We start from the raw sequence: 57,671 nt of genomic DNA, 5'->3' as shown, positions 1-57,671 counted from the left end.
ACCAGCATCGCGAGTTCGAGCGCATCGCTTGTCGCATAGAGCTCAATTAAATCGGAGGTTGTCATAGCCCTAGCTCCTCATCACTCATGATCATTCGACATTTTCGCGCAAAGGCTTGACTTGCTCGACCAGTCTGCGAACCCGCTCGATCTCTACGGCATTCCACCAGACACCATCGAATTTGAGGCTTGAACCAACGATAGCGCCGTCAAGTATTCGCAATAGTTCCGCCGCATTGCCTGGCGTGATCCCACTTCCGGCAATCACCGGCAGCTGTGTTCCGCTGCGCACCGCGGAGATCTCTGCTTCAGGCACAGCATCCCCCGTGCGGTTTCCGGTGGCAATGGTTACATCTGCGCCATAGAATTCCGCATCCGCGGCCTGTTCGCCGATCGAACGATCCCCCACAATGGCATGCGATCCGTGTTTCACATGGACATCCGCAAATATGGCGACATCCTGTGCGTCTATCTGTTTGCGGTAGCGCATCGCTTTTGCGCTTTCTCCCTCAACAACTCCCTCATTGCTGACATAGGCGTTCACCCACTGATTAACGCGGACAAATTTAGCACCGCTGGCTTTGGCGATTGCAAGTGAGCCAATTGAACCATTGGCGAGAAGGTTTATTCCTACTGGAACACCAACATTGCGGGCCACCCTATCGGTAATGACCGCCATTGCCGCGATGATTTCCGGACCTATCTCGTTCGGTTTCAAGAAAGGAATATCGCCGTGGTTCTCTATGATGATGCCGTCCATACCACCCGCAACGAACGCATCTGCATCCCTCAACGCCCGACTGATAATCGCTTCAAACGTTGCATTTTCATATCGGGGAGTTCCAGGAAGAGGCAAAAGGTGGATGTCCCCGATAAGAGGCTTTCTAATCTTGAAAATCTTGTCGAGGTAGGATGATCTTTGTTCCGAGACGAGCATCTTGCTTCCAATTTATGAGTTCATTGACTGTTATGAGAGGGCGGCAAGCGTATTGCTGCCTCGGCTAGCTGCAGCCTTGCCAGTTTCTCGTCGGTCGTCGGCTGCTTGGTGGCCAGCGCGCCGCAGGCTTCCACCACATAGGACGAGGAGACAGTCCCCATTGCCGCGGAGCTGACGGCAGATCTGCCGGCGGCCAGTCCCGCGACAAACCCGCCGCAATAAGCGTCTCCCGCGCCCGTAGTGTCCCGTACCCTGGCAGCCAGCGCTGGAACATGGGTGAGCGTTCCCGTTGAAGCCTCGCAAACCAGCGATCCCCGCTCGCCGAGCTTTGCAACCATATGACACTTGTAAAGAACAGCATTTTCCTGAAGCCAGAATTCAAGGCTGGTTGGCTGCCATATGCGCTCAATTTCCGCTTGGCTCGGCAAGAAAGCCGTGAGGTGGGAAAGAAAATCCAGGTCACGATACATCGAAGATTCGATGAAATTGTCGGAAAGGATATCCATCGTCAGAATTGGCCTACATGCCATGGAACTAAGTTGTTTCGCATTGGAAATCGAACTCGCTGGCCCCTGCGGTGCGATATGGAACGCACGCGCTTGGGTGTAAGATGCTGGTAGAGGCCCGCGTTGTTCATCCAGATAGAGCGCTTGGGATGATGAAAGCTTAGGTACCTGCTGTTTATGAATATCGCTCTCATGCAGCAGCCACAATTCCAAGCCGTTGCCTTCGCATTGACCGATACCTGAGGCGTCGATACCGCGCTCTTCGACCAACCTGCATGTTTCGGTGAAATATGGTTTGCCGGCTAAAGAATGAATGCCGACATCTTCGCTCCATATGTGAGCGCCCACCGCCGAATAGAGTGCGCCTCCGCCTTGCACCGCCATCGAGCAAGTGCCATCGGCAAGAATAATATCATCCGTGGTCAACCATCCGATCGTGACAACGTCCATCACAGCCGGCCCCCACGGTCGCTCAGAAAGCGGATAATGGGCTGCAACATTGCTGCATAGACGAGGACCTTGGATAGGTCGACGATATCCGAGAGCGCGGCCTGAGGTGAAGCGAGATCGAAGTGGCGGTTTATGCCAGGAAATCCAAGGAGCAGAATATTGGGGGTCTTCAACATCACGCTGATATCATCACTGCGTGATGTATAGGTGTTGTTGGATTCTTGAACCTTCGTACCTAGCCCAGGCAAGAGGTGAACTAAATGCTGTGCTAAAGCATATAAACTTGGCGGGGTCACCGCGCCTCGTGCCAGACTCGAGAACTCACTAAGGACCGCCCCCTCTCCCATGCGTACGGAATTCTTCGGCTCGGACATCATTTCATCCATACCCAAGGGGGTGCCTGCCTGCTGCATATCGGCGATGATCGCCAGGTCCGGAGGAGCAAGTTGATCGATGATGCGCGACCCTCCCCGACCCATGACCTGATTCCCGGACCCCGTCGGCCCCTCTTCTTCATCGGGGAAAGCGAACAGCGCATTGACTCCCGCTTCGGCCAAGAGTGGCGCGGCCACGGCAAGCGCGGTGACCCCGCCGGCATTGTCGAAATGCCCGGTCCAATATCCATCCGCTTGCGGACGGCATGGAGTCACCGGGACCACGCGATCCCCCGGTCGAAGGCGAGTCAATTGATCCGTTGACCTAAAAAAGGCCTTTCCCGATTCCGACTCAATCCAGCCTTCGTCGACAACAGAATAGCGCTCATTTAGGAGATCGTAACGATAGGCTTGTGCCAACCGTCTTCCACCAACAGTGAGATGATAGCAGAATGGAACAAGTGGGAACCTGCGTCCATCGAATGGCCGCGTCAGGTAACTGATCGTGTCTAAATGTGCGAAATACCAAATGGGCATTGAACCTGACTGGTCACCTGCGATCATGACCGTGCTGGCCGTATTACGAAAGTTGGAATCAAGAACCAGCTGTCCGTTATTCAATGCCCCATCGCCATTGAGAAGTTGCTGCAGAACCGGCGCGCGCATGGCACTTGCTGCTGTCGAGGGCGCCGGCGTGTCAGCAATTGCCGTCAGATAACGGGCAACCCGTTCGGGCGTGATGTAAGCGTCGACACCCGGTTGCATGCCGCGTAACTGTTCGGAAAGCTTGGCCAAATGGTCTGCAATCGATGCTCCAGACGAGAGATTTGAATTTGCCATCATCAGGATCGGCCAGACCGAGACATGAAATATACCGCAACAACAATAAGCGCCCCCTTGAAGAGTTGCTGCACATAAGGGTCGACGCCTGTAAGATTGAGGATGTTTGCAAGAACACCGATTATCAAAGTGCCAAGGAAGGTGCCGGCGACGGAGCCTTTACCGCCAAAAAGCGAGGTTCCTCCTACAACAACAGCGGCGATCGCATCAAGCTCGTAGCCCTGGCCTGCGATGGGCGTACCGATACTGAGCTGCGACGCATAAACGAGGCCAGCTAGCCCTGAAACTCCGCCAGCGATGACATAGACGATGATCTGGTAGAGACGCACCGGGACGCCTGACAGTCTTGCGGCTTCCTCGTTGGAACCGATGGCATAGATACTTCGGCCAAAGGCCGTGAGGGACAGGATTACAGCACTGACCGCCAAGATTGCGAGGAGGATGAGCGAGGGAATGGGGATCCCAAAAAGATAATCATTGCCAAGATTATAAAAGTCCTCGTTCAGGATCGGGATAGGCGTACCGCCCGTGTAGAGAAACGCCAGTCCCCTTGTGAACGACAGCATTCCAAGTGTCATGATGAATGGCGGTATGCCGGCAGATGCGACGCCCAGGCCGTTCAGCAGGCCAGCGGCCATTGCGACTAACAATCCGATCGGGATTGCAATCGCCATACTATGGGTTTCCAAAAGACCTGCATAGATCACGACCGACAGTCCGAGGATAGATCCCACCGACAGATCAATCCCGCGCGTCAGAATGACGAAGGTCATGCCGATCGCGAGAATACCAACAATGGCGACCTGCCGCAGAATATTCAGAAGGTTCGCTGGCGTCAGAAATCTGTCGGAGAGAAAAGACGCTGCGATCACCAGAATGATGAGGGCGGCCAATACCCCTATTCTCCGCCATATCTTGGCGGCCGACGCGGAGTAGGTCTGGAATGACGTAGACATTTTCAGCATTGTTTTGAGTCTTCCGGTTATGGATCAATCAGCCAGAGCGGCCGCTCGCATGATTGTGTTTTCGCTTGCTTCATCGCGTGACAAGGTGACTGCAACCTTGCCTCGGCGCAGAACGACAATTCGATCTGCCAGCCTCAGGATTTCCTCCATCTCCGACGAAATGAGGATGACGCACATGCCAGATCTGACCAATTCATCGATCAAGGCGTAGATTTCGCTCTTAGCGCCTATATCGACACCTCTTGTCGGTTCATCGAAGATAAGAATGCGTGGTTCCACCGCCAGAGCACGGGCTATCAGAACTTTCTGCTGGTTTCCGCCGCTAAGAGTGCGAATTTCCGTATCAAGGCCTGACATGCGAACATCAAGGCGTTTGGCGGCATCTTTGACATATCGTCGTTCCAAGGAGCGATTCAGAAAGCCGAATTTGCGAAAGCGGGCCAGATTAGAAATGGTAGCGTTTTCCAGGACAGACCTGTTGGGTAACAGGCCAAGTGTCTTTCTGTCTTCGCTGACATAGGAAATGCCGAACTTTGCAGCAGTATTTGGATTGCCAATGCGCACAGCTTTGCCAAAAACCTTGATCTCTCCGGAGGTCGGGTGGGTTATTCCTGCAATCGTTTTTGCTACTTCGGTTCGCCCGGCGCCGATCAGGCCTGCCAACCCCACAATCTCGCCCTGACGCGCGACAAAGGATACGTCTTCGAAACTGCCCTGAAGGCTGAGATGGCTGACCTCTAGAGCGGGTGAGCCAAATTCGCGAACATTTACATTATGAACCGGAAAAGCTCTTCCGATCATTCTGGCTACCAGCCATTCCTGATCAATTGCGCAAACCTTGCTGACGCCGGTTCGCGACCCGTCGCGCAATACGGTTACAGTGTCTGCAATCCGGAAAATTTCCTCGAGATGATGCGAAATGAAAACAATGCCTATTCCTTCGGCCTTTAATTTGGCAACCAGATTGAAAAGCGTCGACACCATGCTTTCATCCAGGACAGCTGTCGGTTCATCGAGAATAAGCACTTTTGCCTGGAACGAGATGGCCTTGGCTATCTCCACCATCTGTTGCTGAGCAATGCTAAGTTCTCCGACGGGACGTTTAGGATCGATATCGATCATCAGCCGTTTCAAGAGCTCCATTGTATGCTCCCGCATACGCCTGCGGTCGACTAAACCCCACCTCGTATGTGGAAAGTGGCCGAGAAAAATATTCTCCTCTGCGGATAGATGCGGGGCGAGGGACAACTCCTGGTGGATAACAACAACACCATGGGCAATCGCATCCCTGGGAGATCGAAATATCCTTTCGACACCATCAATCAGCAACTTTCCCCTGTCAGGCCTGTGAACGCCCGACAATGTCTTGATCAGTGTCGACTTTCCAGCGCCATTCTCACCGACGATGGCGTGGACTTCCCCGGCATGGACTTTAAAATCCATGCCGGAAAGTACAACATTGCCATCAAACGACTTCGTCAGCGCGACAGCTTCAAGAAGGATTTTGTCCATTCCGGTTGTCCTGCAATAAGCGTGAGCCTGTATCCGAAGAGGGCTGGCCAGAATTCATATTCCGACCAGATCTTTCTCTTTCATTACTTGCACGGATCAAGCGTAGCCTCGAAATCACCCCAGCCACGACCGATCCATTGATCGGCATTGGCGGCGACCACTGTTGGAGAGTCCGGTAACTGAAGGCGTTTTCCTGGCATTTCATAGTCTTGGGTGCCGGGTGTTTCCTTACCCATCAATTTGTAAAGCGCTGCCCGCAGGCCGACATCGGCTATGAACGGCGTGTAGTTTCCATCGGCGCTGAAGGTGCCGGCCTTGACCGACTTGAACCCGGCATTGGAGCATCAAATGTGTAGTGCCGGATATGGTCGCTACAGCGCTTTGCCCGTGCGATGGCAAGCTGCGCACCCCATGATGATTCTTCCGCGTGGGAGAAAACAGCGTTGATGTCCGGATGGGCAGTCAGGAAATCTTCCATGAGCGGTACCGCCGGTTCGCGTATCCATTGGCCATCGCCAACAGCCAGGACCTTGACATCCGGATATTTGGCCAGGACATTCTTCATGCCTTGATCACGATCCACCGCAGGAGAAGATCCCTTGAGGCCGGTAATGACAACGATATTGCCCTTTCCGCCCAGGTCTTTGGCCATGTGTTCCGTGACCTGTTCTGCCATGGTGACATTGCTCTGGCCGATAAAGAGCGTCTTGTTCGTCGGTACATCACGATCCATGACGATAAGCGGTATGCCCGCACTTTGGACGGCTCTCGCCGCCGGGACAAGCGCGGCCGATTCTACCGGGCTGAGAAGTACCGCATTGACACCACGGGCCAAAAGATCGCGAACATCATTGCTCTGCTTGGCAACGTCGACATTTCCATCGAGGACGACGAGCTTGACGTTTGAGTGACGGCAGGCTTCGGCCTGAAGCGACTCCAGCATAGAGACACGCCAGGGATGGTTGAATGCAGTCTGGGAGAAGCCGATAGTAATATCTTTGGTTTCTCCGCCGATAGCAATCGGACCTTCGTCGAGCGGCAGAATGGATGTGAATGGCAGTTGTTTGTAGTCTGCCAAGAGCTGCGTACATGTCTTCTGCGAGATAGGTTGGGCATCTTCAGCATATGCGGAAACTGCCGGGGGCAGAATGACAATCGATAAAATGGTGAGCAAACGTTTCAACATGTTTTAGTTCCCCTTGGCCTTGATGGCGATACATTGATGAACGGATATTCCTGGGAAGCTCGATACGCTTCTTCTCTTTTGTGGATACGAGAGCACTCCTATCGTTTTGCGAGCCAGTTCGCGATATTGAGCCAAAGCTTGGGATAACCTTCCCACGCTACGAATTCCGGAGGACCCCAATGAGGGCCGCAGTCAGATGAAAAGATGGCGCTTCGTCCGGCGCCGGGTTCACGCACTGCGATGAGGGGCTGGTCACCAAAAAGTGCCACAAGATGAGCGTCAGGATGCAAGGTAGATTTATTGAATCCTAGAAAATGCGGCCATTGGGTCAGACCTGCAACCGTAGGATGTGCCGCATCGACGATCTCGGGCCGAATACCCTGCGGCTGTTCACTCCTGTCATCAGATGCCTGAAGCGAAACAGGCAAAATCCCTTCGACCGGACTATCCTTGTAATTACCTTTGGCCTGGATGCCCTGAAAGGTCAGATATCCGCCTACCATCAGCAAACCGCCACCGCCGCGCACAAAATCGGCAAGCAACTGCAACCGGTTGCCCGATCGCTCCGATCGTATGATTGTGCGGTCCGGCAGGAGCAGTGTGTTCGCGCCAATATCGCTGAGGACCACCACGTCAAACTTATCGAGCTCTTCCTTTGTTGTCGGAAAACTATCTGCAGCAATATGGCTTGGCTGGTATGTCACATCCACGCCACCATTGCGAAGAGCTGCGATCATTTCGGTTCCCCCTTCATGATAGGAGGACATTTCGAAAGAATCGAAACCTTTCACATGTATGCTATGTGTCATCCAGGACTCGCCTGCGAACAAAAGTTTTATAGGTTCAGACATGCGTGAAGGTGCCTTTCATCTTTTTGGTTTGTCCGATAGATCTGCAGAGTTCGTGTATGACAAAGGCGAGTGCCGAGTATGGAAAGGTCTGAAATGAGAGCAGGTTGGTATGGACAGCACACAATCTTGTATAACCTTCCCTTGAATTGTCATGACGTTCGGACGATATGACCGTAATGTGGAACAAACCGCTTCCTGAGTCCAGCCCTCTTCCGCTATGGTTTCAGATTGCCGAGCGTTTGCGGGATGCTATTTCCACGGGGACATTTAAGCCGGGCGACGCGTTGCCGTCCGAGAGCCAGCTGAATGAGGTTTTTGGCATCAGCCGGTCGACTTCGCGCGTAGCGCTGGACAGGCTTGAACAGGAAGGCCTGATTGTTCGAAAATCCGGCAAGGGTTCAATTGTTCTGAGCCCGCGAATAGACCAGCCTGTGAATGAGATGCTCGGCTTTTCCGACGACATGCGGCGGCGTGGTTTCACGCCTTCCCATGAAACATTGTTTGCCGGTCGGGTTCGCGCTTCCGCTGAAGTTGCCGATGCACTGGGAGTAAAAGTAAACTCGTCCGTTTACCAATCGCGACGGCTATTGAAAGCCGATGGCACTCCAATTGGCTTTGCCGCATCTTGGCTTTCCCCAAAATTTCTGAAGGACAGAAGCCCCCCCTCCGCAACGGCGCTGAACGAAGGGTCGTTGTACGAATGGCTGCAGCGCGAATTTGACGCGAAAGTTACTCGGGCCTCTGAATATATTGAGGCGGCAGTCGTCACAGGAGAAATGGCCGATCATCTTCATGTAAACGCTGGTAGTCCGGTGCTGATTATCCGTCGCAGTTCATTTGTAGAAGATCCACAACCGATCGAATATGTCGTCCTGTATTTCCGGGCTGACCGCTATCGCTTTCAACTCGAATCGGGTGTGATCGTTTGAGACCAACTTTGATACGGTAGCTCTTGCATGCTCATAGCTTTCGCCCAGAAGATCAGTGCGGCACAAAGCCATAGCGTGTTCATAACCCTTCCTTTGAAGATGCCGATAATCGCTGATTGTCCCCCAAAACCGATTGGTTCGTAGAATGCTACAATCATTCTTTATAACAAGTCGGGATGAGTGATTTCCAATGAACGCTTGAACGGAAGCGACCGGTGTGCACCCACGCAAAGCCGAGCCACCTCGACCCCAGAAGCATTTGTTGTAGAAGGGACCTGGGTCTAACATGCGATCCGCTGATCAGCACTCGCGTCACAACAGGAAATGCTGCTTGAGCGCGGGATCCCTGTCCGGCGATGCGCGATACATTCGCCGTAAGCCACCTTGCAATGATATCTGTCAACTTGACGAAGCCGCGGTGCGGATCAAAGGCAAGCGGTGCTGGCTGTGGCCAACTACGAATTCAGCATCCGGTGTAATGGCGATTAAGATGTTGCCCGGTCAAATGCGTTCAATCGGCTCAGTGCGTTTGGATCTGAATCGTAAACTGCTCGATAGCAATCGTGAAGCTGCTCAGTGCTAGACGGTGGCCGATCCAAAATGCTCTTGATCACAGCTTGGGAAATATAGTTTCCTGGTTCGATCGCCGCTCTCGGGGTTTGAATTGCCGCGTCAAAAAGATCAGCTTCAATAATCGTATCAACCAAGCCAATATTTTGGCTTTCCTCAGAAACGGCGCGTCTCAAAGGACTTGGGGAATGGCGGGGGTTGGTTCGCCACGCTTTGCCCCATGCCTGGGGCAAGCCGCGCGGTTACGAGGCGAAGGTCCCCTTTGGATCATGTACCGCGAAATTCTGCCCAACATCTTCCCCATGCTCGTGGCGGAGTTTGGGCTGCGCTTCTGCTTCGTGTTTTTGCTGATCAGCGGCCTGTCGTTTCTGGGTCTCGGCATCTAACCGCCAATGGCTGATTGGGGATTGATGGTGCGCGACAATGCAACGCTGATAACGTATGGCGATATCACTCCCTTACTCCCCGCTGGAGCTATCGCTGTGCTGTCGATCGGCGTCAATTTAGTGGTGGATTGATTTTTGCAAAAGGCCAGTGGATTGAAGGGGGAATAAATTACACAACTCGAACAAGCGCTCCCTTGCTGATTTCCAATTGGCCTTCAGAGAAGGCTTTATGTCGAAAAAGGCACCGCTATGGCGCCTTTGCTGTCCAAGAAGTGCTTCCTGCTCCGCAACTAAAGTCTTACTTCAATTGCAGCTTATGATCGCCTTGAAGGGAACCGAACCGCAGCGCCCACATGTAAACCCCGCCGATCCTTGTCCAGGATTCGGCATTTGTTCAATCGCAGAACCCACCGGGCCGCATTGCATACTTGCAATCCGAAACGGCCATGTCGCCTTGGAATATATCGAACTTCTGGCATCGCGCTCAACCAACGGCAATTTGTGCAATACTCTATGAACGTATCTCTCCCTTGGGATTCGTTTTCAGGAACGCCAATGGGCAGCTTTTGCATAGGTTCAGGGATGGGATGCGGTATCGCAGGCAGCATACTTTCCGTCGCCGGATGGTCTCATTTCCGTGCGCAACATATCGCACCGGCTCGAAAAGAAAATTACGTGCACCGTCTGCATGCGAACGATGCGTCAGCAGTCTATTCGCATCGATAAGCGTCGAATGACCGGGAGGAGCCCATGTTTCGCATTCTTTCAGTATGCTTTCGAGCACGTTGCCGGCATTGCTCCACAGAACCTTCTCGGGGGCTTTACTGGCTGCTGCCAGAGCTGCAATCAGAGGAGCCAAGTGGCCGTCGATAAGCCTCCTCAGGCAATCCGGCACGTCATCGGCATCAATGCCGTGCCCGGGACCTGAAAGGCGAAAGGCTTCCGCCCGGCCATCCTCCGACAGAACAATAGCGGTATCGGACAGATCTACCGGCAGTTCATGCTGCGCCACGACAATGGCGGCAACGACCGGCGGCAGCAAAAGCGAGAAATGCCATTTCGACCACTGCGTTGCCACGGCAATAGTATCAGGCTCTGGGTACACACGGGCATATCGGCCAAGCAGGGATTCAAGGAAGTCCTGCGCGAGCAGGCTTGTCCCGCTAACAATGGGGCGCAATTCCCCTTCCCCGGCAAAAACATGGCGAAACCCTACCAAAGGCCCGTGGAATATGCCGGACAGGTTGCTCAACGCCGAAATACCAGCAGGACGAAGTAGAAACCTCCCAGACCCGTTGCCAGCAATCCGGCGGGGACCTGCCACGGAAAGGCAATATGGCGGCCAAGCCAATCGGCAAAAACCATTATGATGGCACCGATCAACCCTGCCGCATAGGTTTGGGTAAGCGCAGAACGCATTCCGGACATGCGCGCCAGATGCGGAGCCATAAGGCCGACAAAACTAAGAGGGCCGACGATCAGGGTTGCCATCCCTGTCATGCAGGCCACTGCTGCCGCGATGAGCATGCGGCTCGTTTCCGGCCCGACACCCAGCCCCATCGGTACAGCGGGGCCGAGGGGAAGAATTGCAAGCCACCGCGCAAAGAAAGGCAATATTCCAATTGTGACAAGGCTGGCGAACAACAAGATGCCTGCTTCCCCGCCAGTCACCGAATAGGTGGAGCCGGAAAGCCAGCTCAGAACACGAAGCACCCTTGGATCCCCAAGAAAAAGAAGGATGGAAAGAAAAGAGGACAATAATGTTGCGATTGCCACCCCACCCAGCAGCATCGCTTCCCGGGACAATGCCGCACGCCGGTCGATGCGGAAAAATGCCATAAGGACCAGCCCGGCAAAAAGAGAGCAGAACATCATCATTGCCGGCCGGCCAAGCTCAGGCACGAAGAATGTCGTCACAAGCAGGATAAGTGCAGCGCCCGACGATATACCTAAAAGTTCCGGACTTGCCATATGGTTGCCGGTGAGCCGTTGCAACAGGCCTCCGGCAATCGCGAGCAGGAATCCTGCGCCAAGAGCTGCCATCACACGGGAAAGACGCCATGGCAACAGCGCGGCAAAACTATCTCCCATTGCCATCTGCCATCCATTGGCATCGTGACCGACCAGGAGGGCAAGGAGTAAAGAGGCCGCAAGAAGCGCAAGAAGTACAGCCATTCTCCGTCCGGTTGTGCCGACCATGACAAGATTCGCCGTCCAGGTATTGTTGGCAGCGGGGGACATCGGGCGCAGTCTCCTCAACAGGAAGAAAAGCAGCGGGACACCAAGCAGGGCAGTAATGGATCCTGCGGGAATTTCGGTGACGCCGAAAAGGAGCTTTGCCCCCTGATCCGTGACCGCAAGCAACCCTGCAGAAATCAACGGGGCGGAAACCAGCCTTTGATGGAGACGGCGCGCACCGGCAGCCCTTGCAATGGTGGCACCGGCAAGGGCAATGAAACTGATGGTACCCACCGCTCCGGCGACGAAGGTGCACAGCGCCACCGCGACCGAAATGGCAGCAAAGCGCGTCATCGCAAGGGACAGCCCCAATCCGCGTACGCTCTCTTCCTCAAGCTCCAGCAGGGAAAGAGGCCTGCACAGGATTCCGCCCGCAAGCCCGAATGCCAGAACCATGGGCAGCAAATCTGCGATACCGTCCCAACCGTTCTGCACAAGCGAGCCGGCATCCCAGATATAGAGAGCGTTGAGCTCTTCGAAATGCACAAGAATGAGAGTTGTTCCGATTGCCCCCAGTGACAACGAAAGGACGAGGCCGGACAGAATGATGGAAACCGGAGAAAACCCCTGGCGCGATGCCAGCCACAGCACCGCCAGAACGGCCAGCCCGCCTCCAGAAAAAGCGACGGGTGCCCACCCTGCCTCCAGGGCTTCCGGTATCCAAAGCAGGCAGACCGCCAGCGCCACCTTGGCGCCGGCATAGACGCCGAGCGTGCCCGGCTCCGCGAGCGGGTTTCGAAGAACCTGCTGAAAGATGACACCGGCAAATCCGAGTGCCGCACCGCATATCCATGCTATGAGGAGGCGCGGCAAAAGAGCATCGCGTGCAGTCAGTTGCGCCAGATTGAAAAGATTGTCACCGTACAGCGCCGGGATCCACTCCCCCGGTGGTATCAGGGCCCGGAGATTTGCAAGGAAGAAGAGAAAGGATAATCCCAGCAGCGCCAGGCCGACGCCTGATGACGGGGCTGCACCCCGCATTCTCCATCTAGCCGTCATGCGGGATGACTTTCGCGAGTTGCCGGGCCAGCCGTACTGCCGAACAGACGCCGCCGCTGGGATAGATCACGGGCATAGCCGTCACCCGCCCTGCCCGGACGGCAGGGAGCGCCCGCCAAAGTGAGCTGTCCTGCAGGCGCTCTATGGCTTTGCGCGTTTCCCGTCCACGGTCAAAATGGACGATGTGCGCGTCGGGGTTCTCAGCCAGACTGTCAATGCCCGCCGAAGTGACGCCCGATGCATTGACGCGACCTGTCCAGGCGTTTTCCAGCCCAATCCGGCCAAGCACGTCCCCAATGAGACCATAGCCGCCGAAAAGTGCAACATTCCGTCCGTCTTCGGCAAAGCGGCAAACATAGACAGGACGGCGGCGACGCTTCTCCAGTTGTTCCGTAGCTGTCTGCAGCTCTTGTTCGAGCCGGACAGCCCAGTTCCGCGCGGCCTCCTGAGTGCCGGTCAGGGTGGCGATCTGCTCCATGACCTGAAGCGCCAGTGCTACGCCCGGGAGATCTCGCGAGACCGCCGCGACTGGGATCAGCGGCGCGATCCGTTTGAGCGGCTCCAAAGCGCCAGCCTGCCACTTTGCCACCAGGATCGCGTCCGGTCGAAGGCTCTGGAGCAGTTCGGCGTTCGGCTCTGTCAGTGGCCCCAAATCCAATACGTCCGGAGTGAGTTCCGGCTCGGCTACAAGGCGCCGGTAAAGCCGGCTATTGCCCACGGCAACGGGACATATGCCGAGCGTGAGCAGAAGTTCCGTCGGCAGAAGATCGAGTGTTACAAGGCGCCTGCCGGGAGATGTGGCAGCGGCATTCCCTGCCATACAGCAGGTGAATGCCGCGCCGATAAAATATCGCCGCGTGATTCCGCTGTTCCATTTTACCATTTGTAGGATAGCGTGCCGGTAACGGTCAGCGGCTCTCCATAGCGGCAGCCTGTCGCTCCGGCACAGGTATAAAACTTCTTGTCGAACAGGTTGCGCGCATTCACCGTCAGGCTAAGCCCGTCATACTTTTGGTCGAGTGCGCCGAAATCATAGCTGACCATGGCGTCAGCCAGCAAGTAACCCGGTACGGAAACCGGTTCCCCCAGGACATCAATACTGTCGGTCACATTCGTCTTGCCGATATAGCGCAGGCCGCCTCCGACCTTCATGCCCTTGAGACCAAGTGAGCCGAGCTTGTAATCGGCCCAGACCGAAAACGTGTGACGCGGAACCATATCGACCTGCTGGCCGACCTCATACTCAAGCGCGCTTTCAAGAATGTTGGCGTCAGTATAGGCATAGGCGCTGACGAGCCCCAGATTGCCATATTCGGCGCGTGCCTCCAGTTCGATGCCGCGTGAGCGTACCTTGCCGACTTGATAGGCGTCACCAAACAAGTCGAAGCTGACGACGTTTTTCTGCGTCAATTCGTAGACTGCCGCGCTTAACAGGATATTCGTGCCCGGGGGCTGATAGCGTACTCCTGCCTCATATTGCAGGCCCTCATTCGGCTCGAGGCTTGCTCCGGTCAAGGTATCCATGCCGATCTGCGGCGAGAATGACTGGCTGACTGAGACGTACGGGGCAATACCGTTGTCAAACTGGTAGACGAGCCCAGCACGCCCGGTAAAGGCTGCATCCTTCTGTCGTGACTCTATCCCGTTCTGGTAACTTGTCGTAGAGCTGTCGCTCCAGTCGTGACGGCCACCAATCAGCAGTATCCAGTTCTCGTACTTTATTTGATCTTGAATATAGATCCCGACCTGATCGCTGACATTGTCGCTGCCGCGGTCGGTGCCGAAATCAATGTCGGGATAGCCGGAGTAAACCGGAGCGTCCACGTTAAGAGGGACAAAGCCTGTCCCACGATAGCGGTGGCTATCATATCCGCGGCGGTAATAGTCCACACCCAACAGTGCGGTATGCTCGGTGGCACCCCAGTCGAACGTCCGTTCCAGTGATGTATCGACCGTCGCACCGTAGGATTTTTCCGTCCGGTAACTGGCCAGCCGGTAAAGGTCTCCGTCGATCACCGGCGATAGATTCCCCATCATGTAATTCCAGTCCACGTCGGAATGGAAATAACGTGCATTCTGACGCAGCTTCAGTCCACTGTCGAATTCATGCTCAAACACATAGCCCAACGTATAGATGTCTCCCTTGTAAAGATCGAAGTCAGGCTCCCCAATGAAGAGGTCGCGCGGTATTCGTCCCGAGCTTACATCGGTGTAGTCGAGCGGCGTGGCGAATCGTGTATTCACGTGTTGGTAACTGGACAACAATGTAAGCGAGGTAGCAGCATCGGGTTGCCATGTCAGGGCGGGAGCAAGGTAAATCTTGTCGTCGGGAACATCGTCGACCCAGTTCTCGGCATCACGCAAGACACCGGTCAAGCGATAGCGAAGCGTCTCTCCGGCATCAAGCGCGTCGCTGAAGTCGAACGACATTTGTTTCTTCTCGTAGCTGCCATACTCGACATTGACTTCATGCAGCGGTTCCAAGGTCGGCCGCTTGGACACGCCGTTGATAATACCACCCGGCGAAAGCTGGCCGTAAAGAACCGAGGACGCGCCGCGAAGCACTTCGACACGTTCGAGACCATAGGGCTCTTGCCCGCCATCATAGACATTTGACTGCAACTTCAGGCCGTCGCGCAGCATTCCGCTTGATCCGGACGCGAGATTGAAGCCACGCAGCATGACGTCGTCGACCATGCGGCTGAATGTTTGGGACTGCACACTAACGCCCGGCGTATAGACCAGCGCATCTGCCAGAGAAGTTGCTTTCTGGTCGGTGAGCAAATCCTTGGTCACGACCGAAACAGACTGAGGTGTCTCAATGATCGGGGCATCAGTTTTCGTGCCTGCTGCAGCGCGTGCGGCCACATAACCGTCTACCGGTCCCCAAGCGCTCTCGCGTTGGCCCTCGATGACAATCGGGTCAAGCTGGATGGAGCCATCGACATTGACACCCGCACCTGCCGGAATGTCGGCGAGAATCGTTACGGTATTGGCGCCGGTGAAGCTGTATTGCAGGTTCGAACCGGACAACAGGCGCGATAGTGCCTGTTCCGTGCTCATCGTCCCGCTGACTGCCGGGGATGTTGCGCCTGATGCGACTGAGGTCCTGTAGGCAAGCTGAATCCCCGACTGGTCGGCAAGTACGCGCAATGCCCGGTTCAGCGGCTGGCTGGGGATGTTGAATGTGCGGGCGCCGGCCGTCTGTGCGACCGCCTCGATCATCGGCAGCGCAGTGAGCAATGCCGTAAGGCAAAAGGCTATGCGCATCATCAGCGCCGCCGGCCATTGGCGACGCACGCGCTGTGAAATTACGTGTCCTGTATTTTCGATCATTCCTGAAACCCCGAGCCTCATCACGCACAGCCTTTCTGCAAGCGTATCCAAGGGAGTGGGTATTTTGCTGCCTGGTCCCTTCAAACCATAGACGCGTGAGGAGGCATTTTGCCTAAAGACGCAGTTTCACTTTTTTTGCCGTTTTGCGAAAAGTCTCCGGGCTCAGGAAATCATCACTATGATGCCAGGCACTCGCCGGGTGGAGAGTCCTTGCGTCCTCGCAAGGGCCTGCACCGCCGGCCAGACTTCCCTGGTCGAGAATACGGCGCTCACGGGCACACCGGTGTCGACACCCGGCGCTACAACAATCCTCTCTGGCAGGTAGCGCCCAAGCTCGGCAATCGCGCTGACGAAGGGGCGGCCCTCAAAGATTATCCGGCCCGTGCGCCAGGCAAGCGCAGCATCGGTATCGATGGGCATCGTTGCATAAGGCCGTTCACCCCGGGAATATTGTGTCTGCTCCTCGGCGCCGAGTTCGACCTCGTCTGCTCCGCTTCCGCCATGATCATGCGGTGCGACCGGTCCCGTTACCCGCACGCGCCCTTCCGCTACGGCAACAGTGGCCCTGCCATTGATGACCTGGACGAAGAATGTCGTGCCGAGAGTGTCGCTGTTCCCGCCAAGAGCGGCAACCCGGAAAATGCTGGACAAACCCGGCTGTACCCGAAACTCAGCCTCTCCGCTCAAAAGCTCGACAAGACGCAGATCGCTTTGAAAGTCGACAGCAATAGCGCTATCGGTATTCAGCGCGGCGATCGTTCCGTCGGGCAAGCTAAATTCAGCCTGTTCGCCGACACCCGTCCTGAAATCCGCTCTCCGCCAAAGCTCCACGCGCGGCATTGCGATCGTAGCGCCCAGTGCAGCAACTGTGGCTCCGCCACCGGCCAAAAAAATACGACGTCCGATCAAGGCTGGTTTGACGCGTTGCGGCTGACGGGACGCAGACGCGGCAGGGGAAGCGCCGTCCAGGACCTGCAATTGCTGCCAGAACGTCCGCTCGCGTTCAAATGCCCGCCTATGTTGCAGCGAGCGATCGAGCCATGCGCGAAAGCGGTGGAGTTCCACATCGCTGACATTACCCGAGGTTAGACGCACGATCCAATCCCGCGCATCGAGCGAAACACGGCGGTCAATATCAGAACCTTTCTCGTCTTCGTTCATAGGCTCACGAACAATCGGTTGCAGGTAGACGCGTTCTATCCAAAGGTTTTTCTACCTTATAGACGCACAAGCGCCGCATTCACCTAAACAAGTTCCGGAAAAAAATCAGTCGGCCAATTCGTCGCGAAGCGCGGCGAGCCGTTCGAGCGCGCGGCGGATATGATAATATACGGCTTCATCGCTGATGCCAAACATGTTGGCAATGCGGCGATGTGGAATCCCGTCAATCCTGTTCATCAGGAAAATACGGCGTGTCTTTTCTGGCATCGTGTGCAGGGCGGCCTGCACCGCCCTGAGGCTTTCACGGCCAATTACAACGCGCTCCGGCGACATTTCATCGGTGGTTTCCCACAACAGGCCATTTACCTCGGTATCGATCTGTGAACGCCGTTTTTCCTTGCGTAAGTGTCCAATGATCGTGTTGTTGGCAACACGCACAACATAACCGGCCGGTGCTTCGATCACCGTCTCGGATTGCGAATTTGCAAGATTGAGCCATGTATCCTGGATGAGATCTTCAGCTGTCGCCGCGCATCGGGTACGTGCCCTCGCAACCGATTGGAGCCGAGGGCTAATCTTGACAAAAGTTCTGATAAGTTTGTCGAGATCAAGTTTCTTCACGCGAGCCAACAAGAATGAGATCAATAGACAGTGCATAAGCAGCGTTAACTTACCGAGCCGGAAAATGCATGCAACAGCAATGATTTAGAGCGACTCTAAGCTTCCCGCAAATCTAGTGGGGAATTGTCATGTTTAGTCTTTGATTCTATTATGCCATCGCCCGCTGCGGCACATACCGAGCGAAGTCGAGATGTTCCGATCGGGCCATGCTTTCCCGCACCTGTGTTGTCAATCCGCAACACTGCTATCGGACTATCCTGGGCACTCGTAATCCAAACCGGGTTATCGAGAGCTGGATGCATCTGTCAGAAGAAGATGACCTGTCACTGAAGAAGACACAGAGGGCGCTTCAAGCGCGCGACGCTGTGATGTTCCTTAAGGCGACCGATAGCTATCACCGCCGTCAATTCAAGCATGACTTATGCCAGTTGGGACTCATATCGCCGCCGCTTGAGATTCCACATCGCGATCGTTTGACGGAAGTGGCAGTGAAAACTGATTTGATGGCGGCGTGCCATTAACAGTGAAATCACCGATTTGACGGCTTCGATAGATCAACGGATTATGTGACGTGATTGCCCTTGCGTTCCGCCAGAACCGGTCAAAACCCCGCTCGCGGCTAAGAGCCGATGCACCGAGACCGCCGAACAGCGCGGTGGTTGCCTCCAGTATCTGGGTCGCGACGGTCACTTGGGCTTGATACACTTCGATCTCCAATCGGGCGCGATATTCTTCTGACGCCTGGTTCGAGACGAGCTTGTCGAAAAAGCGCTGCGAGGCGGACGCCGCAGTGAGCATCGCGGTGTTGGCACCGAACACCTTGGAGATGACTTCACCTATAACCTGTAGAATTTGCGGGTCCTGTTTTGCAGTCTCCGTATTGCCATGAGCATAGGTGCGGCTCCGCTCGACAAGATATGTTGTAGTCTCGCGGACTGCAGCGCGTCCGATACCGGACAATGTTGCAAGATGGATAAGCTGGTAGACCGATTGCACATGGGCAGCACGCCCGATTGCCGGCTGGATATCTGCCTGTGTGATCGAAACGTGATCGTAAGTCACGGTGCCGCTTGCAGTGAGCGCCTGGCCAAAGCCATCCCAGTCGTCAACGATTGTAACGCCCTCGGCGTTTGTGGGAACGAGAACCGTAACTGCAGTATCGCCGCGGTTTGCCGTAACGTGAATCCAGTCAGCATAAAGGGCGCCGGTTGCATAGTACTTCGTTCCGTTCAGTTCCAGCCTGTTACCTTCGCCGGTGACTGCGGTTGAGAAACGGCCGTGCTGCGAATCTCCCGGCTCCGTATGGGCGGGGGCGAACAACTCGCCTTTGCCGGCGAGCGTAAGCCAACGACGTGACCATTCACCATCTGCATTGTGCAGGACGATCTCGACGAAACCAAAGTGACCACGAAGAATTTGCGTCACATTTGAGTCCGCTTCGGCCAGCTCGGTCAGCAATGCAAACAGGGTCGTCAGGCTTGTACCAAAACCGCCAAACTCTTTGGGCACACGCAATGCGCCGAAGCCACTTTTGCGCAACAAAGCGACGGCTTCATGCGGAAGAGATCGGTCGCGGTCGCGCGCGACAGCACCCTCACGAATTTCGTCAAAGACAGGGCGGAACTTCTCTGCAAGATGTTCGAAATCCTCTGTCGGCACATGTGGCCAAACAAAATCATGGTCCGACATTCACTCGTCCTCGACAGAATTTAGAGAGTACGGCCAAGAGCCGCCACACATGCCGCTCATCGCGAAGACGCTGCCAGGCGCAGTCGTGCATATTCGAGCCGCGGCAGGGATTCGAGCAACTTCTGCGTGTAGCTATGACAGGGGCTGTAAAAGACCTCGTCCGCGTTGCCCTGCTCTACCGCAACGCCATTCTGCATGACGAGGACGCGGTCGCTCATGTGGTGGATGACGCCGAGATCATGCGAGATGAACAGGTAACTGATACCCAATTGTGTCTGCAGATCGGACAGCAGGTCGAGAATCTGGGCCTGGACAGACACATCGAGCGCAGACACGGCTTCATCAAGGACGATAACTTCAGGGTTGGTGGCGATGGCACGGGCAATCGCAACCCGTTGTCGCTGCCCACCTGACATACGCAAAGGCCACTGATCAAGATGTGCCGCCGTAAGACCGACGGTTTCAAGCAGCTCGGCCGCCCGCTCTCGCGCCCGTCTGGCATGCTTCGGATCCCCGAGCGCGATCGCATCGGTGAGGATGCGCGACACACGCCAACGCGGGTCGAAGGATGACAACGGATCCTGATAGACGACGGCAATGCTCCTGCGGATTTTCAACTGCTCCGCCGACGTGGCATTGCTCCAGGCCTCGCCGAGAAAGCGCACCTCGCCACTGTCAGGCTTTTCCAGCGACAGTGCAATACGCGCCAAGGTGCTCTTGCCGGACCCGGACTCGCCAACGATCCCAAGCGTCTCGCCGCGCCCGAGTGTGAAGGAGACGCTCTTGACGACCGTGCGGCGCACTCCGTCGGGGCCTCGGAAGCTTTTCACGACATTTCGTGCTTCCAGCAATGGTGATTCATTGCCGGAAAACGGTTTCGACGGCGGTGCAAAAAGCTGGTGGGTGAAGACGCCCCCTCTTGCCGACAGCCGCGAGCCTTTCGTGTGCTCGCTTGGGATCGCGTCGATGAGTTGCTGTGTGTATGGATGCTGAGGCTCGCCGAGCACCTGGCCGCTGGGGCCTGCTTCCACGATCTCTCCTCCCTGCATTACGAGAATGACATCTGCAAGCTTTGCTACCACCGCAAGGTCATGACTAATGAGAATAACACTGGTGCCGCGGCCGAGCATTTGTTTCAGCACGCTGAGCACCTGCGCCTGTACCGTGACATCGAGCGCCGTAGTCGGTTCGTCGGCAATTACAATGTCGGGATGCAGGGCGATCGCCGAGGCAATTAGCGCGCGCTGACGCAGCCCGCCGGATAGCTCGCCCGGTCGCTGCCGCGCCCGCAATTCCGGCTCCGGCACACCGACCTGCGTGAGGGTTTGCAGCACTTTCTCGCGGCGTGTGTGGCTTGTGCCCCAAGCATGCAGCCACAGCGCCTCGTCGATTTCCTTGCCGACCGGCCGGAGCGGGTCAAGCGAGACCAACGCATCCTGCAGGATAAAGCCGATCCTGGCGCCACGCACCCGCCTCCACCATGAATCCGGACGGCCGAGAAGTGTTTCGCCCTCAAGCGCGAGCGTATCGGCCGAAATGATGGCGTTATCGCCCACAAGACCCACCAATGATCGGGCGGTCACGCTTTTGCCCGACCCGGACTCGCCCACGAGCGCTATACACTGGCCAGCGCGCAGTTCGAGATCGACACCCCTGACGACATGTTTTCGCTCGCCATTCTGACCGGTAAACCAGATGTTCAGTCCACGGACTTCCAGAAGCTTTTTGCCAGCCGCGGGCTTGTCAATGATCGGTATTGACGTTTCGCTCTCTGTCGTCATCAGCGAGTATTTCCTTCCGCCAGATCCTGAATGTATTGACCGATCTGCGTGAACGAGAGCGCGACCAGTACGATTGCCAAGCCAGGGAAAATCTCGAGCCACCAGGCCACCGTGATATTCGCCTTGCCAGCTTCGAGCAGCGCGCCCCATTCCGGCGACGGCGGCGCGACGCCAAGGCCAAGGAAAGACAATCCCGATGCCCAGACCACGGACTGGCCGATGCCGAGAGCCACAAGCCCTACGAGCGGACGGAAAGCGTTCGGGGCTATATGCTGGATGAAGACCGTCTGCCAGGAGTGGCCAAGCGCCCGTGCCGCCTCGACATAGCCCGACTGCTTGACTTTCAACGTCTGTGCCCGGATCAGCCGTGCATATCCTGGAGTGGTCCCAAGACCGACGGAGATAAGAAGACTGGTCGCCGACGGTCCCAGTAGCGCCACGAAAAGCAGCGCCAGAAGCAGCGTCGGGAACGCCAGCAGTATTTCGAGGATGCGGTTCACCGGCTCGGCGACCCACCTTGGAGCGAGTGCCGCTGTAAAGCCAAGCACAGTGGCGCCCGCAAGGGCAACAGCCATCGCTCCGAGACCTATCAGCAGCGAGCCGCGGGTTCCCCAGACGATGCGGCTGTAGAGGTCACGACCGATCTCGTCGGTGCCGAGCCAATGGTCGGCGGCCGGCGGCGTCAAGGAGCTTAGCAAATCGGTATCGAAGGCGGAGTGCGTCGAAAGTACCGATGGAACGATTGCAGCGATTAGAAAGAACAGTACGACAAGAGCTGAAAGCACTATGGAAGATGGCACTGTTACAATAGCCGTCAGCAACGGATTAGACGAGGAACTGGACCGGACGTCTTTGGCAACCTCGCTCATGCGGCACCTCGCAATCTGGGATCGACGACGAGATAAATCGTATCCAGCACAAGATTGATAACCACATAAAGGAAGCTATTGAGAATGACACAGCCCGAAACGAGGGCGAAATCCTTATTACTGACGGCATTGACGAGGATCGCTCCCAATCCCGGCCGAGCGAACACCGTCTCGACAAGCACTGTGCCCGAGAGCAGATGACCAATTGCCCAACCGCTCAAGGTAATGCCCGGGATGAGAGCGTGCCTGAGGACGTGCCGTGCCCGCACGCCGGCACCACTCATCCCGCGCGCCCTTGCCGAAAGGACGAAAGGCTCGCGCATCGTGCGGTCAAATTCGCTTCTTATCGATTGCCCGAGGAAACCAGCAAGCGGGATAGCCAACGTGACGGTCGGCAGCACTGTGTTCATGAAACTCGTTCCGCCGATCACTGGAAACCACCGCAATCCGATCGCAAAAATGATCAGCAACAGGATGCCGATCCAGTATTGCGGCAGTCCGGCCATAATGGTCTCGGTGGCCGAGCCGAATGCACCAATCCGACGCCCGCGACCCGCCGTGAACAGCGTCCACGGAACAGCGAATATCCAGGCGAGCAGCAAGGCGGAGGCTGCAAGCGTGAACGTCGGCGCGATCTGCTCGCCGATAATGTTGGCGACGGATCGTTGCAACTCGAAAGAGGTTCCAAGATCGCCTTGCAGCAGTGCGCCGACGTAGTGGATATATTGCGTGAGGATCGGCTGATCGAAGCCGTACATCGCATTGATCGGGGCCAACTCCTCCAGCGTGCGCGCTATGGTCTGCCCCGAGGTGATGTTAAGCAGGATCGTGGCGCGATCGCCGGGCAAGATCGTGAGGACGATAAACGTGATCGTCACCGCTCCCCACAATACGAAGATCGCCGATCCAATCCTGAACAGCACCGTCCGCAGGATATTGGCGGCAGGATGTCGCTGAGCGATCGCGCGGCTGATCGGTACAGCCTCGATGATGGAGGAATCAACGGCCATGGTCACTCCTTTACGAAATAGGCGTCGTAGAAGTTCAGAAGGCCGTTCCCCTGATCCTGCCACAGCCCCTTCAGATTTTTGGCAACTGCGACATTGTAGGTGAAATTATAGACGCCGATGGCGATGGCCTGATCATCGAACCATTTCTGAAGCGTGCCGAACTTTTGCTGCCGCACCTTCGGATCCGCTTCGCGCTGCGCATCGATGATCTCGGCTTCGACCTTGGGGTCATTGAAGAACGATGTGTTGTTGCCGTTGGGCCGACCGTTGAGCTGGTGATTGTAAACAATGTCGAGAATGTTCGGCGACGGCCAGACCCAGTAGCCGAAGCTGATCTCCTTTTCCTCAGGCTTGGAATAGGCACCGGCAAACCCTTCCGTCTGCGTCAATGGAATGAGGTCGACCTTGATGCCGACGGCTTTCACCTGGTCCTGAATGACCTGCAGAGCAGTTGCGCCTTCCGTATTTATGATCGCCTGGTTGAACGGCAAGCGCGCGTCGAGCCTCTTGCCATCCTTGATGCGATAGCCATTCGCGTCGCGTTGGGTCCAGCCCGCTTCGTCCAGAAGTTTGTTTGCCTTGGCCGTGTCGAACGGATAGCCCTCGTCGACATCGAGGTAGAGCGGTGTTGTCTTGCTCAGTGACCCATTACCCTCATATGGCACTGTTCCCCTGAAAACCGCCTGGACGATCCGCTTGCGATCGATAGCGTAGACGAAGGCCTGACGCAGGCGTTGATCCGTAAACGGTCCGCGCGCGACGTTGAAAGACAGACCCTGCGGACGCCCGGTAGCGACGAAGGTCAGCGTCTGGAATTCCTCCTGCGCCGTCTTCCATTGTACCGATGGCGGCTGGTAGGCAATATTTGCCTCACCGCTGATGAGAGCGCCCCAGCGCGTCGTGGCGTCGGGCACGAATTTCCATTCAAGCCGCTGCGCATAAGCCGGCCCGTTGTGGCGGGCATTTTCAGGTGCCCAGTTGTAGCTGTCGTTGCGCACGAAGCTGATGCCGCTGCCGCGCGCCCACTTTTCGATCCTCCACGGTCCGGTGCCGACGGGTGTCAGGCATCTCTGCTCGCTCGAGTTGTTCGCAATTGATTTGGGAGACTGAAATCCATAGTGTCCATTGGCAAGGATATTGTAGATTTCCGGATTGGGCTCGGAAAGGTGCAGTTCCACGGTTGCGTCGTCGACCTTGGTAAAGTCCTTCATATAGGTAAAGCCGTGCCAGCCGATGCCCTTTTCCCAAGCCGGATAGTTTGCAACCACGGCATCCGCATTGAACTTGTCGCCATCAGTGAAGACGACATCCTTGCGCAGGTGGAAGGTAATCGTCTTGCGGTCCTTCGACTCGCTCCAATCCGTGGCGAGCCAAGGCTTGATCTGGCCGTCGTCGCCATAGCTTATGAGGTAATCGAAGACCTGCCGCGACAGATAGGCCTGTTGCACCCATCCGCCCCACAGGCAGGGCGGCTCCTGCTCGTGGACATAGGTGATTGTCCCGCCATCGACGCGATTGGGGTCATCCGTCCCGGTAGCACCCACAGCACTCGTCGGCATAAAATTGACAAGCGACACGGTGGCGATCGTTAGCAGCGATATGATCAGGTTCGCCGAATTCGTCTTCTTCATGGTGTTTTCTCGTAGTCTCTTGTGGAAAATTACTGGATCAGATTGCCGATTCCAGCGACCTTGCCGTCACCGGATTTTTGAGGCCGATCTTGCGAGCATGATGTGTTTCGGGCAGCCGGTCGCCATTGCGGAACAGCTTTTCGCGAAGTGTTCCTGGCGCATATTCGGTCTGTGCGAGGCCCCGCGCCTGGAGGACGGGAACGACGTTGTCCACCCACTCGTCCCACCAGCCGAGCGTGGTAATCGGTACGACGTTGAACCCGTCGACACCCGCATCCGCCCATCGCTGAACCTCGTCGGCGATCTGTTCAGGTGTGCCGGCAAAGCGCCCAGGCAGCAAGGCGGTCTTGACGAGATGTTCGCCCCAGGTCGAATCCAGATCGAGGTTCGGATTAGCGTCGAGGATGCGACGGAAGCCGCTGCGGACGTGGTCGCTGGTATCGTATCGGTGTTTCAGCTCTCCGATCGTCGTATCTGGCGAAATGCTGAAATAGTCGATGCCGCTTCCACCACTTAGAAAAGCCTGTAGTGCATCGAAGTCCGTATTGTCATAGAGATAAGCCTGCTTGCGCCTGGCTTCTTCTTCTGTCGAACCTATTACCGTTGAAAGGGTAACAATTTTCTTCAGTGAGCGCGGGTCGCGGCCGTTCTGCCTGGCAAGATTGTTAAGGATTTCAATATCGCGTTTAGCCGCTTCGGGTGTGGCAGACGGCAAAAAAGTCACCTCGGCGTTGCGGACCGCAAACGCGCGACCCGCTGACGAATTGCCGGCCTGAAACAACACCGGCGTACGCTGCGGCGAAGGCTCGACGATGTGCGGGCCCGCCACGCGATAACGCTCTCCTACATGGTCGATACGGTGAATGCGATCGCGATCGAAAAAGCGATTGGTTGCTGCATCGTGCAGCACCGCGCCATCTTCCCAGGAATGTTCCCACAGCTTGTAGGTCACGTCGAGATATTCCTGCGCCCATTCGTAGCGATCGTCATGTGGCGTGATGTTGTCGTAGCCGAAATTCTGAAAGCCGTTCGTCAGGTAGCTGGTCACAACATTCCAGCCGACACGACCATTGGTGTAATGGTCGAGCGACGACAACTGTCTGGCAAAGGCAAAGGGGTGCGCCTGAATGATGTTGCTTGTGACGGCGAGACCCAGATGTTCGGTAGCAAGCCCGAGCGCCGAAAGGATAGTGATCGGGTCAGCAGAGGGGAACTGGGAACCGGCCCGGATCGTATGTTCAAAGTCGTAAACACCAGAGACGTCAGCGATGAAGAGCGTATCGAAGCGGCCACGTTCGAGGGTTTTCACAACATGCAGGTAGGGATCAAGCTTGGAATAGCCATACTGAATCTGACCTTCCGGTGTCCGCCAATAGCCGTGAGCATGGTGATTGGGCGTAAGGTGAAGAAAACCATTATATATAAGAGGACGGGACATTTGTTGGACCTTCATCAGGCGGGAGACAAAAAACGCTCGATCCACCGAACTCTCGACCAGACGCCCAATGACAACTTATTGAGTACCGGGAGTATTTCGAGTTCGGGTAACTTGGAACGTGCCGCTTTGCCGATCATCAATTAACGTTTCGGAAAACATAATAAGCACCTGCTCGCATCGCATAAGGGCGGAAGTTCTAAATTCTACAAATTAGATAGAAATTATTCTATATTCGTCTCGATCGTCAAAACACCTCCGCAGGAAAAGAAGAATGCCGCGCTTGACGTCAAATTCAACTCGGATGCATCGAAGCGCCCGTTGTTCAACAAACGGTGGTTCCATGATCGGTTGGAAACGGAATTCTACAGGTTGAATTTGTTGGCCTCCAAGCTGTAGAATGGCATTGAACCGCAGACCCATTCAATGCAGTTCTCTTAAGTGCGGTTCCAGAGGAGGCAATAGGCGATCTTTTTTGCACAAATCCGAAACAATGCATGAACCATCGCCTTGGTGAAGTCATTGAATGATTATGGTGGCCGCATAAGCGCCTTTAGGCCAACGAAGACGTTGCCGGTAAAGATTCTCCCCAAGCCCGCAAGTCTTTGAATCCGTGGCCAGTCACCATGCAGACCACGCTGTCATTGGAAGCGAACGTTCCCTCCTCGAGCAGCTTGCATGCAGCTGCCAGCGAGCTTGCACCAGTGGGTTCGGCGAGAACGGCAGCATGACGGGCCAAACGAGACATTGCGACGCGTATTTCGCTATCGGAGACGCTGGCTGCTTTGCCGCCGCTTTGCCGTACGAGTCCAAGAGTGTACGTCCCCTCATCTTCATAACCCACGAGGGGGTCGGAAATTCCGGACGCAAACGTCGTTGGCTGACCCCACGCTGTTACTTTACTTTGCCCATCGACAAAAGCTTTGACAATCGGCGCACAACCTTCTGCCTGCACCGCTACGAGACGGGGGACTTTTCCGGCGACATCCATAAAGCCTTGAAAAACGCCTTTAACCAAGGGGCCCGAGCCTGTCGGCACAAGCACCCAGTCCGGAACCTCATCAAGCTCCTTGTGAATTTCCTGACCAACCAAGCGAGCAGCATCTACGCCATATGGGTTGAGATAGGTCGTTGTAAGATTTGCGTAACCGGATTTTTCAGCAAGCCGCTTTGCGTGTGCGAAGGAGTGACCATAGTGACCCGGTACACGTACCAGTTCAGCACCATACGCTTCAATTTGCAGGAGTTTTCCGTCAGGCGTGGCTTCCGGGCAAACAATGACACATGGGATGTCGGCATTGGCAGCGTAGCACGCGGTGGCAGCTCCGGCATTGCCGCTCGAAGCACAAATAACGCCCGGTGCGCCGAATGCTCTGGCTTGCGTCATCGCTGCAGCAACCAGCCTGTCCTTGAACGATCCGCTAGGGTTGCGGGTTTCATCCTTGAGAAAGAGCCGTCCCTTGAAATTGGCGCCAAGCATGGACGAGCGAACCGATCGCAATGGCGTTTTGCCCTCCCCCAAAGTGATATCGGGAGCGACAAAATCTTCGCTTGCCCATAATCCATTATCTGGTCGGGTTCGGACGACTTCCAATATACCTTTACATGCCGGACAAGCATAAATAAGCATCGGTTGCTGTTCAGATCCGCACGACGTGCAACGCAGGCTCGTAATCGCCACGATATGTTTCCTTCTTCGAACAAGAGGGAGAGACGTCCGTCGCTCTATTGCATCATTCCGCGTGCGGCGACCGGAAACACCATTTCAACGCGCCTGTTTCGAACCCCCACATACCAGTCGTACCGGTCGACAGTAGGATCGCAGTGACCGGGAACAAGGCGCAGTCTTTCGCCAACCGAAAGCCGATTGCCTGTTCCATCGATCCGGAGTGTGCCGTGCTCGTCCGAGGCACTGCTATAGACGATATCCTCGCGGCCATCGACAAACGGCATTCCACTGTCGATAGCCATTCCCTTGTGTCCGCAATCGACCACAGCTACGCCATCACGGGCCGCGCTCATGACGGTAGCAAGAACGAAAAGCGACTGGCGAAAGGCTGAAGGTGGCTGATTTCGACTGTAGTCCGCATCCATGAATACGTACGAACCGGCCTGAATTTCGTTGTAGACGCCGCCTAACGCTTCAATGGCAAACGTCCCTGTTCCAGCACCGCCAACGACGGGGCATGGCAATCCAGCTTTTGATAGCTGTTCGACCGTTCTCCGCGTCATTTCGCTGGCGATACCGACAGCCGTCTCCCGCTCCCCGGACAGACGCATGTGCTGAGCACCACCATGGTAAGCCTGCAATCCACCAAAGACCAGATGCTTGCTGCGGGCAATGCGCTGAGCCAGGACGATTGCGGGGGCACCCGGATCGACGCCGCACCGCCCGGATCCGACATTAATTTCTACGAGAACCGTGAGGCGTGACGAAACAAACTGTGCTGCCGCTTCGATTTGTTCGATCCCGTGAATGTCGTCGGCACAAAGCGCAACTGTGCTCATCCGGGAGAGCGCTGCCAGACGCGCTAATTTTTGCGGACCGATCACCTCATTGGAGACCAGTATGTCGTCGACACCTCCCCAGGCAAGTACCTCCGCCTCCCCTACTTTCTGCACGCACTGTCCGACAGCACCGCGCAAAGCCTGCCAACGCGCAATGACCGGTGATTTGTGAGTCTTTGCATGGGCGCGAAGTCGCACCCCCGCTTCCTTGCAATAGGCCGCCATCGCGTCGAGATTGCTCTCAAGGGTGTCAAGATCAATCACCAGGGCGGGCGTATCGATCTGGTCCTCGCTCATGCCCGGTTCTGCCGGAGGTCGCTGCATCAATTCGTTATCTCCTCAAGCAGCCTGGACAGAGCGTGACGCGGTTGTCAAAGACTCGAAGTTGTCCCTGATGTACCCGGCTGCCCGCAATGCCAAAGCCGAGATGGTGGGCGTCGGATTGACGACGCCGCCGGTGGCCAGAACGCTGCCGTCCACGATGAAAAGGTTGGGAACGTCCCACGCCTGGTTCCACTTGTTGACAACGGAATTTGCAGGATCGGCACCCATGCGACATGTACCGATCATGTGCCAGGCCGGAGTGCGATAGACGCCTTCCTGGTCCCGATAGTCATGGAGACTATAGTCGAAAGCCCCCGCTGCCTTGGCGAGGTCCTCCAGCCGGTCGAGCATATAGTTCATCATGCGCTTGTCGTTCTCACCGGGTTGATAGTGGGTAACCGCCGCCGGCACACCGTCGGAGTCTCTCAAGACAGGATCGAGCGTGACACGATTCTCTGGATTGGGAAGGTCATCGCCAATAGCGAACACGCCAATGCTGTGGCCGAAGTGACGCTCAAACCAGCTATGATGCTCTTTGCCCCAGGGCGCCTTTGCCGAAGTAAACCAGCCTGCCGCAAGTTCGCCTGCAGACGAAGTGCTGGTGATACAGTTGAAATTGAACCCGTTGACGAAACCACGGGAGACATCGGTTTCGGCGAACTGGCGTGAAATCAAGGATGCGACATACCCGATGTGGCCATCGACAGGTTCGTCTACCCACATTTCAACACCCACGAGCGTGTGGTGCAAAAGGTTACGCCCGACCTGATCTGAGGAATTGGCAAGATTGTCCGATGCCAGAAGCAGTCTCGGCGTGCCGATGCCGTTTGCCGCTACAATGACCAGCTTTGCGCGCTGAAAATGCTTCTGGCCAGTGTTTCGGTCGATATACAATGCACCGGTTGCGCGGCCATCGGTGCCTTTTTCTACTTTCAAGACCCGCGCATTGATACGCAGTTCAGTGCCCGCCTCCAAAGCCTTCGGCCAGATCGACATCGAGTATTTGCTCATGGACCCGCGCGGGCATCCGTTGCATATGCCGCAATTGTTGCATGCGGGCCTGCCATCGTAATCCTCGGATATGGCGCCAGCCTCGACTGGCCACCAGTGCCAATCCAGCTTATCGAACGCGGCACCAAGTCGTTGCGCTACCTTCGAGGGTGGCATCGCCCGGGTTGGGCACGCTTCGCGTGGCGGCATTGCGCGATCGCCCGCCAGGCCGGATACGCCAACGAGCTTGTCGGCCTCCTCGTAGAATGGCGCAACATCCTCGTAGGAAATTGGCCAATCGGGCTGCAGTCCGTGTTCCGTCCCCTTCCTGAAGTCGGACGGTCGATAGCGCGGCCAGATCGCGCCATAAACATTGGTAGAGCCGCCAACACCATTCCACATGAGAATTTGAGACGAATCCGACTTAACCGGATAATCATCAGCGTGGCTGCGCTTGTTGACGTCCGGCGACCATTTGGTACGCCGCTGCCATGCCCAGTCTGCATGGAGATGCGGGTGGTCCTGAGGCTCAACCCAGGACCCCTGCTCCAGACAGACGACGTCCAGCCCGGCTTTGGCCAGAACCAGCGCTGCAAGAGAACCAGTGGCTCCCGCCCCCACAATAAGAACATCACAAATGCGTTCGTTGCTCATCTTTCAATACCCCAGCGCTCGGTATGCGTGCGATCAAGATTGAGACCGGAGGTATCGACCGGCCGTACGTCGTTGGTTGAGACATAAAACCCGCGATTGTGCCCCGGAGTGTCCCTGGCCGGATCAAACGGCCGCATGGTATAGCCGGCAATGTGCGGCCGGGATGCATAGGGCCGACCCAGCCTTCTGATGGCTTGCGTGACGAAAGGTGTTTCATAATAGGCCAGAAACACTGCCGCCCGAACACGCTCGAACAAGGCATTGTTGGCGGTTTCAACTTTGGCCACGACTGATGCGCGCTCTTCCGGAGAACCGCTCTCGGTCAAACCACCCGCGGCAAGGATGGCATCGAGAAGATCGCTCAAATCACCTTGGCCCGATGCGTCGCAAATGCGCATTGCGACGATACCATGCACTCCAGCCATCGACGCCGGCGGCCAGTTCTCCGCACCGGGTATGAGTTCATCGACAAAAATGGCCAGCAGCCTGGCGCCGTCGAGCGGCGATAGGTCCGCATGATTGCGGGGAAAGCCCTCCGGTCGGTTCATGCGGCACCTGCCTTTCCTTCCAGAGTAACCGTGATCATTTTTATTTCGGTCATGGCTTCGAGCGTTAACATTCCGCCCAGCCTGCCGATGCCGCTTTTGGTATTTGAGCCACCACCGAATGGCAGATGAATCTCCCAATAAGTACTGCCCGCATTGATGTTGACGATACCGGCAGGAATGGCTTTGGCCATTTCCATTCCACGCGATACATCTGCCGTGAAAACACCGACGCTCAGGCCATATTCGCTGTCCAACGCAAGATCGAGCGCCTCCGCCTGGTCCGCGAAAGCCAGGACCGGAACGATGGGGCCGAAAGTCTCTTCGCGATTTATCCTCATGTCCCGCGTGACGCCCGAAAGTACTGTCGGTTCAAAATAAAGCTCACTTCCCAGATCAGGACGCGGTTTGCCACCCGCCAGCAGTTTCGCTCCCTTGCTGATTGCATCCTCGACATGTTCAAGAACTTTGGCCGCTACTTTCGGATTGTTCAGCGGGCCCATGGTTGTTCCTTGATGGAACGGGTCCCCGAGCACATGTGCACGTGCGTGTTCCGCAAGCTTGTCAGCCAATGTAGCCGCTATGGAATGGTGAGCGAGTACCCGGCCGGTCGCGGCACAGACCTGTCCCGCATTGAAAAAGGCCCCTCCCGCCGCCGCGGCCGCCGCCTTGTCCAGATCCGCATCCTCGAAAACGATTACCGGGCCATTACCACCAAGTTCCAGCAGCATTGGCTTGCCTGCCCCGCGCTCGGCAATGCGCTTTCCGGTCACAGCACTTCCCGTAAAGCCGATAGCGGCAACATCCGGATGAATGACGACAGCATCCCCTGCAATGGCACCTTCCCCGATCACAAGGTTCAGAACGCCTTTCGGCAACCCGCCAGCATTTATGGCATCCATCAACTCACAGGCGACCAGTGAAGTTGTCGGAGCCGGCACCCAGACAATTGCATTGCCGGTCGCTATGCCCGGGGCGAGATACTCGACCGGAATATTTACCGGAAAGTTCCATGGCGTGATGACCCCATAGACTCCGCGTGGCTGACGGAGAGTCATGACCAGTTTGGTTGAATCTTCTGCCGGTAGAGTTTGACCCGCCATCTGTTTGACAAGTTCGGCCGCCAGGCGAAATCCATCCGCAGCCTTGGCCACCTCACCCATAGCCTCGCCCAGAACCTTTCCCTGTTCCATGGACAGGACGCGAGCGATCTTCTCTTGCCGTTCGTCGATCTTGCTTGCGATAGCCACGCACATCGCAGATCGCTCAAACACCGGTATTGCCGCCCAGATGCGTGCGGCTCTCTTGGCACTTCTAACCGCAGCCTGCACTGTCTCGCCGCTCGAATTGGGCAGCATTGCAATGGTTTCACCCGTCGCGGGGTTGATGGCCGGCATCTTATCTGGTTCCGAAACCCATTCTCCGTCAATGAAATTGTCAGCTATTGTCGCAATCTGTGCACTGGCATCCATGGTCTGAAACTCCCTATTCTGCCGCTGCCTGTGTGGGTTGAGCGTCTTCTATAAGCTTGCCGCCTATCACGAGCCCGCCGGCAAACAGCCGCTCACTCGCCGTCGTAATTTCTCCCCGGACGTCTTCCAGATCAAAAGATCCGGAACGCAATTCCAGAATGCTGGCATCTCCGGCCGATCCTGATTTGAAGGTCCCGAGTTCCGGTCGTTGCAACGCCTTGGCGGCATTGACTGTCGAGGCAGCAATTACGTCTGCGATCGGCAAACCCAGTGCGAGAAACTTTGAAAGTGTCGTTACCTGATCATAGGCCGGACCCTCGATGCAAAGGGCATGAACATCCGACGAGATCGTATCGGGAAGAAAGTCGTGAGCGAGCATCGCGCGCGCTGTTTTCCATGAGAACGAGCCCATGCCGTGGCCAATATCGAAGATGACGCCCCGCTCTCTTGCGGCAAGAACCTCCGGCTTGATATTGCCTGCTCCATCGACAGGCGCATTTGGAAAGGGCCGGAAACAATGCGTGAGGATATCTCCCTTGCGAAGGCGCGATACGACAGCTTCGTAGGAGGGTGGAGGTTCGTCGATATGCGCCATCAGCGGCAAGCCAGTTTGATCGGCAACCTGCAACGCCACATCCAGTGGCTGGATTCCGGACGGCCCGCTGGCATGGCGGCCAATGCGAACCTTGATACCGACAATCACGTCACGGTTGGCATTGGCGACCTCAACCGCCTCGCGGGCCGCAAGCAGGCGCATGTCGTGACCTTCACCGATCATGATATTCTTGGAGAAGCCATAGATACCCGCAAACGAGACATGAAGAAATGCAAGGACGCGGGCTTCGCAGCGGTCGATTACATGTTTGCGGAAACCCGCAAAATTTCCCGGGCCGGCACTTCCGGTATCAACGCAGGTCGATACTGCGCTCAACTTGGCAAAGGAGTCCGGGTCTACCCCCAAGGACGTTCCGCCCCAGTAAACGTGGGTGTGAAGGTCGATCAATCCGGGAGTTACCAGATAGCCCGTGACATCGCGTTCGCGCCGCCCGGAAAGGCCTGCGCCGACCGCTGCAACTTTGCTATCCGCAAATGCAACGTCTGCTACTTTGTCGATACTTTGTGAAGGATCGATGACCCGGCCGTTTTTCAATACTAGATCGTATGACATGTTTGACTGCTTTTTAATGTTGAGAGGACATGTGGACGCGGGCACCGGAACCCGACTTGAAGAAGCGAAGGGCATGTCCCGGCGCTTTCAGCGTGATTTGGGAGCCCGGCTCCAACCCGCTGGGATCTGAGCAGGTCGCCTTAACGAGATGCCCGCCAACCATAACATCGAGGAAATGGACTGGTCCGGCAGATTCAACGAAGGCCAGCTCTCCGGTGAAATGGACTCCATCCCCCGCAGCCTTCGCCGGATTGATATCGTGGGGGCGAACGCCCAACACGAGATCGTTATTGTAGCCCGAAAGCCCGGCGGGCAAGAAGTTCATCTGAGGGCTTCCGATGAAGCCAGCGACGAAATGGTTGGCAGGGTCGGTATATACCGTCATCGGCGCCGCAAACTGCTGCACGATGCCATCCTTCATCACCGCAATGCGGTCGGACAGGACCATGGCCTCTTCCTGGTCATGCGTGACAAAGATGACGGTCATCTTGAGTTCGCGCTGAAGCCTTCGGATTTCCGTGCGCATGCGTACGCGCAGGCTGGCATCGAGATTTGACAAAGGCTCGTCCATGAGAAGTACTGACGGATTGCGCACGATGGCCCTGCCAACCGCAACGCGCTGTCTTTGGCCACCGGAAAGATCGGACGGCAGACGATCGAGCAATGATTCCAGACCAAGCGTTTCCGCTGCCCAGGCAACCTGCTTGTTGATGGTTTGCTGATCTACCTTCTGCTGTTGCAGCGGGAAGGCGATGTTACCGCGCACGGTCATATGGGGATAAAGTGCATAATCCTGAAATACCAAAGCAATGTTGCGTTCGCGTGGACCAAGCTCTGTTATTTCACGATTATCGAACCGGATCGAGCCGTCATTGATCTCCTCAAGACCAGCGATGCAGAAGAGCAATGTCGACTTTCCACACCCCGAGGGTCCAAGGAACGAAATGAACTCCCCATCCTTGATCGACAGATCCAGGCTCTTCAGAATTTCGGTATTGCGATAGCTCTTGCGTAACCCGGCGATCGTAATTGAAGCCATAATAGTTGTTCCTTTCAGCCTTTCACAGCACCAGACAATGCGCCCTGCACGAGGTAACGCTGGAAGAAAAAGGCAATTGCGACAGGCGGAAGGATAGCCAGAACGCTTGCGGCGAAGAGGGGTCCATATTCGTAGAAACGGGCCTGGTTCAGGAACCCTGCAATGACCACGGGAATGGTCTGAGTCTTTGGAGTGGACGTCAGAATCATTGCAAAGAGAAATTCGTTCCAGGACACGAGAAAGCAGAAGATCAGTGCGGCAATGATGCCGGGTCGCACCACGGGAATCAGAACCTTGCGGAGCATCGAAAACCGGGTGCACCCATCGACAATCGCTGCACGATCAAGACTGATTGGCACATTGTCGAACGTCGTTTTCATCATCCATGAACTGAGCGGAAGGAGAATGGATGAGTAAGCGATGATCAATCCCACATGGGTATCGATCAGCCCTAGACTGCGGAAAAGAATGAAGAAGGGCAGAACCAGCGTCAGCGCCGGTATCATGCGCGTGATCAGGAGAGCCCACAGGGTCCCCGAAAAGAAGCGTTGTTGGCCGTAGCGCGAAAAGCCGTAGCCAGCCAGCGTTCCAAGCGCGACATTCACCAACGAGACCACTATCCCGATGGAAAGGCTGTTCAGCAACGATACCGGGACGCGTTTTGCCTGCACGCTTGTTGATCCGCTATCGGCCATCAGAACGGATACATAATTATCGAATGTAAGCCTGGAGGGTATCAGCGAAGGAGGCGTGCGAATGAGATCGCCGGCCGGAGACAGACTTATCAGGATCAGTGCGATGACCGGCAGGGCCGACCATAGAAAAATTATCGATGCGGTCATTCCAAACAGCATCCGGCCGTAGCGGCGTGCATTGGCCGGGTGGATACGTTGTCTGGGTTTCCAGGCAGGCAGACGAACCATGTCATGCCTGCGAACGACAGGCCGCAACGTTTCCTCGGTCTGAGAAAAAGTACTTTGATCCACAGTCCGATGACGGCGGTTCGGGCTCAATATGACGAAGTAAATTATCGCCAGCAACAGACTGAGCGCTGTAAGCACATAGAGCGTAGCAGCGCCCTCCCCGAAACGAAGGAACTGGAAAGACTGCAGGTAGCCAAGCCAAGACAGAACTGTGGTGGCGGCGCCCGGTCCACCGCGCGTCATGATCCAAAGGATATCGAAGGTCATGAGAGAATTGATCGTTGCAACGATCGTGATGAAGAAAAGACTGGGTTTCAACCAAGGCAACGTTATTGAAAAGAAGCGGCGAATGGGCCCTGCGCCATCCAGGATCGCTGCACGGTGCAGATTGGCCGGCATTGACTGGAGACCTGACAACAGCATCAGCGAGGTCAAGGGTGCCTGATTCCAAATCTGGGTCAAGGCAATGAGATTGAGGGCACGAAAACCGTCGCCCAGCCAGGCGGTGGCAAAGAAACCAAGGCCCAGATCGTGGAGGAGACCATTGAGCAGGCCGAAATTGCCGGCGTAGACAAAGGACCAAAGAACACCGATGGAAACCGGGGCCATCGCCCATGGAACAAGGACAACGCTGCGCAGGACACCCCTGCCTGCAAACTTTTCGTTGAGGACAAGTGCAATCACGGTACCGAGGATGATTGCACCGCTGACCGATACCGCGGAGAAATAAACGGTACGTCCCAGAGCTGCCCAGAAGTCCGCGCTCTGAAATACTTTCGTGTAGTTTCCCAAGCCGACAAAAACCCAGCGCTTGGTGATCGGGTTTGTTGTGTTCAGCGAAAGAAAGAGACTGTAAAGCAGCGGTAAGCCGACAATCGAAATCATTATCGCAATAATGGGTGCGATCGAGAGGTAGGCAAATACCGGTGTGCGGCCGTTCTTGTGCCGCTTAGCGACTCTGGCACTGACAATCGCTGGATTGATAGTAATCGTCATTGGCATCCTCTCGAAATCGATGGGACGGACCGGCCGGGTCTTGCGATACTGGCCGAAAGAACTCGAACGTAACGGCTCAGCCCTATTGATACTGTGCCTTCAGTTCGGTCGCTTTTGCTGCAAGCTCGGTTACAAGTTGATCGGTTGAACTGCCGGACCGGAAATATTCCTGAACCTTCTGCATCATGAAGAGATCCCATTCGGGGAACCAGATTGCCTTTCCAACCTTGCGCGACGTCGCCAGTTCAAGTTGCTTTGCCGAAATGTTCACGTCACGCCACTTTGAGAAACTGGCGACGATTTCAGGATCCGTCATGACCTCCTTGTAGGCAGAACCGAGACCGAACTCGAGCGCCCAGCGCTTGATCACATGATACTGGCCATCGGAAGCCTTCCCGCCGAAGAACTTGAGCAGGTTCCAGACACGCTCTTCATCAACCGGCTGTGCACCCATCAGATATGAAGCGGTCCAAGCCATCGTCGAATGTGTCGCGCCGGGCATCAAAGCGTTCCTGACCTTCCCGGCAATCTTGGAAACAGCCGGGTCGTTCGCCACCTTGTGATTGTAGTCGTGTACGACCATGAAAGTGTGCCGCCCCGAGGCATAGCTCGGAACGCCTTCCCCAGGCAGCGTCATGATGTCTTCGACGACAAGTTTTTCCCGGTAGAATGTCTGGAACGTTTCAAGCACCTTGCGCAGGGCTGGTTCATCGACAAAGTCCTCGTTTTCATCGAAAACCTTTGCGCCCTCGGAATACCAGCAGGCAAACATGCTCCATGACAGTTCAGGCCATCTCTGACCCCACATGGCATGATAGGGGGCCTCTGAAATTCCATCCTTCTTGAGCTTGCGGCAAACGTCGAGCACCGCGTCCCAGCTTTCCGGGACTGAAACACCGGCTTTTGAAAGATGTTCTTCGTTGTAGATGAACGTGTTGTAGCCTGCATAGTAGGGCAGCCCGCACATGCGCCCGTCCGAAAGAGAGAGAGATTCAACGCTTACCGGGAACATTCCTGCCTTGATTTCAGCTATGCCCTGCTGACCTTCGAGGTCTTTGATCCATTCGGCTGCATGCCAGCGCGCAATACGGTCTTCCTCTGCATAAAGCATATCCACGTGCTGGCCGCCGGTAAGCTTAGTTTCCGCTATCGGATGATAATCGCCCGTGACGAGTTCATAGGTCACGTTTTCGTCATAGAGCTTCATAAAGGTCTTGACGTTCGCATCGACAATCTCGGGTTGGTACTGCCAACCGATGAAAGATAAAGACGTATCCGGCGCCGCGAATGCAGATCGCCCCATCATCGCGCCTGCAGAAAGAGCCGCAGCACCCTGCAGCACCCTGCGACGGGTCAGCATAAATCGTTCCAGTGAATTGGACATGCCAGCTCCTCTTTTTACTTTATTCTTTTCTAAAGATAACCACCTATTCCCGGTCCAAGAGAATAGAAACCTCATCGTCCAATATGAATATTGGAGGTTATTTAGAGTTCCACGTATTTTTTTGCTTGTTATAGTGAAGACTATTCAAAGGATAAATTTAATCAAGGAAAATTTTCTTTTTTCAATCATTTTCTAAAAAAAACCAATGGATGATGCTTATATAGGCAAATTTTTGATCGAAAAAACAAATTATGGGCAGAATCGATCTTTTCAATCACACAAAGGCAGAGTGTCGTCCGGATCCCGAAAGGTTACAAACTGCTGTTTCAGGCGACGCAGTTTTTCGCGAGCCGGAATCTGTCTTTTCATGGCGGTGCCGTACGCCAGGAGATCTATCACAAGCAGGTAAGCATATCTGATTGAAGTTGGGCCAAGCACGTCACCATCGTCGCTGGCATTGATCGCAAAATGCAAATCCACCGCATTTGCGATGGGAGATGACGGGCGGGTCAAAGCCGCCGTCGTCGCACCATATTCATGCGCAACACTTATTGCGTGCTCCAACTCCGGATTGTTTCCGGTCAGCGAACAACAAAGCAGCATATCCCCGCGCTCCATGGTCGAGGCGAGCATGAGCTGCATCTGTTGATCGCTGCACGGAACCACGCGCACGCCCAAGCGGAAGAAGCGGTTTTGTATTTCCTCGACTAGCCAAGACGAGACGCCACCACTGCCAAACGCATAAAGAACACGGCAATTGCTGATCGCATTAATGATCCGGTCGGCGAGTAGGAGGTCAAATCCTTGATGCATGGTGGAAATCGCACGTTGTGCACGATTGACAACGCGTTCCGCAACCTCGCTCAAGGCTGCTGGTGGCGTTACCGGTTCCAAATAGCGAATGCCCACCCGCATTGAGCCCATGACCTTCAGTTTCAGGTCGCGCAGGCCCTCGCAACCCACAGCTCTGGCAAACCGTGTGATTGTAGGCGCCGAAACCTGAAGCCACTCGGTCAGTTCGTCAACAGGACGCTCTGCAAACAAATGCGGCTCTGTCAGAATGGCATCGGCGATACGGCGATGGGTTTTGGAGAACGACTGCTCACGGTCAATGAGCAGGCCGATAATATCTGCGCTCGATGATTGCGAAATTTCATAATCGTTTGTTCCTGTTCCTGAACCCGATTTAACTGAATTTCCGTCACGATGTCTCACCGAATGTCTCCCGATATCGACTCACTCCCGTTTGCATACACGTTTACGGTTTGAGTCATGCTGGCAAGCCCATACCACGAAATTCATTTCATCCCCTGAATTCTATCATTGATAGAACAGATATCGGTACTACGAAAATGCTTAAGTTCGCGTGGCGCTTTACCCCTGTTAGCGATGAGGTTTTGTGATGATGCAGATTCACCCACAGGCGAGAACGACACCGGCGGTGCGAGCAGAGATTGCACGGTCCCCTGAGCTGGCGGGTGTCGCTGTCGCAGATATGAAGGACAAGATCGGCGCACAAGCCGGTATGCACAGGGCAATTGCGCAACTGGTGTCTATGGGAAAGAGGACGTGGAGGTAAAGCTTTACCCGTCTCAGGACGAAGCAGCGGCCGACATGCACAACGGCCATATCGATGCGCTGATCTCGGACAAGTTCGTCGTCGTGGATTGGCTGAACAATGCCGGCAGGGAGTGTTGCAAGATGCTCGGGGCTGCTCCGGAGACGGAAGTCGGCATCGGCATTTGCAAGGGTGATGACGCGCTTCACAAGAAGTTCAACAAGGCAATTGATGCAATCATTGCCAATGGCACGCACAAGAAGATCGTCGCGCAATATCTCCCTTTCGATATTTATCAAGTGTTAGAAAAACCATCCGGCAAACAGCCGAATTGCTTTTCATCTGAACGTCGCGGTTTCAGCCGTAGGCGACATCGAAAACGTGGTGATGAATCCGTCCTTCGAACATCGCCGTGAGGCCCTTGGTTACGTCACGGCTTTCATAACGCACCGGAGATTCCAGCGCTTTTGCCAGCGCATCTTCACTGTCAAACTTCATTGACAATATCATGGCGTAATTTGGCGCGCCCTCATCGCGGGCAACGTTATGCAGCACTTTGATGTCGCGGACACCGGGGAATTTCTGCCATAGCGGATAAAGCTTTTCCGCTACATAGGCCTTAAACTCGTCTTCGCGCCCGGTTTGAATGCTGCCTTCGAATAAAGCCTGCCGGATAATCAATCTGTGCTCCTGTTAATGGTAATGAATTTAATTGACGGTTGTTGGCGGCTTCTCTCCAGCGAAATAGGCAGCAAGATTGGTCAAGACCAGATCCCCCATCGCCAGACGCGTTTCAACCGTAGCGCTGCCCTGATGCGGCATCAGAACTGTATTCGGCAGTGTAGCAAATTCGGGGCGAATGCGAGGCTCCCCTACGAAAACGTCGAGGCCTGCACCGGCGATCACGCCAGCGTTAATTGATCCGATCAACGCGTCTTCGTCGACCACTGTTCCACGCGCCACATTGATAAGAATGCCGCTCTTGCCAAGCGCATCCAGTACCGGCTGGTCAACGATGTTCCGGGTTGCGTTGCTTGCAGCGATACAGACCGCCAGCACATCGCTGTCCCTGGCGAGGTCCAACGGCGTGGCGCAGGCGGTCCAGTTCACACCCGTTACGGGGGAGCGGTTATAATAATGCACGGACATGCCGAAAGCCTCGCCGCGTCGTGCCAACGCCCGGCCGATCTGGCCGAGACCGAGAATACCGAGCCGCTTGCCTTTCGGACTGGTAGCAAGCGGAAATCCCTCGCCCTTCTCCCATCCGCCGCTACGCACCATCCGGTCGCCTTCAGTGATGCGGCGCAGTACGCCAAGCATCAGCGCGATGCCGATATCGGCCACGTCGTCGGTCAAAACGCCCGGTGTCGTCGTTACGTGCACATTGCGGGACCGTGCAAAAGGCAGATCCACCTTGTCGGTTCCAACGCCATTTATGGAGATGACACCCAGTGCCGGCAAGTTTTCGATCCGGTCATTGGCAAGGCCCGTTCCGCCGCCCGTCACCACAGCACGGATCGAACCGGAAGCCGCCTCGATGGTTTGTTTCTGAGCGGGATCGTAAAGACGATGGACAGAGTATGCGTCATCAAGTTTGGCTTCGATGAGCGGCATCATCGGCTCGACGAGCAGGATATCTGGTTTCACGTTGGAGGCTCCATATGCGCTGAAAGGACGGTTGCCGGATCAGGAAATCTGGCCGAGGAATGTCCGCGTGCGCTCGTGTTTGGGGTTGTCGAAGAATTCTCGCGGCGTCGCCATTTCGACGATTTCGCCGCGATCCATGAAGATGACGCGGTCAGCGACGCTGCGGGCAAAACCCATTTCATGGGTAACGCAAAGCATGGTCATTCCTTCCTTGGCCAGATCGATCATCGTATCGAGCACTTCCTTGACCATTTCCGGATCGAGCGCCGATGTCGGCTCGTCGAAAAGCATTATCTTCGGGTTCATGCACAGCGCCCGGGCGATCGCCACGCGCTGCTGCTGTCCGCCGGACAAATGCGCCGGGAACTTTTCCGCCTGCTCGGGAATACGCACACGGGCGAGATATTTGCGCGCCGTCGCTTCCGCCTCCGCCCTGGAAAGACCCCGCACCTTCATGGGAGCCAAAATGCAGTTTTCAAGCACTGTCATGTGCGGGAAGAGGTTGAACTGCTGGAACACCATGCCTGTTTCCTGGCGGACAATGTCGACATTCCTTCCGCCAGTTGTCAGATTACGCCCATCGACGATGATGCGGCCCTTCTGGATGGTCTCAAGCTGATTGATGCAGCGGATCAGCGTGGATTTTCCCGAGCCGGAGGGACCGCATATGACAATGCGCTCCCCTTCCGATACGGAAAGATCTATATCTTTCAATGCCTGGAAGTCGCCATACCATTTGTTGACGCCTTCCATACTGACGGCAATATTGGACGTCCCGCGCGGTTCACTGCTCGCTTTACTATCGGTCACATGGCTCATCGCGAGGAACTCCGCTGTTACTTGGTGGCGCCGACGAAATCCGGCAGAGGCGATTGCAGCCATTTCTCGTGAATCTTGCCCAATTCGCCATCGGCCTTCACCTTCTTGAGGAAGGTGTTGACGAAGGCGAGAAGCTCCGTCGAGCCAGGCTTCAGGGCAATGCCCTGCACCTGCTGCTGCAGCGGGAACTTTTCGTTGAAACGACCGGGCGCGGCCTGCTCGATCTGATTGATAACGACGTTGGATACGCCAAGGCCTTCGACCTGGCCGGAAAGCAAAGCCTGCACGGCGCTCGCATCGTCGTCGAACCGCTGGATGGTCGCATCCTTCGGGGCAATCTTGGTAACGGCGACGTCCTGGGTACTGGCGCGCGCCACACCGATCTTTTTGCCGGACAGTTTTTCCGGTGCAGTCATATCCACATCCTGAAGGCCATAAACGGAAATCTTGATGCCGGCATAGGGTTCGGAGAATGCAACCTTTTCTGCCCGCTCCGGGGTAATGCCCAGCGAAGCAACGAGGATATCCACCTGACCGCTCAAGAGGTAAGGAATACGGTTCGGACCTGTTACCGGAACGATCGTGACCGGTACGCCCAGTTCCTTCGCCAAAAGCTTGGCCACATCGGCGTCGTAGCCGTCGGGCTGATTGCTTTCATTCATGATGCCGAAAGGCGGAAAATCGACGAGCATGCCGATCTTCACCGCGCCCTGCGACTTGATCTGTTCCACGGTCTGTGCCGATGCTGTCGAAAAAATCGCGCCCGCCATCAGGCTCGCGCCAGCCAGGAGCATCATTCCACGTCTTGTCATATTCATTGTCCTACCCTTTCTGTTACGCCGGTTTGTCCCCCGGCTTGATACTGATCAACGTGTGGTTGCACGCGAAAAGCGTTTTTCCATGCGCCGTGCCATGATCGACAGCGGCCAGCAGAGAATAAAATAGAGAACCGCAACCACGCCGAAGACCAGGAAGGGCCGGAATGTCGCATTGTTGATGATCTGTCCGGCACGGGTCAGTTCGGTGAAACCGATGATGGCTGCAAGCGATGTGCCCTTGATCAACTGCACCAGGAACCCAACCGTAGGCGCTACTGCGATGCGGGACGCCTGCGGCAAGATGATATAACGCATGCGACTGACATAACGCAGGCCAAGTGCTGTTGCAGCCTCGCGCTGGCCGGCAGGAACGGCCTCTATGCAGCCACGCCAGATTTCTCCAAGAAAGGCACTGGCATGCAGCGTGAGCGCAATCGCAGCGGCGATCCATGGATTGATCGGCAGGCCGACAATGGTCATCCCGAAGAATACAAGGAAGAGTTGCATCAATAGCGGCGTGCCCTGGAACACGCGGATAAAGCCAACCGAGATCAAGCGGGGGATGCGCAGGTTCGAGACACGTATCAACGCTATTGCGAGGCCGCCTATGCCGCCGCCGACGAAAGCAATTGCCGAAAGCGCAATCGTCCACTGGATTGCGAAAACGATGAAAAGGAATTCGTTCCAGCCGAAAGGTCTGATCATGTCATTCCTCCTATCGGCTCAAAGGATATTTGAACGCCAGGCGTTCGATTGCGGAAAAGATGGCGGAAAAACCCGTGGACATGACCAAGTACATAGCCGTGATGATGATGTAGACTTCGAAGCTGGCAAAGGTTTGTGACTGAAGGTCGTTTCCGGCAGCGGCAAGGTCGTCGGCAGATATTGCCGAGACAACACTCGACGTCAGCATCAGGTAGATGAACTGGCTGGTCAGTGCCGGATAAACGGTGCGCAGTGCCGGCTTCAAAACGATGTAGCGGAATATTTGCAACTTGGAGAGGCCAAGCGATGTGCCCGCCTCCATCTGCCCCTTCTGGATGGATTCGATGCCCGCGCGGATAATCTCGGTGCCATAGGCCCCGAAATTCACCACAAGCGCCACAAGAGCAGCCTGATTGGGAGACATCCGCAACCCAAGAGCCGGCAATCCAAAGAAGATGAAGAATATCTGCACCAGAAACGGCGTATTGCGGATGATTTCGATATAGGCATCGATCACCCAGCGCAGCGGTGGAATGGCCGAGGTTTTTCCCCAGGCACAAATGACCGAAACGACAAGCCCGATGAGCATCGCCGCGCAGGAAAGCTGGATTGTCAACCAGGCGCCGATCAGCAATGTGTCGAACGAATCCAGCACAGGCATGAAATTGAAACTGTACAACGGAAACCTCCCTATATCTCAGGAACGAAGGCCGTTCTCCTCAACGGTTCCCGCTTTTAGATCGATCTAAAGCGTTTTGGCGCTCGCGTCAATCGGCAATTACGCAGGCAGCTTTTTCTACAATCGGGCCGGCGACTTCACCGGGCCGCATGACTGGCGGACGACCAGACCGGTTTTGCGCACCACCCTTTCATAGGCCCGCTGCGGGTCGGCCAGACGATCGAGCAGCAGTCGCGCTGCATTTTCCCCGATCCCGACGGGTCCGGTTGCAATGGAGGTCAGCTTCGGCCTTATCATGTCCGCCTCGGCCACATTATCGAAACCGATGATGGAGAAATCGGGACCGACATTCATGCCGAGATCGTAGAGTCCGCCTGCAAGACCGATCGCAACTACATCGTTGAAACAAATGGCCGCTGTTGGCGGCTCCATGCGCTCAAACAGCAGGTGAACTGCCTCTGCCGCCCTTGAAAGCCGGGACGGCAGTTCAAGGATATTTTCATCGTTGAACCCATGGGCACGCATGGCAAGCTGAAACCCTTCCACCCTTTCCTGATAAGCGGAATGGTACGCTCCCCCGGCGACGAAAACGATTCGTTCATGACCCAGCGATGCGAGATAATCCACGGCGTGCCGCATACCGCCGGAATAATCCGCGCCGGCATAGTCGCCCTCGTCCGGCGAAACATAACGCAGGGCCTGAACCAAGGGCAAAGCCCAGTCCGCCGCCCGTTCAAGGATCGTGACATCCGAACCGGCGGCCGGACAGACAATTAACCCGTCGACGCCATGTTCGCGCATACGGCGGATGATCATGTCCTGCCGGTCGAGCATTTCGTGGCTGTTGGCAAGAAGCACCACCATATTGGCCAATTCAAGTGTTGACTCGATTCCGGACAGGAGTTCGGCAAAAAACGGATTGGTCAGGTTGGGAACGACGACCCCGATCGTATGGCTGCGCTGGGCCCGCATTCGGGCTGCACCCATATTGTAGACATAGCCCAGTCGCTGGATAGCATCCTCGACACGTTTGCGCGTTTGGGAGCCGACCAGAGGGCTTTTGCGAATGACAAGCGATGCCGTTGCCCGTGATACGTTCGCCTCGCGCGCCACATCAAGAAGTGTCACGCGGTTCTTCTTGCCATCATCAAAGGACATGTTCGCCACCTGCATCAACTATGAAATCAGAGTCTGCCGATAGCACGACCTCATTCAAGCTTGAAACAGCAAACCTCGATGTCAGACGTGGGGGCGCTGTTTAATCGCGATTTAGCGCCGGCTACAGCCAATAAGCGCAGCGTTCTTATCGGTATATTTGCTTCTCAGCGTATAGAGCCAACCCTGGCATTCTTCCGTTGAACGGAAGCAGCGATAGAAGGAGTGTGTCGTCAGGAAGGTGCTGCTCACACTGGTATAGCGGCCGAAGAAAATGCGGGAACCGAGTTTGGTGAATTACACCCGGACCCGGCATTCTCGCTGACATTGCTGCGGGGACCTGCCTGAACTTCTGTAGTGATTACAATATTTTGGGTTAATAGACCCAGACCAAACAGGAGAGCAGGAAATAGCCGTTTCATCGCTTTACCTCTCCTCCCCGGCTTTGATGTTACTTTCAGGCTCCACCATCACTAACCTTGCCCTGCGCTCTCTACAGCGCGTTCGCCTTGGCGCTGTGCACCGCTTGCTCCGCAGCACAACGATAGTTCCGGCTGGCCCACTCTTTCAATCGGCCCGTAGCACGGACGGGCAGAATGCCGGGCGCAGACGCATTAATGGCCATGAGTCCAGGGGTTTATGATGGTGGCACCCATGGGAGTGAAATCGGCCACGTTGCGGGTTACGATTGTCAACCCATGCACAAGGGCGCTCGCTGCAATGAACGCATCACGCTCGGGGCGAGGATCAGGCACATGAAGGCGAGCGCAACGAAGCGTGACAGCCATATCAACCGGCACGGTTCGTTCGGAGAACTCCGGAAGAACATGGCCGTCCATCCAGGCCCTAAGGCGTGCCCCCTGTGCCGGGTCGCGCCTCTCCATCAACAAGACTCCAAGATATAGCTCCATGAGTGTGACAGTCGAGATGTAGAAGGTAGCGCCGTCCTGGCCCGATAGCCAGGAAACGACGTTAGGGTTAGCTTTTCCGCCGCCAGCCTTGCGCAGCTCGGAAATAACGTTCGTATCAAGCAAGAACATCAGGAAAGATCAGCCGGGCGCGGCAATTCCCGCGAACGGGGAACCTCGAATTCGATGTCCTCAAGCCCCGGCATGGATAGCGCTTCTACGATGTTCCGGCGCTTGCCTATGATCCGTTGATACTCCTCAATGCTCAAGAGAACCTGGGCCGGCTTGCCTCGGTTCGTGATGAACACAGGACCGCTGCGCGCAGCCTTTTGCGCCTGATTGGCATTCTGCTGAAACTCGCGACTCGACAGGGTTGTAATCGTCATGGCGAACCTCGTCAGCCTGAGAATTGTTGGTACATTAGAACATTGGTATCGATTTTGCAATCCCTTGTGCCACTGAACATCTGTGGACGTTTATGGAAACTTTGGTTTTATTGTAGCGGGCGGGGTGATCTTGATGATCGCCACTTGAGATGGGCAACTGTCATCCCGGGCAAGACTCTTGAATGCAGCCGACAAACATGGCAGACCGGTTGATGTCCGGCTCTGCCTCAGGGTATGAGAGATCTGCAAGGAGACGCGGCGCGTCATGATGAAATCCAGCATCGATCATCTGCCTGAACGCAAACAGCGTGAGCTTGGCCGAATTGTCGAAATCATGCTGGAGGAATTCGAAGATGCCCTGAAAGATTCAACGGCTGATTTCAAGAAAAAGGGCCGCATTCTCAAAATCATCCTGTTTGGCTCCTACGCCCGTAACGACTGGGTCGATGAACCGCATACCATGAAAGGCTATCGCTCGGACTACGATTTGCTGATCATTGTCAACAACCGAAAGCTCACCGACTTTGCCACCTATTGGTACAAATTTGCCGACAGGCTTCTGCATGACAAGGGCGTCGATACGCAGGTCGGTTTCATTGTCCATTCACGCCGGGAGGTGAATACGGCGTTGCGAAAGGGCCAGTATTTCTTCTCTGATATCCGCCGCGAAGGCATCGTGCTTTACGAGCTTGATGACGAACCCTTGGCTGAGCCAAAGCCCTTGACACCCCTCGAAGAATACAAGGTAGCAAAGCAGCATTTTTATACCCGTTTCCCGAGCGGCTTTGAATTCTACGAAACCTACAGGTTTACATCACAAAAAGGATGGCGCGCTAAAGCCGCGTTCCTTCTCCATCAAGCATTAGAAACATACTATGCGTCCGTCCTTCTCACCCTCGGTAACTATGCTCCTCCTTCCCACAACCTGAATTTCTTGCGAACCATGGCGGAAGGGCGTGACCGGCGTTTGGCCGAGGCCTGGCCGCGCGATCAACAGCGCTATCGCGCCTGGTTCAATACGATCAATGAAGCCTATGTGAAGGCTCGCTACTCAGAGCATTATGAAATCGGCGAGGAAGCACTCAACTGGCTTGGCCAGCAGACCGCAATCCTGCATCACCTTGTTGAGACAATCTGCACAGAACATCTGGAGAAGCTCAAACGAGCGGCTGACATGTAACCGCGGTAAAGCCAGTGGCATGTATGGACGGCCTCCGCGTGGCAAGGGGCAATTTGGCGTTTCTGACGCACTGGTCGGGTGTAGCCATGTATTCGGCCTTTGATTGCGGCGTGTTCATGCCGTCCATAGATAGCTGCTGCCATGAAGCCGAACATCAAAACGTGTTTTCCAGCATTTCACTATAAATATCGGTATAAGACTTGGACATTAGCTGGGTGGTTTGATTTGCGCCTTCTCCAGCCTGCCAGGCCGCAAGCCGAAGAATCGTCTCCAAATAGTTCTCCTTATCGCTAACTACTTGGAGAAGTTTGTCGTAAATATCTTTTGGATATTTTCCCTTGATGAGCCAACCGGCACCGGTTTCATGAAGACGCTCACCTACAGCGCCATAATCCAGAGCCAATACGGGGACACCACAGGCCCACATTTCTGTTAATGTATGACAAAATGTTTCCGGCCAAATCGACAGGACTGCTCCAAGGTGTGGTTTTATTTTTCTAACCTTGGCCGTGAAATTATCTCTGTCGTAGCTCCCATGCAGGATTACTCTTTTGCTCTTTGGGAGAGAGCTGTGACCTAAGATATGGAACTCAAATAATTTTTCTGTATCAAGTTCAATAAGAGCCTCAATAAGATGAGCTCCTTTTGCAGGAACAATATTACCAGGAACCAATATTCTAATGGCATCATCATTGCTTTCATACCAATCTGAGAGCTTCGCCATTTCGAGATCACGACCGTGAGGGATGACGGAAAATCTCTTCGTCAAAGTGTCGGGAAAAATCCTTGCTATCTGCTCCTGTGTACTATGTGACGTCGTAACATAGCCATCACAATCATCCAGCATGTGCTTCATAGCGACCTGCCAATCATAGATGGTATGATGCTTCAAATTCGGCATTGATTCTTTGGGCCAAAGCTCAGGTTTGCAATGCCCCTGTGTCGCAGTGCACCTTCCCGCACAAAACTCCATGTTCTCATCAAGGAGTTTAACTGTTGGACAGATCGTATAGAAATCATGAAATGAAAATAGAACGGGTATTCCTAAAAAACGGCATATTTTCGGGAGTTTCAGGCTATGCCAGCCAATGTGACGGATATGTACCAATTTGATATCATATGCAGAAAGTATCTCGCTTAATATGCCATCGTATTCTTGCGATGTATGAGGAAATGGCTGGATCTCTTCGGTAAGTGTAATTGTCTCCAACCGATTCATACCGGAACGATCAATCTTCGAAAATTCGATAACCTGCGAGTCGCATCTCAAGAGAAATGGTTGGTATTCATTTGAAATCGCTTCCATCAAATCGGCGTTTGTTTGTGGCGTTCCCCCACTTAATGTAGAAATCACAAAAAGCACGTTTGGCTTAGCCACATCCTTATGCGGCGCGATATTTATCGCGTTCCCCCTGCCTCTCCGAACGCCTCTCCACGCACTGCTATAGTATCGATATCTGGCTAGGGTCAAATGTGGCGTTGCTACCCACCATGCCAATCTACCAGGAATAAATAGTGCCCGTTGCAAAGGTCGAGGTAAGACTTTGAATATTGAATTCAACACTTCTCGAGAATGTTCCAAACTATGAGTACGTAAAATGTCAGGACGGTACCATTTTTTTCTATTTGGCGCTGCGTTTGCCGTTGTCTGGCTTGCCGGAGAGCTGCTTTCGGCGCACAAGCGTGCTCGCAATATCCGTTGGCCCAAACTTAATTGTATCGGTGATACTTCCTCCGACCAAGCCATGCCTCGGTTTCCTGACTAATTGCGGTATTTAACTGCAAACCGCTAAACTAGGCCCTTAGTAGATTAAATCTGATTGAGAACTCAACCTCCCTCTACAATCAGGTGCAATAAATACTATCGCGCACTTGAAAGTTTCCATACAGCACTGAATGTGCAGTGCTTGGACGGTACGGGCTACCTAAAACGCTTCCGCGACGGGGCAAAGTTTTCGAATACGTCCATGCTCCATATGCATAATCTTATTACAAGTCTGCTTTAAAAGATTGTGATTGTGGGAAGCAATCACCATAATCCCAGCCTCTTTCACCAAGCTTTGCATTCGCGCTTTAGCCTTTTGTTGAAACTCCGTGTCTCCTGCCCCAATCCACTCATCTAGTAAGAGGATCTCTGGTGTTACTGCTGTTGCTATTGAAAAAGCCAAGCGGGCCGCCATGCCTTGAGAATAGCTTTTGTAGGGCATATCAATGAACTCTCCCAATTCACTAAACTCAATTATATCGTCCATTCGTTCGTTGATAAGATCATTGCTCCAACCATTTATGAGCCCGCGCAATACTATGTTTCTGCGACCGGTAGCCTCTGGCCTAAATCCTAGACCAATGTTGAACAAGGCATCTACTCTGCCCTCAACGGTAATGTTTCCAAAAGTAGGTTGGTAAATACCAGCCAACATCATAAGTAATGTCGATTTTCCAGCACCATTGGAACCAATTAGCCCCAGCCTGTCGCCAGGCAGCAGAGAAAAAGAAATGTCGTTCAGGGCACGAAGAACCTGACGCTTCCTGCTAAGTATGAAATCTCCCCCCACAGAACTCTTAAGAGACTTGGGTTCCCCTCTCCTACGAAAACTGGGAATCATGCGCCGTTTTGACTGCATGCGATATTCCAAGGTGAGGTTTTCAACAAGTATCGAAGACATCATCAATAAACCTAAAGCCAGAACACTATATGCCGTCGAGTTGCAGCGAAAATCAAAATAGCGAGTACCCAAAGTGAACCGGTCATAACGATGCACTCCAACCAGAAATCCCAAGGGATTCTATTCTCTATAAATGGCACACGAAACACTTCAATATAAGCGGTTAGCGGGTTAAGATTCGCGATAGCTGCGCGGTGAGTGCCTGGGGATGGTGTCCAGATTACAGGTGTGAGGAAGAACGTAGCGCGCATGATATTATCAATAATTTGCTTTACATCCCGCGTGTAAGCCCCGAGGGACCCAAGCAAAAGCTGCACGGGGATGGCGGTTAATGCGTATAGAATAAGAGCCGGAATAGCGCCCAAGAAATGCCATCCTGTTGGATAGCCATTCCACAAAAGAAATATCATGGCAGCGATAGCTGCAAATCCATCCAATATAAAATTGCGCGCCATCACGTGATAAGTGAACAACGATAATGGCAGCTTGCTCCCCTTTATAAAGGATTCTTGAGAGGTAAATACTGAAACACCCTGTGTGATTATTGCGGAGATGAAGTTCCAAGCAAGTAAACCAGTCACGAGATGTGCAATATAAGCGTGAGCTGGTCGATTCGAATCAAGTCCAAATACCAATAGGATCGCCAACGCAAAGAATGAAAAGGAGAAAACAGCCCACAGGACCCCAATACTCGTATGACGATACGAGTCCAGAACATCTTCTTTTGCCAGCGCAAGCCACAGACGATATCGCTGAAGCCCGCCCCATATATCTTTCAACGCGATTACCAACAAATTAATTACGGTCGAGTACAGACTTGATGTACCTTCTTTATCAACCAAGTTATTGTTTAACGGCTGTTCCAAAAGTCCATCCATGTTTTTATCGGAGCGTCGGCTTTGATAGTTTGGACACTAATTCGAGCGTTGGTCATATAGCGATTGGACTGCCGTTGGTCAACGCAACGCTTTCTCGAGTGGCCATTTCACCTCTTACCGATCGTTACAGCTAGCCTAATGAGAAATCCTCACTATCCCGACTCAAGTTAGGAGAATAAAAGGGATCATCCTTTAAATTCCAAGTCGACGCCATATAGCTAGCCTCTCGTGCATACCTCCGCCTTTTCTCCAGACTATCTTCGGCTCCCCGAGAAATACTTTCTAAGTGATACAACTCTGCAAAAGGCGTCCAAACGTGACTATATCCAGCACGACTTAATTTCAGGCAAAAATCCACATCATTAAATGCTATGGGCAGGTTTTCTTCATCAAGCCCTCCTACCTCATCGTATCGGCTTTTTAAAACCACCAAACATGCCCCCGTAACGGCCGAATAATTTTGATGGATTTTCAGTCTATAATCATAGCCGGGATGCTGACCTGGGAAATGCTTGTGAGGGTGTCCAGCCACTCCGCCAATTCCCAAAGCAATACCTGCGTGCTGGATCGTATCATTCTCATAATAGAGTTTCGCGCCGACACAACCTACTTGAGGTTGAATTGCCCAAGATACCATCTCTGTCAGCCAGTACGGCGAAATTACTTGAATATCATTATTGATGAGTCCAACTATATCCCCTTTTGCTGCTGCAACTGCAATGTTATTCATCGCAGAATAATTGAACGGAAATGGGTATGGTATTATAGTAATGTTCTCTGTATTCTTAATTTCCTCAATATATTCTATTGCTTCTCGCTCCACTGATCCGTTGTCGACTATTATAATTTCGTAGTTCTTATAAGTCGTTTTACTAATAATGGATTCCAGACATCCGCGTAAAAGCTCAACCTTATCACGAGTGAGAATTATCAGGCTGACCAGGGGCTCAGGCTGCGGGACTTCAAATCGTAATCGGCAATAAGGTGTTTCCTGAGCATATTCTACCCTTGCTGGCAGGTTTGTTCTACTGACGTGTTCTTCCAATACATCGCGTGTTATTTCACGTTTATCGACCAGAGCGCGGGCTCCTTTGGAACTCTGCAGACTTGCTTGCCTAGAGTGGTACAGGACCTTAGGAATGTGAAATATGGCGTCAGCGCCAACTAACTCTAAGATACGCAGCGCCAAATCATAATCCTGATCCCCGTCGAATTTTGACCGCCAACCGCCAACTGCCTGGATATTTTTAGCTCGATGGAATGTTAAACGGCCCAAAAAATTATGGCTCTGGAATTGAGCAAGGGAGAAATCGCTTTTGAAGCGAGGCGAGAATCGATGCGAACTCTCATCCACTTCATCTTCATCACTGTATACAATTTCTGCTTGTGGATGTTCTTCAATTTTCGAAACAAGTTCAAGGAAAGCAAGGTCGTTTAGTATATCCATAGGATCAACCACAACTATCCAGTCACCCGTAGCAACGCTGAGCGCTGTATTACGTATATGGGAAAGAGAATTTTCTGTAGCGACGGCGGTTTTGATTATGGCGTCATTATGTAGGTTTGCCTGGATCAGTTCTTCTATACTCACCTGAGAGGCTTCCGTATATGCTATACAAAGCTCCCATCTTCTGTAGATTTGAGCAGTAAGGCTTTCCAGCGTCTCTCGCAAAAGTGCAGTCTTGACTGGCATCTGTAATGGAAGAATGACTGAAACTAGGGGGGCCTCGTCCGTATATAGCTCCGAGGCAGCTTTCGGCCGTTTCTCGTTCGTTTCAATCCACCGTGAGTAATTGTACGCTCCGATTGTCTTCGGATACAGAATCCTAGAAATTAGTGCAGTGAGACCATTGTTCCAAACAAAATACACTCCACTCTTTAATACCTTGGGGAAACTCTCTCTTTTATTTATTATCGAGTATGTCTTTTCGAAAAAGCTATATAATACTGTGAATATCGATTTACGATATACTGTGGCTTGGATGATACCGGAATCTAGTGTAACGGTCTTTGGTGACAACCTTAATGTACTTACTTGATCGATTACTATGAAATCTGCGTAGGTTTTGCTACTATTCCTGTGAAATTGTAGATACGTTACCTCCCAATTATCCTTTAGATTCTTCGTTGAAAGACGTACACTGGTGAATCTAGCATTTTCGTTGGCCGCCTCCAGAACAAGACGATAGTTGCCTGGAGCAAGCCATGACGTTAGCTGCCACTCCATCTGTGCTGGTGAGGCCTCTGTATCGAGATCATTGCTGACAATGAGGCTCGCCAAGCCTAGCCGTTCTCCCATTCCGAAAAACTGGCCAAAGCAAGTCCATAGTCGAGCAACCTTACTTTGCATTTGACAAAGCGGTCTTTGGAACTAGTCTCATCTCACTTTCTCCGTAGAATTATGCCCATTCTTCATCGCTACTTTGTTCTAGAGATTTGCCCATACCTTGGCAATTTAATACCCTATGGTTTCATGGGGCATCGCAATCTATTGGTGCAAGCCAGCCCTGTAGTTTCTAGATTTTGATACGCAAGCGATTGGCATATTGCGTCAATTATGCGAGATGTCTGCGCCAGAAACTGATACAGCCCATAAGATGCGGATTGGAATTTTTCGATGAAGATTGCGATGATCGGGACCGGATATGTCGGTCTGGTGTCGGGAGTGTGCTTTGCCGAGTTCGGCTTTACGGTCGCATGCGTAGATAAAAACCCTGCTATCGTCAAACGCCTGCAAGCGGGCGAAGTTACCATTTTCGAGCCGGGTCTGGATGAGCTTCTGGCACGTAATGCGCGCGATGGCCGGCTGACGTTCACAACAGAGCTTGCCGAAACTGTTGCTGAAGCCGATGTGATTTTCGTTGCCGTCGGCACGCCCTCAAGGCGCGGTGATGGCGAAGCGGACTTACAGTATATTCACGCCGCTGCCGATGAAATCGCTGCGGCAATGAAGCCGAACGCAGTTGTTGTCATCAAATCCACAGTGGTTGTCGGCACAAATGCCGATGTGAGGGATCGTATCGCCAAGGCACGGCCGGGCGTGCCGTTCTCAATGGTGTCCAATCCGGAATTCCTGCGTGAGGGCTCAGCAGTCGAGGATTTCCTGCGGCCGGATCGTGTTGTGGTTGGCGTGCATGATGATGCGGGTGCTGCTGCAATGAAGCGGGTCTATCGTCCGCTTTATCTGCGCGAGACACCCATGATCGTCACAACGCTGGAAAATGCCGAGATCATCAAATATGCGGCCAACGCTTTCCTCGCGATGAAAGTCACCTTCATCAATGAGGTCGCTGATCTTTGCGAGAAGAGCGGCGGCAATGTGCAGGATGTTGCCCGTGCGATTGGCATGGACAACCGGATCGGCTCAAAGTTCCTGCATGCAGGCCCTGGCTTTGGCGGTTCGTGCTTCCCGAAAGATACCCGTGCCTACGCCGCGACGGGGCGTAAGATGAATGCACCTCAGACACTGATCGAGCAGGTCGTCACGGTTAATGAGCAGCGCAAGCGTTCAATGGCTGAGCGGATCGTGCAAGCCGCAAAGAGGAGCGGTGCCAAGTCCGTTGCCGTGCTCGGAATAGCATTCAAGCCCAACACGGATGACATTCGCGAGTCCCCGGCTTTGGACATTGTTCCCGCCTTGCAGAGTGCAGGCCTTGCCGTGCGGGCACACGATCCTGAAGCCCGTAGCGCAGCGGAACAGGTTTTGACAGGTGTTACCTGGTGCAAATCGGCTTACGACGCCATCGAGGGAGCGGGCATTACTGTGCTTTTGACGGAATGGAATGCCTATCGCTCGCTCAATCTGAAGACGGTTTCACAATTGATGAGCGGCAATATTCTGTTCGATCTGCGCAATGTCTTCAATGAACAGGAACTGGAAGGTTCAGGCCTTGAGTATTACTCTGTAGGCCGGCCTCTGTCGTGCGGGCGCTCCCGTGTAAAATCTGACCCATAGCGCATCCTTCCATTTCTGGTCGAATAATGCACCATCAAATGCCGGGACCAAACACCTAGATCTTTTCCAAATTGGCGGGACGAGAAAAGACTCCGGTCTCCAGAAAGACCTCGCTCAGTTCGATTTAAAGAGAGCATTTTAGAACTCCGTGCTAAGGAGTTACTTGGCCAACAGAGAAAAGCAACTCAGAAAATTGCAGAATTGCAGAGAGGCCGTGATGAAGATCATGCTATCTACCTGCAAAGTGTTCAAAAAATGGAACATTTGATCGCAAATCAAAAGAGCCAATTAGAGGAGCTGCAGATACTTAGAAATAATGAAAACATCAATAGTTCCAAACAGATTTCAGAACTAAAAAATTTAATTATAAACACGGAAAGCAACATGCGCGCTGCTCAGCAGTCTTATGCAGCAGAGCAGTCAAAATCTACTGTGCGTATCCGAGAATTAGAAACAGACCTTGACATAAAATGCCAGAAGATAGACGGTCTACTTGCATCTACATCATGGCGCATTACAGCTCCCATTCGGAAGGTCAAGAGTCTCTGGAAGAAGGCTGCTTCATCCGAATGACTGAATTCCATGGCAATTTCCTCGTTGTGGGTTAGGCATAAGTGCAGAGAGATTCCAATGCAAACCCCGTGGATTTTACGTCACAGATCAGTTAGAGACGGCCTGAGCGAGACAACCCCGATGGAAGCCCTGTGGCATTAACCTTGAACAAACCAATCGCAGCGGCGCCGACAAACGTTTTATTGACATACAGCGCCAATATACAGAGCCTACGAGGGCTCGCTGCCCTTGCGGTGGTCCTCTATCACACCGCTCATTACTTCAATGTAGTCTCTGGCGTTGATGCATATCTCAGGATTTTTCCCGAAATCTACGGTCTTTTTGGCGTAGCGATCTTCTTTGCGATATCGGGGTACCTTATGGCTGAACTAATTCATAGACAGCCGCCCGGAGAGTTTTTAATACGCCGGATTGTTCGCATCTATCCGACATTAATAGTTGCGACCGGAATAGCACTTTCATTTAGGTCAGCAGCTTATCTGGATACTTGGCAGTTCCAGAGCGTTACCATGGTTCCAGTCGGACCTACGACATATACGCTCGCAGTTGAATGGACCTTGATAAGCGAAGTGTTCTTTTACGGGCTGCTGTTTATTATTGCGATAGGAGGTCTCAAGCGTTTCATTCCTACTCTGGCCGTCATGTGGACCGTCCTGATTATATGTAACGCCCTATTCGCATCCAGCTTTATATCTATAGGAAAAGCATATATTGCTGATGTTCCTTTGATGCTTGCCAATGCTGGCTTTTCATCAGGCCTCCTGATCCCCGAAATAATCCGACGTTATAATAACAAAACCATCTACTTCTGTTTGTTCGTTGGATCGGTAGTGGCGTGCCTGTACATCCTACCAACTAACTTCATACGCGTCACCGCTGGGATGGGTTCTGCCTGTTTGGTTGCTGCATTATTAAATCTTCGCATCAATTTGCCACGTCACCTTGACGATTTCCTGGAAAACCTCGGTGATTGGAGCTATTCGCTCTATTTAATTCATGTGACCGTTGTACTAGGGCTGCTCAAAAGCACGCCCGAGATATCGCACTACATTCTGTTTCCCATTACGGTGATAGCTGCTGTCACAGCGTCTGCGATCTTGGGTCAGCTCGATATATACATGCACAATAAATCGAAAGCGCTTTTTAGAACCGATCGCTCTGGTCTTTGGATAGTAACATCATGCTTGTTCATAGTAATCTACTTATCCATCGCCTTACTAGCATATTTCTGGTGACATTGTGACCTGACCTGGTGTGGTGGACGGCCTCCGCTCCCGGCATCGCAATGTGCCAAAGTGTGGCTGTCGAAAGTCACATAAGGGAGAGCCGTCTATGGAGAATGACGTGCTCCCGTTAAATTAGTCCATTCTCAACTGGAATTTTCCAATAATGCCCCGGTTACGGGCTGAGGAGAAACCGATGAAGAAGACGAAGTTTACAGAAGCGCAGATCGCCTTCATTTTGAA

General features: G+C 54.1%; 49 protein-coding genes and 1 pseudogene (1 of these 50 running past the window's edge). 7 read left to right on the top strand and 43 right to left on the bottom strand.

Annotation, left to right across the window (positions count from 1 at the left end; genetic code table 11):
• The 8 genes from ABKW30_RS27920 to ABKW30_RS27885 form a co-directional block, all read right to left on the bottom strand.
• Positions 1–65, bottom strand: partial view of an amidase gene (locus tag ABKW30_RS27920; RefSeq protein WP_348602227.1) — the start only. It extends 1,375 nt beyond the left edge of the window; only the first 65 of its 1,440 coding nucleotides appear in the window; its start codon is at positions 63–65; the stop codon falls past the left edge of the window.
• Between the two features lie 25 nt (positions 66–90).
• Positions 91–936, bottom strand: coding sequence for a BtpA/SgcQ family protein (locus tag ABKW30_RS27915; protein WP_348602226.1), 846 nt, complete (start codon positions 934–936; stop codon positions 91–93).
• Between the two features lie 20 nt (positions 937–956).
• Positions 957–1,892: a carbohydrate kinase family protein gene (locus ABKW30_RS27910; protein WP_348602225.1), complete on the bottom strand. Its 936-nt coding sequence runs from the start codon at positions 1,890–1,892 to the stop codon at positions 957–959.
• Positions 1,892–3,061, bottom strand: coding sequence for a hypothetical protein (locus ABKW30_RS27905; RefSeq protein WP_348602224.1), 1,170 nt, complete (start codon positions 3,059–3,061; stop codon positions 1,892–1,894). The genes ABKW30_RS27910 and ABKW30_RS27905 overlap by 1 nt, the downstream gene beginning before the upstream one ends.
• 47 nt (positions 3,062–3,108) lie before the next feature.
• The gene (locus ABKW30_RS27900; protein ID WP_348602223.1) at positions 3,109–4,071 is read right to left on the bottom strand and encodes an ABC transporter permease; all 963 of its coding nucleotides are present in this window, start codon (positions 4,069–4,071) and stop codon (positions 3,109–3,111) included.
• A 24-nt stretch (positions 4,072–4,095) separates the two neighbouring features.
• A complete protein-coding gene (locus tag ABKW30_RS27895) occupies positions 4,096–5,583 on the bottom strand; it encodes a sugar ABC transporter ATP-binding protein (RefSeq protein WP_348602222.1) in 1,488 nt (495 codons plus the stop codon).
• A gap of 271 nt (positions 5,584–5,854) precedes the next feature.
• The gene (locus tag ABKW30_RS27890) at positions 5,855–6,769 is read right to left on the bottom strand and encodes a substrate-binding domain-containing protein (protein WP_348602221.1); all 915 of its coding nucleotides are present in this window, start codon (positions 6,767–6,769) and stop codon (positions 5,855–5,857) included.
• Between the two features lie 98 nt (positions 6,770–6,867).
• Positions 6,868–7,620 (bottom strand): glutamine amidotransferase, encoded by a 753-nt coding sequence (locus tag ABKW30_RS27885; RefSeq protein WP_348602220.1) that lies wholly within the window; start codon positions 7,618–7,620, stop codon positions 6,868–6,870.
• 176 nt (positions 7,621–7,796) lie between these two features.
• On the opposite strand from ABKW30_RS27885, the gene ABKW30_RS27880 reads away from it, so the two are divergent.
• Both ABKW30_RS27880 and ABKW30_RS27875 read left to right on the top strand, forming a co-directional pair.
• Complete coding sequence (locus ABKW30_RS27880) at positions 7,797–8,549, top strand: GntR family transcriptional regulator (protein ID WP_348602219.1); 753 nt, start codon at positions 7,797–7,799, stop codon at positions 8,547–8,549.
• A gap of 800 nt (positions 8,550–9,349) precedes the next feature.
• Positions 9,350–9,637, top strand: a pseudogene (locus ABKW30_RS27875) (ABC transporter permease subunit); the annotation flags it as partial.
• Between the two features lie 379 nt (positions 9,638–10,016).
• Here ABKW30_RS27875 and fhuF read toward each other — a convergent pair.
• The 22 genes from fhuF to ABKW30_RS27765 all read right to left on the bottom strand — a co-directional run bounded on the left by fhuF (position 10,017) and on the right by ABKW30_RS27765 (position 39,493).
• On the bottom strand, positions 10,017–10,685 hold the full coding sequence (fhuF, locus tag ABKW30_RS27870; protein ID WP_348602218.1) for a siderophore-iron reductase FhuF: 669 nt from the start codon (positions 10,683–10,685) through the stop codon (positions 10,017–10,019).
• A 68-nt stretch (positions 10,686–10,753) separates the two neighbouring features.
• Positions 10,754–12,724, bottom strand: a complete 1,971-nt coding sequence (fhuB, locus tag ABKW30_RS27865) for a Fe(3+)-hydroxamate ABC transporter permease FhuB (RefSeq protein WP_348602217.1) — start codon at positions 12,722–12,724, stop codon at positions 10,754–10,756.
• A 7-nt stretch (positions 12,725–12,731) separates the two neighbouring features.
• A complete protein-coding gene (locus ABKW30_RS27860; RefSeq protein ID WP_348602216.1) occupies positions 12,732–13,562 on the bottom strand; it encodes an ABC transporter substrate-binding protein in 831 nt (276 codons plus the stop codon).
• Positions 13,563–13,618: 56 nt separating this feature from the next.
• Complete coding sequence (locus tag ABKW30_RS27855) at positions 13,619–16,078, bottom strand: TonB-dependent siderophore receptor (protein ID WP_348602215.1); 2,460 nt, start codon at positions 16,076–16,078, stop codon at positions 13,619–13,621.
• A gap of 162 nt (positions 16,079–16,240) precedes the next feature.
• A complete protein-coding gene (locus ABKW30_RS27850; RefSeq protein WP_348602214.1) occupies positions 16,241–17,239 on the bottom strand; it encodes a FecR domain-containing protein in 999 nt (332 codons plus the stop codon).
• Between the two features lie 105 nt (positions 17,240–17,344).
• Positions 17,345–17,860, bottom strand: coding sequence for an RNA polymerase sigma factor (locus tag ABKW30_RS27845; protein WP_348602213.1), 516 nt, complete (start codon positions 17,858–17,860; stop codon positions 17,345–17,347).
• 435 nt (positions 17,861–18,295) lie between these two features.
• Positions 18,296–19,549, bottom strand: coding sequence for an acyl-CoA dehydrogenase family protein (locus tag ABKW30_RS27840; RefSeq protein WP_348602212.1), 1,254 nt, complete (start codon positions 19,547–19,549; stop codon positions 18,296–18,298).
• Positions 19,550–19,605: 56 nt separating this feature from the next.
• Positions 19,606–21,330, bottom strand: a complete 1,725-nt coding sequence (locus ABKW30_RS27835; RefSeq protein WP_348602211.1) for an ABC transporter ATP-binding protein — start codon at positions 21,328–21,330, stop codon at positions 19,606–19,608.
• Positions 21,330–22,199: an ABC transporter permease gene (locus ABKW30_RS27830; protein ID WP_348602210.1), complete on the bottom strand. Its 870-nt coding sequence runs from the start codon at positions 22,197–22,199 to the stop codon at positions 21,330–21,332. The genes ABKW30_RS27835 and ABKW30_RS27830 overlap by 1 nt, the downstream gene beginning before the upstream one ends.
• A complete protein-coding gene (locus ABKW30_RS27825) occupies positions 22,196–23,209 on the bottom strand; it encodes an ABC transporter permease (RefSeq protein WP_348602209.1) in 1,014 nt (337 codons plus the stop codon). The genes ABKW30_RS27830 and ABKW30_RS27825 overlap by 4 nt, the downstream gene beginning before the upstream one ends.
• A gap of 2 nt (positions 23,210–23,211) precedes the next feature.
• Positions 23,212–24,840 carry an ABC transporter substrate-binding protein gene (locus tag ABKW30_RS27820; protein WP_348602208.1) on the bottom strand — a complete coding sequence of 543 codons (1,629 nt, stop codon included), beginning with the start codon at positions 24,838–24,840 and terminating at the stop codon, positions 23,212–23,214.
• A 37-nt stretch (positions 24,841–24,877) separates the two neighbouring features.
• Complete coding sequence (locus ABKW30_RS27815) at positions 24,878–26,278, bottom strand: NtaA/DmoA family FMN-dependent monooxygenase (protein ID WP_348602207.1); 1,401 nt, start codon at positions 26,276–26,278, stop codon at positions 24,878–24,880.
• Positions 26,279–26,828: 550 nt separating this feature from the next.
• Positions 26,829–27,869 carry a pyridoxal-phosphate dependent enzyme gene (locus ABKW30_RS27810; RefSeq protein WP_348602206.1) on the bottom strand — a complete coding sequence of 347 codons (1,041 nt, stop codon included), beginning with the start codon at positions 27,867–27,869 and terminating at the stop codon, positions 26,829–26,831.
• A 131-nt stretch (positions 27,870–28,000) separates the two neighbouring features.
• Positions 28,001–29,107, bottom strand: a complete 1,107-nt coding sequence (locus ABKW30_RS27805; protein ID WP_348602205.1) for a DSD1 family PLP-dependent enzyme — start codon at positions 29,105–29,107, stop codon at positions 28,001–28,003.
• A gap of 15 nt (positions 29,108–29,122) precedes the next feature.
• Positions 29,123–30,751 carry a GMC family oxidoreductase gene (locus ABKW30_RS27800; protein ID WP_348602204.1) on the bottom strand — a complete coding sequence of 543 codons (1,629 nt, stop codon included), beginning with the start codon at positions 30,749–30,751 and terminating at the stop codon, positions 29,123–29,125.
• A complete protein-coding gene (locus ABKW30_RS27795; RefSeq protein ID WP_348602203.1) occupies positions 30,748–31,299 on the bottom strand; it encodes a hypothetical protein in 552 nt (183 codons plus the stop codon). Before ABKW30_RS27795 ends, ABKW30_RS27800 begins: the two co-directional genes overlap by 4 nt.
• The gene (locus ABKW30_RS27790; protein WP_348602202.1) at positions 31,296–32,768 is read right to left on the bottom strand and encodes an aldehyde dehydrogenase family protein; all 1,473 of its coding nucleotides are present in this window, start codon (positions 32,766–32,768) and stop codon (positions 31,296–31,298) included. Before ABKW30_RS27790 ends, ABKW30_RS27795 begins: the two co-directional genes overlap by 4 nt.
• Before the next feature lie 13 nt (positions 32,769–32,781).
• Entirely contained in the window at positions 32,782–33,936 is a 1,155-nt protein-coding gene (locus tag ABKW30_RS27785) for an amidohydrolase/deacetylase family metallohydrolase (RefSeq protein WP_348602201.1), read from the bottom strand.
• Positions 33,937–33,949: 13 nt separating this feature from the next.
• Positions 33,950–34,975 carry an ABC transporter ATP-binding protein gene (locus ABKW30_RS27780; protein ID WP_348602200.1) on the bottom strand — a complete coding sequence of 342 codons (1,026 nt, stop codon included), beginning with the start codon at positions 34,973–34,975 and terminating at the stop codon, positions 33,950–33,952.
• Positions 34,976–34,989: 14 nt separating this feature from the next.
• The gene (locus ABKW30_RS27775; protein ID WP_348602199.1) at positions 34,990–36,894 is read right to left on the bottom strand and encodes an ABC transporter permease subunit; all 1,905 of its coding nucleotides are present in this window, start codon (positions 36,892–36,894) and stop codon (positions 34,990–34,992) included.
• 82 nt (positions 36,895–36,976) lie between these two features.
• On the bottom strand, positions 36,977–38,278 hold the full coding sequence (locus ABKW30_RS27770) for an ABC transporter substrate-binding protein (protein WP_348602198.1): 1,302 nt from the start codon (positions 38,276–38,278) through the stop codon (positions 36,977–36,979).
• 270 nt (positions 38,279–38,548) lie between these two features.
• Positions 38,549–39,493, bottom strand: a complete 945-nt coding sequence (locus ABKW30_RS27765) for a MurR/RpiR family transcriptional regulator (protein WP_348602197.1) — start codon at positions 39,491–39,493, stop codon at positions 38,549–38,551.
• A 399-nt stretch (positions 39,494–39,892) separates the two neighbouring features.
• On the opposite strand from ABKW30_RS27765, the gene ABKW30_RS27760 reads away from it, so the two are divergent.
• Positions 39,893–40,252 (top strand): transporter substrate-binding domain-containing protein, encoded by a 360-nt coding sequence (locus tag ABKW30_RS27760; protein ID WP_348602281.1) that lies wholly within the window; start codon positions 39,893–39,895, stop codon positions 40,250–40,252.
• On the opposite strand, the gene ABKW30_RS27755 is transcribed toward ABKW30_RS27760, so the two are convergent.
• From ABKW30_RS27755 to ABKW30_RS27715, 9 genes are all read right to left on the bottom strand, one after another.
• Positions 40,194–40,517, bottom strand: a complete 324-nt coding sequence (locus ABKW30_RS27755; RefSeq protein ID WP_348602196.1) for an EthD family reductase — start codon at positions 40,515–40,517, stop codon at positions 40,194–40,196. The two genes, ABKW30_RS27760 and ABKW30_RS27755, sit on opposite strands and share 59 nt — an antisense overlap.
• A 27-nt stretch (positions 40,518–40,544) precedes the next feature.
• Complete coding sequence (locus ABKW30_RS27750) at positions 40,545–41,483, bottom strand: 2-hydroxyacid dehydrogenase (protein WP_348602194.1); 939 nt, start codon at positions 41,481–41,483, stop codon at positions 40,545–40,547.
• A gap of 39 nt (positions 41,484–41,522) precedes the next feature.
• The gene (locus ABKW30_RS27745) at positions 41,523–42,302 is read right to left on the bottom strand and encodes an amino acid ABC transporter ATP-binding protein (protein ID WP_348602193.1); all 780 of its coding nucleotides are present in this window, start codon (positions 42,300–42,302) and stop codon (positions 41,523–41,525) included.
• Between the two features lie 17 nt (positions 42,303–42,319).
• Entirely contained in the window at positions 42,320–43,120 is an 801-nt protein-coding gene (locus tag ABKW30_RS27740; protein ID WP_348602192.1) for a transporter substrate-binding domain-containing protein, read from the bottom strand.
• 48 nt (positions 43,121–43,168) lie between these two features.
• Positions 43,169–43,825, bottom strand: a complete 657-nt coding sequence (locus ABKW30_RS27735; protein ID WP_348602191.1) for an amino acid ABC transporter permease — start codon at positions 43,823–43,825, stop codon at positions 43,169–43,171.
• Between the two features lie 10 nt (positions 43,826–43,835).
• Positions 43,836–44,504: an amino acid ABC transporter permease gene (locus ABKW30_RS27730; RefSeq protein WP_348602190.1), complete on the bottom strand. Its 669-nt coding sequence runs from the start codon at positions 44,502–44,504 to the stop codon at positions 43,836–43,838.
• A 117-nt stretch (positions 44,505–44,621) separates the two neighbouring features.
• Positions 44,622–45,662, bottom strand: a complete 1,041-nt coding sequence (locus ABKW30_RS27725; RefSeq protein WP_348602189.1) for a LacI family DNA-binding transcriptional regulator — start codon at positions 45,660–45,662, stop codon at positions 44,622–44,624.
• Positions 45,663–46,273: 611 nt separating this feature from the next.
• Positions 46,274–46,702: a type II toxin-antitoxin system VapC family toxin gene (locus tag ABKW30_RS27720; RefSeq protein ID WP_348602280.1), complete on the bottom strand. Its 429-nt coding sequence runs from the start codon at positions 46,700–46,702 to the stop codon at positions 46,274–46,276.
• A complete protein-coding gene (locus ABKW30_RS27715; protein ID WP_348602188.1) occupies positions 46,699–46,953 on the bottom strand; it encodes a type II toxin-antitoxin system prevent-host-death family antitoxin in 255 nt (84 codons plus the stop codon). Before ABKW30_RS27715 ends, ABKW30_RS27720 begins: the two co-directional genes overlap by 4 nt.
• A gap of 268 nt (positions 46,954–47,221) precedes the next feature.
• Here ABKW30_RS27715 and ABKW30_RS27710 point away from each other — a divergent pair, with 268 nt between their 5' ends.
• Positions 47,222–48,133, top strand: a complete 912-nt coding sequence (locus ABKW30_RS27710; RefSeq protein WP_348602279.1) for a nucleotidyltransferase and HEPN domain-containing protein — start codon at positions 47,222–47,224, stop codon at positions 48,131–48,133.
• A 154-nt stretch (positions 48,134–48,287) separates the two neighbouring features.
• On the opposite strand, the gene ABKW30_RS27705 is transcribed toward ABKW30_RS27710, so the two are convergent.
• The 4 genes from ABKW30_RS27705 to ABKW30_RS27690 all read right to left on the bottom strand — a co-directional run bounded on the left by ABKW30_RS27705 (position 48,288) and on the right by ABKW30_RS27690 (position 53,904).
• On the bottom strand, positions 48,288–49,511 hold the full coding sequence (locus ABKW30_RS27705; RefSeq protein WP_348602187.1) for a glycosyltransferase: 1,224 nt from the start codon (positions 49,509–49,511) through the stop codon (positions 48,288–48,290).
• Positions 49,512–50,058: 547 nt separating this feature from the next.
• Complete coding sequence (locus ABKW30_RS27700; RefSeq protein ID WP_348602185.1) at positions 50,059–50,802, bottom strand: ABC transporter ATP-binding protein; 744 nt, start codon at positions 50,800–50,802, stop codon at positions 50,059–50,061.
• Positions 50,803–50,810: 8 nt separating this feature from the next.
• Positions 50,811–51,677, bottom strand: coding sequence for an ABC transporter permease (locus ABKW30_RS27695; protein ID WP_348602184.1), 867 nt, complete (start codon positions 51,675–51,677; stop codon positions 50,811–50,813).
• 130 nt (positions 51,678–51,807) lie between these two features.
• Positions 51,808–53,904, bottom strand: a complete 2,097-nt coding sequence (locus ABKW30_RS27690; protein WP_348602278.1) for a glycosyltransferase family 2 protein — start codon at positions 53,902–53,904, stop codon at positions 51,808–51,810.
• 390 nt (positions 53,905–54,294) lie between these two features.
• On the opposite strand from ABKW30_RS27690, the gene ABKW30_RS27685 reads away from it, so the two are divergent.
• The 3 genes from ABKW30_RS27685 (at position 54,295) to ABKW30_RS27675 (ending at position 57,440) form a co-directional block, all read left to right on the top strand.
• Positions 54,295–55,632: a UDP-glucose/GDP-mannose dehydrogenase family protein gene (locus ABKW30_RS27685; RefSeq protein ID WP_348602183.1), complete on the top strand. Its 1,338-nt coding sequence runs from the start codon at positions 54,295–54,297 to the stop codon at positions 55,630–55,632.
• A 201-nt stretch (positions 55,633–55,833) separates the two neighbouring features.
• On the top strand, positions 55,834–56,205 hold the full coding sequence (locus ABKW30_RS27680) for a hypothetical protein (protein ID WP_348602181.1): 372 nt from the start codon (positions 55,834–55,836) through the stop codon (positions 56,203–56,205).
• Positions 56,206–56,336: 131 nt separating this feature from the next.
• Positions 56,337–57,440, top strand: a complete 1,104-nt coding sequence (locus ABKW30_RS27675) for an acyltransferase (protein WP_348602180.1) — start codon at positions 56,337–56,339, stop codon at positions 57,438–57,440.
• The last annotated feature ends 231 nt before the right edge of the window (positions 57,441–57,671 follow it).

This window comes from Phyllobacterium sp. SB3, from assembly GCF_040009165.1.
Lineage (GTDB): Bacteria > Pseudomonadota > Alphaproteobacteria > Rhizobiales > Rhizobiaceae > Phyllobacterium.
This window is presented reverse-complemented; position numbering and strand designations above follow the sequence as displayed.

What these genes read in the sequence shown, in the direction of transcription:
- ABKW30_RS27915 (WP_348602226.1), bottom strand. Translation starts at nt 936, where the DNA reads ATGCTCGTCTCGGAACAAAGATCATCCTACCTCGACAAGATTTTCAAG.
- ABKW30_RS27910 (WP_348602225.1), bottom strand. Translation starts at nt 1,892, where the DNA reads ATGGACGTTGTCACGATCGGATGGTTGACCACGGATGATATTATTCTT.
- ABKW30_RS27900 (WP_348602223.1), bottom strand. Translation starts at nt 4,071, where the DNA reads ATGCTGAAAATGTCTACGTCATTCCAGACCTACTCCGCGTCGGCCGCC.
- ABKW30_RS27895 (WP_348602222.1), bottom strand. Translation starts at nt 5,583, where the DNA reads ATGGACAAAATCCTTCTTGAAGCTGTCGCGCTGACGAAGTCGTTTGAT.
- ABKW30_RS27890 (WP_348602221.1), bottom strand. Translation starts at nt 6,769, where the DNA reads ATGTTGAAACGTTTGCTCACCATTTTATCGATTGTCATTCTGCCCCCG.
- ABKW30_RS27885 (WP_348602220.1), bottom strand. Translation starts at nt 7,620, where the DNA reads ATGTCTGAACCTATAAAACTTTTGTTCGCAGGCGAGTCCTGGATGACA.
- ABKW30_RS27880 (WP_348602219.1), top strand. Translation starts at nt 7,797, where the DNA reads ATGTGGAACAAACCGCTTCCTGAGTCCAGCCCTCTTCCGCTATGGTTT.
- fhuB (WP_348602217.1), bottom strand. Translation starts at nt 12,724, where the DNA reads ATGCGGGGTGCAGCCCCGTCATCAGGCGTCGGCCTGGCGCTGCTGGGA.
- ABKW30_RS27860 (WP_348602216.1), bottom strand. Translation starts at nt 13,562, where the DNA reads ATGGCAGGGAATGCCGCTGCCACATCTCCCGGCAGGCGCCTTGTAACA.
- ABKW30_RS27855 (WP_348602215.1), bottom strand. Translation starts at nt 16,078, where the DNA reads ATGATCGAAAATACAGGACACGTAATTTCACAGCGCGTGCGTCGCCAA.
- ABKW30_RS27850 (WP_348602214.1), bottom strand. Translation starts at nt 17,239, where the DNA reads ATGAACGAAGACGAGAAAGGTTCTGATATTGACCGCCGTGTTTCGCTC.
- ABKW30_RS27840 (WP_348602212.1), bottom strand. Translation starts at nt 19,549, where the DNA reads ATGTCGGACCATGATTTTGTTTGGCCACATGTGCCGACAGAGGATTTC.
- ABKW30_RS27835 (WP_348602211.1), bottom strand. Translation starts at nt 21,330, where the DNA reads ATGACGACAGAGAGCGAAACGTCAATACCGATCATTGACAAGCCCGCG.
- ABKW30_RS27830 (WP_348602210.1), bottom strand. Translation starts at nt 22,199, where the DNA reads ATGAGCGAGGTTGCCAAAGACGTCCGGTCCAGTTCCTCGTCTAATCCG.
- ABKW30_RS27825 (WP_348602209.1), bottom strand. Translation starts at nt 23,209, where the DNA reads ATGGCCGTTGATTCCTCCATCATCGAGGCTGTACCGATCAGCCGCGCG.
- ABKW30_RS27820 (WP_348602208.1), bottom strand. Translation starts at nt 24,840, where the DNA reads ATGAAGAAGACGAATTCGGCGAACCTGATCATATCGCTGCTAACGATC.
- ABKW30_RS27815 (WP_348602207.1), bottom strand. Translation starts at nt 26,278, where the DNA reads ATGTCCCGTCCTCTTATATATAATGGTTTTCTTCACCTTACGCCCAAT.
- ABKW30_RS27805 (WP_348602205.1), bottom strand. Translation starts at nt 29,107, where the DNA reads ATGCAGCGACCTCCGGCAGAACCGGGCATGAGCGAGGACCAGATCGAT.
- ABKW30_RS27800 (WP_348602204.1), bottom strand. Translation starts at nt 30,751, where the DNA reads ATGAGCAACGAACGCATTTGTGATGTTCTTATTGTGGGGGCGGGAGCC.
- ABKW30_RS27795 (WP_348602203.1), bottom strand. Translation starts at nt 31,299, where the DNA reads ATGAACCGACCGGAGGGCTTTCCCCGCAATCATGCGGACCTATCGCCG.
- ABKW30_RS27790 (WP_348602202.1), bottom strand. Translation starts at nt 32,768, where the DNA reads ATGGATGCCAGTGCACAGATTGCGACAATAGCTGACAATTTCATTGAC.
- ABKW30_RS27785 (WP_348602201.1), bottom strand. Translation starts at nt 33,936, where the DNA reads ATGTCATACGATCTAGTATTGAAAAACGGCCGGGTCATCGATCCTTCA.
- ABKW30_RS27780 (WP_348602200.1), bottom strand. Translation starts at nt 34,975, where the DNA reads ATGGCTTCAATTACGATCGCCGGGTTACGCAAGAGCTATCGCAATACC.
- ABKW30_RS27775 (WP_348602199.1), bottom strand. Translation starts at nt 36,894, where the DNA reads ATGACGATTACTATCAATCCAGCGATTGTCAGTGCCAGAGTCGCTAAG.
- ABKW30_RS27770 (WP_348602198.1), bottom strand. Translation starts at nt 38,278, where the DNA reads ATGTCCAATTCACTGGAACGATTTATGCTGACCCGTCGCAGGGTGCTG.
- ABKW30_RS27760 (WP_348602281.1), top strand. Translation starts at nt 39,893, where the DNA reads ATGCACAACGGCCATATCGATGCGCTGATCTCGGACAAGTTCGTCGTC.
- ABKW30_RS27745 (WP_348602193.1), bottom strand. Translation starts at nt 42,302, where the DNA reads ATGAGCCATGTGACCGATAGTAAAGCGAGCAGTGAACCGCGCGGGACG.
- ABKW30_RS27740 (WP_348602192.1), bottom strand. Translation starts at nt 43,120, where the DNA reads ATGAATATGACAAGACGTGGAATGATGCTCCTGGCTGGCGCGAGCCTG.
- ABKW30_RS27735 (WP_348602191.1), bottom strand. Translation starts at nt 43,825, where the DNA reads ATGATCAGACCTTTCGGCTGGAACGAATTCCTTTTCATCGTTTTCGCA.
- ABKW30_RS27725 (WP_348602189.1), bottom strand. Translation starts at nt 45,662, where the DNA reads ATGTCCTTTGATGATGGCAAGAAGAACCGCGTGACACTTCTTGATGTG.
- ABKW30_RS27715 (WP_348602188.1), bottom strand. Translation starts at nt 46,953, where the DNA reads ATGACGATTACAACCCTGTCGAGTCGCGAGTTTCAGCAGAATGCCAAT.
- ABKW30_RS27710 (WP_348602279.1), top strand. Translation starts at nt 47,222, where the DNA reads ATGAAATCCAGCATCGATCATCTGCCTGAACGCAAACAGCGTGAGCTT.
- ABKW30_RS27700 (WP_348602185.1), bottom strand. Translation starts at nt 50,802, where the DNA reads ATGATGTCTTCGATACTTGTTGAAAACCTCACCTTGGAATATCGCATG.
- ABKW30_RS27695 (WP_348602184.1), bottom strand. Translation starts at nt 51,677, where the DNA reads ATGGATGGACTTTTGGAACAGCCGTTAAACAATAACTTGGTTGATAAA.
- ABKW30_RS27690 (WP_348602278.1), bottom strand. Translation starts at nt 53,904, where the DNA reads ATGGAGTGGCAGCTAACGTCATGGCTTGCTCCAGGCAACTATCGTCTT.
- ABKW30_RS27685 (WP_348602183.1), top strand. Translation starts at nt 54,295, where the DNA reads ATGAAGATTGCGATGATCGGGACCGGATATGTCGGTCTGGTGTCGGGA.